Genomic DNA, 57,671 nt, shown 5'->3' with positions numbered 1-57,671 from the left:
TTGAAGTTATCAATAATTATAAAGATGAAGTAGTAGCTTCTATCCAAAGTATAGCTGCTGTTGCTGAACAATCCGCTGCAGCTAGTGAAGAAGTAAGTGCTTCATCAGAAGAGCAAGTCCGCGCACTAGCAACCGTGTCACAGTCGGCAGAAGAATTAAATGATGCTTCCACAGCATTAACAGAAATGATCAAGCATTTTAAAATTTAGTTTAGAGCTATAAGAGGAATCTAGCAATTTTTGATGGTCTTGAAAGTGGTTGATTTCTGTTACAGGTTGCTCGCTTTCCGTGGGGCGGGCGGTGAGCCTCCTTTACCCTTTGGGTAATTAGGAGTCTCACCTGTACCACTTCATAGAAGTATCCTTGCTCCTGCGTCTACAAGTAATTACTAACGATGTAAGCTTCCTCGTCGCATGCCTAGCGAGAAGCTTCTCATGTGGTAGGCACGCACCTTTCACTCCAATCAACTTGTCAGTGAAGAGTCTTCAAACCACCTTTTAGAAAAATACTAAATAAAAAGGAAACGGAGCTATAATCCCGTTTCCTTTTTTCATCTATTAATAGATATCCCGTTTTGAAAACGTAACAAAAGCAATTATGAAACCGGCGAGCCCCCAGACAGCAAGGACAGCCATTGAGAATCCTAGTGACATGCCTTCTATCGGAGTAGCCATTCCGCTTACATAGTTTGTGAGATTCAGGTTCACCATGAAAAAGTACTTAGCACTTTCCCACGATGAAACCATATTGACTAATATAGCTCCTGCAATGAGGGAAGCTAGCATGATGCCCATTACCGCTGCGGTGCTTCGCAGTAGTACCGAAAGCATGAAAGTTAATGTACCTACTATGACGCATACATACCAGACTAGGCCAAACTCCATCAGTATATATTGCCACTGAGGTACAATGTGTACATTGTCTGTCAGCAATTCATCACCTGAAACCGCAAACCCTGTTAAGAGCGGCATATTCCAGCCTCCGTATCCGAACACCAATCCTGATATCCCATATGATAGCACTGCAACTGACAATACGATAAAAGATACCGAGAGCAACATGGCTAAGTATTTACTGAGAAGAATCCGCCATCGTTTTACAGGTCTTGTTAATAGCAGCTTAATGGTGCCTCCGCTGGCCTCTGAGGAAACGAGATCAGCAACGATGACCATGACTAGAAGCGGCAGCAGCAGATCGATCGAGTTCTCTACGAAAATGCGCATAAAAGTTGGTGCACCTGGTGCACGCGGATCGATATCATTCTCGAGATAATATTGCTGCTGAGACAATCTAATTTTTAAATATTTCCGCCATTCATCTTGAATACGGCTAGAGCTGAGTCTGTTTTGTGTATCTGTAATCTCCTGCTGAAGCACTGTGCGCCAGTCCTGGGTTCCCATCTTTTCACGTTGGTCCTGAATCTCCTTGAACTGTGCATATGTAAATAGCGGTACAAGAAAAGCAATAATGAGGGCGATGACATACAGCCTTTTTTTGCGCAAAAGCTTTAGCATTTCATTGCGTACAAGATTAATCAATACTTTCGCCCCCTGTCACTTCTAAGAACAGATCTTCAAGAGAAGGAAGCTGTGTCCTCATTTCTTTTACTTTCACACCAGCCTGTACAAGTTTTTCATTCCATTCTGGCAGAAGAGGTTCGTCATAAAGTGTGATCAGCGTACCGTCCAAACCTTCCTGTACCTCTGTTTCTCTTTCTAAAATCTCTTTTGCAAGAGAAAGAGGCTCTGCTTTCCAGATGACTCTTTCTTGTTCAGCTAAGAGGTTTTGCACAGAGTCCGTCCGAATAACGGCACCTTTTGAAATGATTGCGACTCGGTCACACATGAGCTGAATTTCGCTCAGCAAGTGGGAAGAGACTAGCACACTTAAGTTTTCTTCCCTCGCAAGCGTTCGGATGAACTCACGCATTTCACGTATTCCAGCCGGATCAAGCCCATTCGTAGGCTCGTCCAATATGAGCACTTTCGGTTTTCCTAAAAGAGCCTGTGCTATTCCTAAACGCTGCCTCATTCCAAGTGAATACGTGCTGACGCGATCATGAATCCGGTTTGATAAACCAACTAATGCAACAACTTCCTGAAGTCTGCTTTTTGGAATGGAAGAATCCATATTTGCAAAATGCTCTAAGTTTTCCCATCCTGTTAAATATGGATAGAGTTCTGGATTTTCAACAATACAGCCAAGATGGCGCATCGCTTCTGTAAACTCAGTACGGACATTTTTGCCGCCAATTTTTATCGTGCCTGAAGTAGGAGAAATCAATCCGACGATCATACGAATCGTAGTCGTTTTGCCGGCGCCGTTCGGTCCTAGGAAGCCGAACACTTCACCAGGATAAAGGGTAAAAGAGACACCTTTTATGATTAGCTTCCGCTTGATTTTTTTCGTCAGGTTTTCAACTTCTAAAGCGGGAATATTACTCATGATTCATCTCCTTTTTGTTCAAAGGTGATTAGTGAAGCTACACGTTCTGCGATTAACTTATAACCTTCTTTATTGGGGTGGAACTGATCGGAGTATAAATAGTTTTCAACTTGCAGCTGAAAAAGATCAAACGTTGGTACATAAACAATATTCTCGTACTCAGCAGCTGTTTCAGCGGTTTCGAAATTCCAGTCTCTCACAACAGAAGATGTTGTTTTGGCATCTGGAAGATTGCTAAAAGGGTTATAAAGTCCAACATGATAGATGACAGCATCCCCATTTAATTCTCTAAGCTGTTTATAAATGTTATTTACATTTCTTAAGTAAATTTGCTTCTTGCCGTTGATGGCGTTCATATCCAAGGATTCAAGTACAGCGCCTTGCTGAAACAAGTCGTTCCCGCCGATCGTCATCACGACTACATCAGCTTGCTTCGCTTGTCTTTGAATCTCGCCTTGCTGAATCTGGTTTAGAAGACCACGAGATGTCTCTCCTTTTATGGCCGTATTAAAGAGATTAATATCTTGTTCTGATTTTTCCTTTAATAGATCAGATAAATATCCTGTGTAACCCTTGCCATCAGCGTCTCCTGTTCCGCGTGTCAATGAATCCCCGAGCGCGAAAATGGTAAGCTTGCCATCTTCTTTCTTTGAAGTGGCAGACTCTGTTTTTTCTTTAGGCTGTTCGAATTTTTCGTTGGCTGTAAATTGATCTTGCAGTGTCCAGCCAAGACCAAACAGCCACAAAAGACTTGCCGCAATGGAAACTGCTGAAACAATCGTTAAGGTGTATTTTTTCAAAACAGGTTTCATCCTTCCCAATTCTCATAATCTGTTCTTTCTAGAATAGCAAAAATTACTTCGTATTCTAACTTTTTTGCCTATTTGAGGTAAAATAAACCAAAGGGAGTGGAATCATGAAAATTTTTATTGAGATGATTGAATCATGAAGTGGTCGCCAGTTGGAGAATCACAAAGAATTGAATCGCTGGATATCTTGAGGGGAATTGCAATTTTCGGTATTCTGCTCGTCAATATGAAGTCATTTTCAGGGCCGGACTCACCAATTCGAGCATTGAGTTATGAATACTTTAATCAGTCTTATAACATTTGGACAAACGTGCTGCTAGAATTCTTTGTTCAAGGAAATTTTATTACAATGTTTTCGTTTTTGTTTGGTTTTGGGATGATCCTGATGTCAGAAAGAGCAAAAGAAAATAACCGGAGTTTTTTGCCTGTCTTTTTAAGAAGACAGTTCGTACTGCTATTGTTCGGTGCAGTTCATGTTCTGTTTTTTTGGTACGGTGATATTCTTGTTACGTATGCCGTAGTTGGAGTGATCATGCTTATATTCTATAGGTTGCCAAGAAAAGCATTGTTGGTCACGGGATTGGTTATGATTACCGCGTACAGTTTGTTCATGTCGGTTTTAACGTATGATTACTGGACGAGCGGGGCGGCTTTAAGTTATCAGGAATCATTAAACGCCCAGCATGAAAATGAGATTCAGAAATCCATTCAGATCTATAGCGAGGGAACCTATTCAGAAATTATGCTAGAGAGAATTCGCGAATGGACAGAACTTAATCAATATTTCCTGTTCTTTTTATTCGGTATTTTGCCTATGTTTTTGTTTGGTGCTTATGCCGCCAAGAAGAGGCGTTTTGAAAATAATGCGTTATGGAAGCTATGGGGACTGACTCTCGTTTTGGGTCCTGGGAGTAAAATATTCGCCGTTCTTTTCTTTCCTTATAAAGGAGAAGACTGGCGTTATGATACAGCTATGTCCTGGGGCTATGAATTTGGCGGAGCAATGATGAGCATTTTTTATGTATGTTCGATTGTGCTGCTTTATAGAAGCGGCAAGTTTAAACGATTGTTTAACATGTTTCAGTTTACTGGAAGGATGGCTTTCACCAATTACCTTACTCAATCGGTCATCTCTACCTTTATTTTTTACAGTTATGGACTCGGTCTTTATGGAGAATACGGTCCGTTAACTGGTGTAATAATTGCGGTTATCATCTTCGGTTTACAGGTTCTATTTTCAACATGGTGGTTAAGAAACTATAAAATGGGACCTCTAGAGTGGATTTGGCGCACGTTAACCTATGGTAAGAGGCAAAAATTAAAAAGAACAGATGGGCTGTCCCAAAAGTAAGGTAAACTTACTTTTGGCAGCCCAATTTTTTATTTTTACAAAAAATAAAAAATAAATAATTCTTGAAGAAACCTCTTATAGAGTTGATTGGAGCGCAAATCAATTACTTCCAGTAGCAACTAAGAATGTAGACAACAGCTTTTTAATATATTTTGCATGTTTAATTATAGTACGGTACACTATTGGTAACATATATGAGCATATATTCATATACTGAAAAGATCAATATCTGGGGGTGCCTGTTCATGAAAGAAGACAACGAAAAATATGAACAACTAGATGAGGAAACACTATTTATTGTATCGCAAACCTTTAAAGCACTCTCAGATCCGACCAGGATTCGGATTCTTCACTTATTAGGAGAAAAGGAATGTAATGTCTCAGAAATAGCAGACGAACTGTCACTCATGCAGTCAACAGTATCGCATCAGCTGCGCTTTTTAAAAAACTTAAGACTTGTAAAATTTAGACGTGCAGGAACAACCCTGTATTATTCAATAGATGATGAGCATGTGATGACTCTCTTGAATCAATCGATTCATCACGCAAGACATGACTAGAGAGAGGAGGAACAGCGATGAAGGAACATAAGATTACCGGATTATCCTGCGGCCACTGTGCATTGAAACTGCAGGAGCAAATTCAACAGCTTCCAGGCGGAGAAGAGACTCAAGTCCAATTCAATTCAAGTAAAATTATTTTAGACGAAGAAGTCGATATGGATGCTGTCCGTTCGATACTTTCATCAGAAAAAGTTCGATTTGAAGCAGATGGGAATCCAAAAGGTCCGAACTGGCTTATGATTTTTCTGTATGTTTCAGCTGCAGCATTTATAGCTGCATTAACGGCTGAATGGTATACGGAACAACCGGCTTTGCCAATAGTCTTTTACGGAATTGCGACGATTCTGTCTGGGTATCCAACGTTCATGAAAGGTCTGCGCAACTTAGCAAAATTAAAATTCGATATTAATACTTTGATGACGGTCGCGTTAATAGGGGCTGTCTCTATTGGAGAGTGGAGAGAAGCTGCTCTTGTAGCGATTCTGTTTGGTATCAATGAACTGCTTGAATCGTATGGTATGGAGAAAGCTCGCAAGTCTATGGAAACTCTTCTGAAAGTCGCTCCTAAGGAAGCTGTCTTATTAAAAGATGGAAAGACTGAAATCATTTCAATAGAAGAATTGAACGTGGACGACATTGTCCTTGTAAAAACAGGTCAAAAGATTCCTTCCGATGGACTCGTTGTTCATGGTAAAAGCTCTGTAAACGAAGCAGCGATTACTGGAGAATCTCTGCCTGTTGAAAAAGAAAACGGAGAACCAGTTTTTGGCGGAAGCATTAATAATGAAGGAGTTCTTCATGTTAAGATAACGAAAACCTATAAGCAATCTGCTCTTTCTAAAATTCTTGCTCTAGTCCAAGAAGCACAAGAATCCAAAACACCTACTGAGTTGTTTATTAACCGGTTTGCGAATTACTATACACCTGCAATCATGATTATTTCGGCACTTGTGATGCTTGTTCCGCCTCTTTTATTTAATGGTGCATGGGGTGAATGGTTTTATCAAGGATTAGCTGTATTGATCGTCGGATGTCCATGTGCTCTGATTTTGTCATCGCCTATCGCTATCCTATCAGGGATTACAGTAAATGCCCGAAACGGTATTCTGATCAAAGGCGGGGCATATTTAGAGCAGCTTTCCAAGATTGAAGTCATCGCTTTTGATAAGACGGGGACGTTAACGTTAGGTGAGCCGCATGTTGTGGCAGACGCATTATTTCATCCTGACTTCTATAAAGTCGCATATGCCATTGAAAAGTCTTCGTCTCATCCTTTAGCAAAAGCAGTTATTAAGCGCTGTGAAGAAATTGGTACAGAAGAAGTCGAGGTTGATGAGATCAAAACGGTTTCAGGACAAGGGATTTCTGCAATCATTGAGGGTACTACTTACCGATTAGGCAATGAAAAGATAATTGGTGAAACGGATGCAGATGAAGAAGCTGCAAAAGTGATTGAACAATATAAACAAGAGGGCAATACCATAGTGCTTGTTGCCAAAGATAGAGAGATATTAGGCATATTCGCAATCGCTGATGAAATCCGTAAAGAAAGTGCAAATATCATTCGTGACCTTCATAATAACGGTATAAAAGAAACAGTTATGTTAACAGGAGATCATCCTTTAGTTGCAGAAAAAGTGGCAAAGAAGACAGGGGTATCTGCTTTCTATGGCGGACTTCTGCCAGAAGAAAAGGTTAGAAAGGTTAGAGAATTAAAAGAAAATTATAAAGTAGCCATGATCGGAGATGGAATCAATGATGCGCCGGCACTTGCCACAGCGGATCTTGGAATCGCTATGGGTAAAGGAACGGACAGCGCTATTGAAACAGCTGATATCGTGCTCATGCAGGATCACTTAGGCAAACTGCCTGATGCGGTAGAGGTATCTCGCAAAGTGAACACGGTCATTAAGTGGAACATTGGCCTCTCACTCGGATTGAAATTGTTTGCTCTGCTGCTGACAATCCCAGGCTGGCTGACGCTATGGATCGCTATCCTTTCCGATATGGGAGCAACCATCCTTGTTACACTGATCAGCTTAACGGTATTGCTTCACAACAGAAAATAATAAAGGCTGTTTTTGTACAATGATGCTTATGAAAGTAGTTGATTTCCGTTTCAGGTGCTCCCTTTCCGCTGGGTGTGCGGTGAGCCTCCTTGGCGCTATGCACCATTAGGAGTCTCACCTGTCCCACTGATCCCGCAGGAGTCTCGCACCTTACACTCCAATCAACTTAGCAATGAAGAAAGGTAACAAAGCAACAACCTTTTAGAGTAAATCCTTTTGTAAGCATTACTGCATTCGGACAGTGGTAGAGTTTGATCCTATTATTCATCAATGAAGATTCTGAAGAACATGCTTTTCTATAGATAATTAAGCCATGCATTTGCGTGGCTTTTTTAGTACGCTTAATGTGTATAAGGGAGAGTTTATTAGGAGGACTTCATAAATGTCTGAAACGCTATTAACGTTTTTTAAAGAATATAGAGAATGGGCAATACCCGCTTCTATTTTATTAAATGTGATTATCGCAATATTAGGGATTGTTCCATCTGTCTTTTTAACTGCTGCTAATATTCTTTTCTTTGGCTTCTGGAACGGTACCCTCATATCGTTTATTGGAGAAGCAGCGGGTGCAGCAATTTCATTTTTGTTATATAGGAAAGGATTTAAAAAAGTATCAAGGCAGAAGCTAGAGGGGTACCCCCGGGTGGTTAGGCTTTTAGAAGCAAAAGGAAAAGAAGCTTTCATCCTGATCTTTTCGTTGCGTCTGCTTCCGTTTGTTCCTTCTGGTCTTGTGACATTTGCTGGAGCGATCGGAGCAGTATCAGCATTAGTATTCGTTGCTGCCAGTTCCATCGGGAAAGTACCTGCGTTGCTGTTAGAAGCTTATTCTGTGTATAACGTTACAGAATGGAATACGGAAGGGAAGATTATTTTAGGCATTATAGCAGCCGCAGGTATATATGTAATTGTAAAAAAAACAAGATCATAAACAAATTATTTGCATACTATAGGGGGGTATAGTATATTCTAATTAAGAAAGCATCCCTGCAGGGAAGGATGATGAAAATGGATAAATTAACACATCGATGTGAAAGTGACAAACAAGACTTAAACAATCGTTTAAAAAAGATCGAAGGCCAGGTCCGCGGACTGCAAAAGATGATTGAGGAAGACCGTTATTGTATAGATGTTCTTGTTCAAATCTCTGCGGTTACAGCAGGATTAAAAAGGGTAGGCTTTCAACTGATGGAGAACCATACCCACCATTGTGTAGCTGATGCGGTTAAGTCAGGTGACGGCGAAGCATCAATCGATGAACTGATGAAAGTGATTAAACAATTTTCCAAATCATAAAAAGGCTGGTGAATACCATGAGCCAAAAGGAAACGAATTTAGATATAACTGGAATGACATGTTCAGCATGTGCAGTACGAATTGAAAAAGTTTTAAACAAAATGGATGGTGTTGACGCAAACGTTAACTTAGCCATGGAAAAAGCCTCAGTAAAATATGATCCAGATGTAACAACACTCACAGATATAGAACAAAAAATTGAAAAGCTGGGGTATGGAGTGACGAAGGAGAAGGTGGAACTTGATATCTCAGGTATGACATGTGCAGCTTGTTCAACTCGTATTGAAAAAAGTCTCAACCGGATGGAAGGTATCTCTATAGCCTCTGTTAACCTGACAGGTGAAACTGGTACGGTAGAGTATAACCCTGCTGTTGTATCAATAGAAGATATGTTATCAAAAATTGAGAAGCTGGGTTACAAAGGTTCGATTAAGCAAGACAGGGAAACAAAAAAGTCAAAGAAAGAAGAAGAAATCACTTCTAAGAAAAGAAAACTGATTCTTTCTATTGTTTTATCCCTCCCGCTTCTCTATACGATGCTGGCTCACATGCCTTGGGATACAGGACTCCCGATGCCCCATCTTTTAATGAATCCTTGGTTTCAGTTAGTGCTGGCATCTATTGTTCAGTTTTATATAGGCGGTCAATTCTACGTTGGGGCATATCGTGCGCTTCGTAATAAGAGTGCCAATATGGATGTACTCGTTGCATTGGGTACATCAGCAGCATTCTTTTATAGTGTTGCTGAAGCATTTAAGACAATCGGCAGCCCTGATTATATGCCGCAGCTATATTTTGAAACGAGTGCTGTGCTCATCACATTGATTCTTGTGGGTAAATATTTTGAGACACTTGCTAAAGGGCGGACGACAGAAGCCATTTCAAAACTATTGAATCTCCAGGCAAAGGAAGCAACTATTATCCGGGATGGCCAAGAAGTTAAGATTCCTTTAGATCAAGTTGCTGCTGGTGATATATTAATTGTAAAACCAGGCGAAAAGATTCCCGTAGACGGCAAGGTTATTTCAGGTAACTCATCTGTAGATGAAAGTATGATTACCGGAGAATCCATCCCTGTTGAAAAAACAGAAGGTGACCCGGTTATCGGCTCAACTATCAACAAAAATGGGACACTTCGGATGGAAGCACAAAAAGTAGGAAAAGAAACGGCACTTGCCGGCATTATTAAAATCGTAGAAGAAGCCCAAGGATCTAAGGCACCGATTCAAAGAATGGCTGACTATATCTCCGGGATTTTTGTACCGATTGTCGTCGGTATTTCGATCATTGCATTCCTTGTGTGGTATTTCTTTGTTTCGCCTGGAGACCTGCCACAAGCTCTTGAAGTTGCTATTGCTATCTTAGTAATCGCATGTCCTTGTGCACTTGGGCTCGCAACGCCTACTTCCATCATGGTTGGAACAGGTAAAGGTGCTGAACAGGGAATCCTTTTTAAAGGCGGAGAGTACCTGGAAGGGGCACACAAAATCAATGCTGTTCTTCTAGATAAAACGGGTACGGTTACAAAAGGAAAGCCCGAAGTAACAGACGTCATTGAATTAAAAGAAGGATTTTTAGCGGAAGTGATTTCAGCTGAGAAAAATTCGGAACATCCATTGGCAGAAGCTATTGTTGAATATGGAAAGAATAATGAGATTGAATCGTTGGATGCAGAATCCTTTTCAGCTATTCCAGGACACGGAATTGAAGCTGTTGTGAATGGGAAAAACATTCTTGTCGGGACACGAAAGCTGATGAAAGAAAAAGCTGTTTCTTTTGATCAGCATGAAGAAACCATGAGTAACCTTGAATCTGAAGGGAAAACAGCTATGCTTGCTGCAGCAGATGGTGAGCTGGTAAGCATCATTGCAGTAGCAGACACGGTGAAGGATTCATCTAAAGAAGCGATTAAACGTTTGTTTAATATGGGTATTGATGTATATATGATCACTGGTGACAATGAAAGAACAGCCCAAGCAATAGCAAAACAAGTAGGTATCCAAGGTGTTTTTGCAGAAGTACTTCCAGAAGAAAAAGCGAACAAAGTCAAAGAGCTTCAGAAACAAGGAAAAAAAGTTGCCATGGTTGGTGACGGCATCAATGATGCGCCAGCCCTTGCTACCGCGGATATTGGGATGGCAATCGGAACAGGCACTGATGTAGCGATTGAAGCCGCAGATGTTACCCTTGTCGGCGGGGATTTGAATCATATTCCAAAGGCGATCGAATTAAGCCGAAAAACGATGAGAAACATCAGACAGAACTTATTCTGGGCATTGTTTTATAATACTGCCGGTATTCCAATTGCTGCCTTCGGATTGCTGGAGCCTTGGGTAGCAGGAGCCGCAATGGCGTTCAGCTCAGTATCCGTAGTTTCAAATGCATTACGATTAAAAAGAATAAAACTTAACTAAAGGCACTTTTCTAAAAAAATGTTGCTACTGAGAGACTTTCAAAAGTTCATCATTGAATAGTTAATTGGAGCGGAAGGGCGAGACTCCTGCAGGACGAGCGGGGCAGGTGAGACCACTCAATGTACGCAGTACAGAGGGGGCTCACCGCACGCCCTGCGGAAAGCGAGCACTGCAGCGGAAATTAACTACTTTAAAGACAACATGATTTGCGAAAACAGCCAAACTAAAAAACAGGAGGAATAAATGATGGAAAAGAAAACATTAAAAGTAGAAGGTATGACTTGTGGACATTGCAAAAGTGCGGTAACAAACGCATTAACAGAACTTGACGGGGTAAAGAATGTTACTGTACACCTTGAAACAGGAACGGTAGATGTAGAAGTCGATGAATCAAAAGTGTCTGATTCACAGATGCGTGAAGCGATTGAAGAACAAGGATATGACGTAAAAGCATAAATATGAAAAGCCTCCCAACGTTCCGGGAGGCTTTTTTTATGAAGTGATAGGTTGTCCAAATTTAAATATTTCCCTTTAATGCTTTGGCTACTTTCGCTACACGAGCTCCTAAACGAGAAGCCATTTTTTTCTCTGCATCAACAGGCTGTTTACTTCCGTCAGCTCCTGCAACGGTTGAAGCCGCATACGGTGAACCGCCGATGCCATCTGCTGTCATCTGCTCAGGATTCTCACCATAAGGCAGGCCAACATAAATCATTCCAAAGTGCATAAGGGGAACGAAAGAAGTAATGGCCGTAGATTCCTGTCCTCCATGTATCGTGTTTGAGCTTGTAATAACAGCGGTTGCTTTGCCTTCAAGATCACCATTAGCCCAAAGACCACCGGCAGAATCTAATAGCTGTTTGATTTGTGCTGGCATCATGCCGTATCGAGTCGGGATGCCCCAAACAATTCCATCAGCCCATTTCAAATCATCCAAAGTTACTTCAGGAATATCAGACTGTGCTTCTTGCGCTTTTACATAAGCGTCCTGCTGAGACATATATTGTTTTGTCACTTCAAACTCAGGAACTTTTACGACTTTCACTTCAGTTCCATCTACTTGCTTAACTCCTTCAGAAGCCGCGAGGGCCATCTCATAAATATGTCCATATGAACTGTAATATACAACCAAAATATTAGCCAAAATGTTTCCTCCTTTAAAGTTATGACTTTAATACTCTTCCCGATTTTTCGTTTTGGAAATCATAAAAATCCGCCTGAGTGTTCAGGCGGTCATTTTTTAATAATAGGGATAGGGATATGGATATGGGTAATAAGGATACGGATAGGGCGGGTATGGATAAGGTGGATAATAAGGATAAAGAGACAAAGCTGCAAGTGTTGCCAGCGGAAAGATCTGACGGTAGAATCTCCTGTAGCGCGGTCTTCCATACCATTGACGCTGATTTTGCTGCTGAGTACCTTGCTGCTGCATAGTCTGCTGCGGTCCAGCAGCTTGCTGGCTTGTTCCTTGTCCCTGAGCTATTTGTGGACTTTCTTGTTCATCTGCTGGCATCATGTCCTGTGGGACAAGCATATACACATTTTTCTTGTCTAGATCGGTTATGATTCCTTCAGTTTGCTGACCATCGTTTGTTTTAACAATCACATGGTAATACATATGATGCCGACATGTTTGGTGCATGTTTTGAGCGCGTACTTGTTCTTCAAATTCATTTTGATTATTGCTCATTGGCTATCACTCCTTCCCACTTTATTTCTATTTTTTATTTTTACTTGTTATGCATAACTAAATAAAATCCGTATTTTTACGCAAAAAAAAAGAACCGCAAACGAGCTGCAGTTCTTTTTTCTGAATTAACTTTTTTCCGAGCTTTGAAGTTTGGTTTTAAACATGCGTTTAAAAAAGCTAAACACTGTTTCAGCTTCCAGGTAATAAAACAGCTTAAATAACAAGCTTCCTAATAACACACCAGCAACTACATCCAATACAACGTGTTGTTTAACAAAAAGGGTCGATAAGATAATACTGTATGCGATGGTTGAAACGATCATATCTTTTTTTATGGTCCAAAGTTTGCTATGGCGTATGCCCAAAATCATTAAATAACTGCTTAATACATGAATACTCGGGAAGCAGTTGAAAGGCTGATCCGCTCCATATACGTATTTGACCATACTCGTTAATATCCCATTTCCCATCAGCTCTGGACGGGGAACTGTTGTTTGGAAAAAGAAATAAATAACATAGCAAACCAGCATACCTACACAAAAACTCAATAATGTCCGGTAATAAATAGCTCTGTCATATATACAGAAATAAACCAACATTAAAAAGATAAACGCATACCATAAGAGATAGGGTACTACAAAAATTTCTACAAATGGTATTTGATGATCTACTGCGGTAATGAGTTGTCTCGCTCCACGTTCCCCATCATTTAATACCTGATAGATGATATTCAGCAAAGGGATAGAGAGGAGAAGACATAATGCTAAAATATTTTCTTTTACGATGCGCAATACGAACTACTCCTTTGTCTATATCATCAGCTTTTAATTCTATACCCGTTTAACAATGTTTTACACGTTTTTAATATACCTTTTAGACATTACCATAATATGGTTGTTTTGTCATAGGAATTGAGGCGTATTTTCATAAAAATTTTTCAGCTTTTTTGACTCTATTTGTAGTGTTCCCAGTAAGGCTCTAAAAAGGGTTTCCACTATTTGCGACAAGTAGTAATTCTATCCGTTTAAAGTACAAAAAATAATTTTGACTTTTCTGACAAAAGTCTTATAATGAAGGTACAACCGTGTAGACCTAATGCATAATTAACCTCTTTGAAAGGGAGTGTTATGGATGTATGTAGGCAATACCATTAAGGTTAACCGCTATAATGGCGAGTTCTTTGAGATTAGCCAGAAGTGGCTCATGGAAGTGGTATGGAACAAGTATAATATGCCTTTGCATGAGTTTTTGCTGTCATATGATAAGTTTGACAGCGATTATATTTATTCGCTTGCTGTTCGTAACGCTGTAGAATTTAAACTGGAATTTGACGAGGACTACCTGTATATCGGGTAGTTTTTTTATTTTGCTAATGTCAAAAGCCCACCTTCCTACATACAATGGTTTAGGATTCAGGGGGAGGGCTCAAATATGGCGAAAAAAAGTGCAAAAAAGAAAGTTAATAAATATGATAGTGCAATAAACAAATATCAGCACACGCTGAAGATGGTCACAAGTGAAACGTGCATTGCCTGCAAAACGCAATGTGCAAGAGGACTCGATTATATAGAACGAATGTCAAAACCAGGTGCAATGGGAAAAGGCGTAGCGTGCCATCTTACAAAAGGAAAAGGGCATAAATAAACGGAATTTAGAGCTGACTCATGAGGATATGAGTCAGTTTTTGCTTGTCCAGCAAGATTTATACTTGCTGGACGAGCGGTTATTGAGATTTACGAGCGGTTATTGAGATTTACGAGCGGTTATTGAGATTTACGAGCGGTTATTGAGATTTACGAGCGGTTAGGGAGATTTATGCGCGTTCAGGAGGATTTATGCGCGCTCAGGAAGATTTATGCGCGCTCGGGAAGATATATGCGCGCTCGGGGAGATTTATGCGCGTTCAGGGAGATATATGCGCGCTCGGGAGGATTTAGGCTCGATCGGCAAGATCATTCCTCTTCAGAAAATGACCACCAAAGAATCCGAGCACAAAAAAAGCGGTCCCTCATTTTCGTATGCTATCATTAAATATAGTTATTACCATAATAAGGATGGTGCCCGTCATTGATTAAAGCAAAACGTTCATTTCATTTTTTATGGAGCGGTCAAGCATTAGGGAATTTAGGGGATATTCTTTATATCATATGTTTGATTACTCTTGTCTATAAAGAAACGGGATCTATCCTCCATATGGCAATGATTCCTTTTGCGAAAACGATGTCCTTATTGGTTTCTGGGTTTATTGCTCCGCTATTCATCGAAAAGTACAGAAGATCTACCTTGCTGACAGCAACTTTGGCCGCTAAGACTCTCCTTTTGTTATTCCTTTGTTTGCTGGCCAACTATGGAATTGATACTCCATTGACTTATATCCTTTTATACATATTAATAATCATTATTTCGATGCTTGAAGGAATCGGAAGTCCAGCACGCCGTTCTATGATTCCGGATTTAGTTAAAGAAGAAGAGCTTGTAAAAGCAAACGGCTTTATTAGTATTACAAATCAAACATCGATGCTGCTTTCTTGGCCATTAGGAAGTATCCTTTTAGTGGTATGGGGAGAACAGAATATGCTGTGGCTTACGTTTGGTCTAGTTTTCATCTCTTCTATTTTAACTGCGAAGATTCAAATTAAAGAAGAAGACAACAAGGAACAAAAAAGTGATTCAAAATGGAACACCATTCGTGAAGGCTGGCATCTTATTTTTCAATCAAGAAAGCTGACAACACTTACTCTGATGGATGTCTTAGAAAATTTCGGTCATGGGGTATGGATCGCAGCCATTTTGTATGTGTATGTAGATACTGCTATTGGTAAAGGCGAAGAGTGGTGGGGATATATTAATGCTGCGTTTTTTGCAGGTATGATGGTTGCGGGTATTGTCGTTTACAGATTCTCGAAAAAAATGGAGCCGCATTTAGGATCCATTATTATGACTTCCACCTTATGTTTGCTTGGATTGAATGTATGGTTTGGACTTACTTCGTCTGCATGGGCGGCATTATTGGTATCGTTTATTTTCGGATTTCCTCAAATGGCAAGAGATGTTTCACAAAATACACTGATTCAGCAAACCTGTAGAGATAAACAGCTTGCTAAGGTATTTGCGTCACATGGCACACTCGTATATGGTACATTTGGTATTGCTACTTTAGTGCTTGGCTGGTTTGCTGAAGAATACGGAATTCGAGCAACCTACATGCTGGTAAGCGCTATGTTTTTCTTCTCATTTATTATTGCGGTTACTAACCGAAAAGTATTACGTACAGACAGACATTCAGATGCTTTTCAACAAGCAAATTGATGGTTTTCGGAGACTTCATACCATCATAAGTTGGGAAAACTGCTTGTTTTATACTAAAAAGAAAGCACATGTTCTCCTTCAATTTTCCCAATACAAAGCTAGCCGACTCCCTGTTAAAATAAGATTATACCCACTTTCAAACGAAAGACGGGGAAAATGGTAACAGGAACGGGTGAATGATGTGAAAAAGAAAGTACTTGTCTATTTATATCCACAATTTAGAGAAGTGGAGATCATGACAACTTTATCTATTATAGGTAAGAAATATGAAGTGCTCCCTTTTTCGCTTTTACCGGGAACAGTTACTAGTGAATGCGGTTTAATGATGCAGCCAACGATCAAAATGAAAAATATAAGCCCTATGGATTATGAAATGCTTATTATCCCAGGTGGGAAACAAGCTTTTACTCAAGGTAATCCGAGGCTTTTGCATCTTCTTCAAGTATTTGATCGTGAGGGAATTAAGATTGCTACGATCGGTAACGGAGCTGCCATTTTAGGAAGAGCTGGCATCCTTAACGGAAGATCGTATACTGTTTCCTTGCGTGAAGAGGAATTTGCAAAGACAGCAAACTGGCTGAATGGCACTTATGTGTCTAAACAGATCGTGGAAGACAAAAACTTATTAACTGCCAAAAGTCATGCTTATATTGACTTTGGGTTAACGATAGGGGACCGTTTGCAATGCTTTGACGGCCTCGAGGAATATAACTTTTTTAAAGGAACAAGTTCTTTTTAACTGCGCTCCCCTTTTCGCTCTCTGGTTTAAAACTGGAGAGCGTTTTTTATTGGGAATTATTACTAACTAAGATTTTGATAATAAATAAAAGTTCATCACTTGACAAAAGTAAGTTAAGCTTTTAAGATATAAAAAGAATTAACTTACTAAAGAGAAGTTGATTTATAAAATTACTTAAAAATACAAATAAACAATACCTCAAAGGAGAGAACTACTCATGAAAGTACTTTACATCAACTCAAATCCAAAGCCTTTAGATCAATCATTCGGACTTCGTTTAGGACGCCATTTCTTGAACGAACTTTCAAATCAAAGTGAAAACATTGAGGTTGAAACCGTTAATCTTTATGAAGAAAATATTCCGTTAATCGATGCAGATGTTTTAGACGCTTGGGGAAAATTAGCTGCTGGTCTTGAACTATCTCCATCACAGGTAGAGAAAACAACTCGTATGGGTGAAATTTTAGAGCAATTCCTTTCAGCTGATATGTATGTTTTCAACACACCTATGTGGAACTTGAGCTATCCTCCAATGCTTAAAGCTTATATCGATAATGTTGTAATGGCCGGAAAGACTTTTAAATACACAGAAAACGGACCACAAGGACTTCTTGGAGAAAAAACAGCTGTACACATTCAATCACGAGGCGGAGTATACTCTGAAGGACCTGCGCAAAGCTTCGAATTTACAAATGGCTACCTTCAAGGGGTAATGGCATTTATCGGCATTACAGATTACCATCATGTATATACAGAAGGAATGGCAGCAGCACCAGATCGTGCTGAAGATATCCTTGATGCAGCAAGAGAAACTGCATCAGAACTAGCAAAAGAATTAGTATCTGCTAAAAGAAACGCATAAATTTAACACTTATAACGAACCGTTTTAAGAGGAAATATAAAAAAGGTGTCTGAAATTTAGACACCTTTTACTGTTTTAAGGAGTGGAGAAAGAATGAACGAAACTTTTAAAGTAATGGAAGAAAGAGCATCTGTAAGACTGTATCAAAAGGATAAAGAGATTCCTAACGAGACTCTTCATAAAATTTTGGAGATGGCAGGAAAGGCTCCATCTGCATGGAATCTTCAACACTGGCGGTTTATTGTGGTTACTTCACAAGAACAAAAAGAGAAATTGTTTCCGATTGCCTACAATCAAAAACATGTTCTTGATGCATCTGCAGTTGTGATCGTCCTAGGTGACACTGAAGCGGATAAAGTGGCTGCAGAAGTATTTGAAAAAGCACCTGAAGAAGCGCGAAATATACTGCTTAAGAACATTAAAAGCGCATATTCTCAAGGCCGTCCATTAGGGGAGAGAGAAGCCCTTAAGAACGCTTCACTTGGTGCAATGCAGCTTATGCTCGCTGCAAAAGCGCTAGGTATTGATTCATGTCCGATGACAGGCTTTGATCACGAAGCTATTTTGCCTGCATTAGGTATTCCTGAGCGATTCATTCCTGTAATGATGATTACTTTAGGTTACGCAGACGGCCCAGCAAAGCCTACAGAACGATTTGATGTTAACCGTTTAATCATGCATGAAAAATACGAAGAAAAACTTTAAAACGTACAAGCAGTCTATAGTCATATCCATGGCTTAGGCTGCTTTTTTGTTTGCAGAATATGCTATTATACAAGTATTAAGTCAATTTTTTGCAAAAGGAGCACTTATGAGTAAATTAACGATTTCAATACTCATCTCACTTGTGATTATTGTGTTTGTAATCATAATTTTTGCAGCTGCGATAACAAAGGGATATTCATACAAACATACGATAGACAAACTTGAAGACAACCCATACTTAAAAAATAGTAATGAAAAAACGAATACGGATCAAAGAGAACCAGAAGAGACCAACAAATAGCCTAGAAAGTCTTAGAGGAGATGGAGCGAAGTATGAATTTTACGATTTCACCTAAGCCGCCATTTGATTTTCAAAAAATGATGAAGCGTTTAACAGTCACCGGAAAGACACATGTGTTAAAACTCTCTGAGGATTTTACACAGTATGAAAAAATTGTACATATTGAAAACGTATCTTGCTATTTAAAAATCAACTCAGAAGGTTCTGTTGAAAAACCGCTTCTTTCATGTCAGGTTATTCCGATAGACGGAAAAGTTTCAGAATCAAAAGCAAAGATAAAGATTCAACAGCTCTTTTCTACAGAACTGGATCTGTCACCGCTCTATGACCATTTTTCAAATCATAAAGAATTAGATTCGGTGCTTAACCGTTTTAAAGGTTTGAAGCTGTTAACCGAAACTGATCTATTTGAAGCAATTATTAAAATTATAATCGGCCAGCAGGTAAACTTAACGTTTGCAGGTACATTAACAGACCGGCTGATTAAACTTGCAGGAAAAGAAATAGAGGTAGAAGGGAATGTCTTTCAAATCTTTCCTTCGCCTGAAAGTACTGCAAAATTATTTTATGACGATTTGCGCGAACTTCAGTTCAGTCAGCGGAAAGCCGAATATATTATAGACCTTGCACGAATGATAACAGATGCCAAACTGGACTTAGAAGCTTTATGGGATAAATCGGATGAGGAGATTATTCAGATTCTACTACCAATCAGAGGAATAGGGAAATGGACGATTGAATGTCTGTTGATCTTTGGGATGGGGAGACCAGACATTCTTCCTGCTGCAGACATCGGTTTAAGGAATGCTGTTCGTAATGTCTGGAACCTTGAAAATCAGCCTACTGAAGATGAAGTGAGGCTTTTAGCTGAAGATTGGAAACCGTGGAGAACTTACATAACCTATTATTTATGGGAAAGCTTGAATCAAACACCAGAGGTTGTTGATCATACTTAACGGGGCTAATCCAAAAGTAAGTTAAACTTACTTTTGGCAGCCCCAATTTTTTATTTTTACAAATAAAAAATATTTAAAGTTCTAATACGATAGCGAGCATTTGGAGCAATATCAACCGCATCAATTGTTCAATTCTTTCCCTAAAAACTCTGCGATGGCTTTCATGCCGAATATGCCGGCTTTCTCTTCTGCTTCACGGTTGTAATTCGTGTTCGTATTTACATCATACGCATATACGTTTCCGGATTTATCGGTAATGATTTCAATCCCGGCGAATGTGATTCCGTTGGCTTTTAAGAATGACTCAAAGTTTGATTTGTAAGGAAGGTTAAAGTCTTCTAGAATCTTAAACTTTGGTTCTGGTTCTTGGGGCTGATCGGTAATAGGACAAAATTGATCCCCAATCTGGCAGGCGTCAGCTGGACAAAGTTCAAACCCTTCAGAAGTATCCACTTTTACCGCATATAGAAATTTCCCGCCTATAAATTCGCAGCGTACGATAAAAGGTTCAGGTGCTTCGATATAATCCTGAAGCAGCGTAATACCATCTATGGACTCATCAAAAGTGTCCCCGTTCACGTAATTCCCGAGAGCCGCTTTTGTTTGAAACAATTGCACCCCAAGCCCTTTGCCAGCTCTGTTATGCTTTGTAATAAATGGACCATCAAAGTGGGCTGCGGCCTTTAAAAGTTCTTCTTTTCCATAAGCCGCAATCGTACGAGGTACAGGAATATCAAAAGCTTTCAAAGCACTGTATTGATTTACTTTGCTGATCTCAAGCTGAAGTGCCCGGCTGTTATTGAACACTTTTCTGCCGTAGCTTTCAAGCCATGCTAATACAGAAGCTGTATATTCAGGGGCATAACGATGGCCACGTGTATGAGAAGAAGCACTCATACGATTATAAAAAACGCCTTCGGGAGGAGCTTGTGTTAAATCAATATAACCTTTTGACATGTGCCAGTCTTCATATGGTAGACCTAATTCTTCAAAGCGCTGAAATAAAGGTGCAGTCCATTCACTATTTTCGTGGATAACATATATTTTTGGAATCATTGTAATCCTCCTTAACACTTAAATCCGAGTGTCTCTATATACCTAGTCTAATATAGGAGGTTTAGAATGAAAAGAAATACAGATGGTTTTTGTACAGTCGCTTCTTAGCTAGTTGTTTGGAGTGCAAATCAACCACTTCCAAAAGCAACAGAGTTAACGAAAACAGTTTCTATAAAGAAAACAAGCCTTATTTAGACTTCTTTTTCTGAAGGTGCTCTGATTTTTCGAAGCTCTTAATTGCTTTTGCGTAATGGCTGAATTCATCATTTGTTATTTCTTCCTCGCCATAACGCACTTTTTCATAAGCTTGTAATACGGATTCGGCATCATCACCAGAAAGCTTTAGGCGTTCAAACCATAAAGGAGCTGACTCTCCAGGCATACGCCCATACCCTCGTTTATCCATCGTTTTTTCAAAGTGCAAAAACTTTTTTCTCGTTCTTTCTTTTGGCTGAAGCCATCTTCTCTTTCCAAAAGCAGATCCGTTGAAGTCTGAGCTGGTTAATGCTGACACATTACCCGTTAAAGCTGCGTCTGCTCTTAGATTAAACAATAATTTTTTTCTCCAAATATATATGACTATTATTAGCACAAGTAAGGCAGCAGCAGTCCACCAAAGAAGTGAGTAATCATTTACGAATTCTTGCGGCTTTTGTTCGAGAATCTCTTCGGCTATCCCCACTTCTGAATTACCATCTTCATCATCTTTTTTAAAGAGTTTCATTAAATAAGCAATTGGTATAGCCAGCAAACTAAATAATTTCCATAAAGGGACTGCCACAATGTAATACATCAAGAAAAGAACACCATCTAAAACCCAGTAGATCATTTGTTTAAGAGGTCCTAACAAGGCAAAAACGACACCGCTCAATGCAACGAGGAAAAGTGGAACAGAAAAGTCTCTCCATACTTTCTCCCCATCTGCATTCTTAAAATAATGTACAGTCATTTTTATGGCAAGCATGAGCATGAATTGAAGCCAGACTGCTCCATACATGACTGTGAATCCATCCTTGAAAAAGAAAGAAAGTAAAAGTGCAAAAACCGCACTAACCGATAAGATGATTTCTAAGTCAGTTTTAAACGGATCCTGCCAATTTTCTGAACTTCTCCAAGCAATGATTACAGCAAGGATTGAAGAAAAAAGGATAGAGGATGTTAAAAACCAAAATGACAAGGTGGCAATAAGAACTGTAAATACCAATGTAAGTTTAAATAGGCTGGTTTTGTAAATATATAAAGCTCCACTTACAGCAATAATAGGCAGCAATGCTGCTGCGTATAAGGCTAGATCCAGCCAGGAGCGTCCTTGTTGAAGAAGAACATAAAATAAAAAGAGAAGCATGGCATCAAATAGCAAGTTCATTCCATATAAAATCAATTTCTGGTTTAACATGGAACGACCTCCTTAGAAGTGAAAGGCATCAAGTATGCATCCGTTCCGGTTTGATTTACTATAAAGATCTTACCGCCGGACTTAATCCATTTATTCGTAAGAAATTGAGTGTTCGATTCATGTGGTATAGCCCCAAGAAGAATTATAAAAGGAGCAGTCGCAGAAAAGTTACGATTCATTTTTGTCCACATAATGGTCGGTTTTACAGTAACATTTGAGCGGTCAATTCGGGCGAGTCCTTCTAATACTTTACTTAAGTGCTGCGGGCCGCTTCCCGTTGTTACATGATACATTCCTAATGGACCCGGTACTTTAAAATTGATATAGACTTCAAACGGAATGTTCTTCTCGACTGCGAATTGGCACATATAAGCAAGGTAACTTATTTCATTTTCCATCTGCTCAGAAGATTTCATATCTTTATGATCAGGCAAAATGGTATAAACGAATGTCCAATGATAGACTACCGTTTTTTCAAAAACTTTTGTTTGAAGAGTTCCTGTTCTAGCCGTCGCTTTCCAGTGCAGTTTATGAAAAGAATCGCCATACGCATAATCCCGGTTTCCGGCAGGCAGCGAGACATTCTCAAACAATGCAAAGGGACGTGCTGCTTCACCACTTCCTTGATGGAAAAGGTGTTCAATCTTGTGAACAGGAAGAGGTTTAGGATAAACAATAATCTCAGCTGGAAACAGTTCTTGAAATGCTAGAGCCTGACCACTAGTTTGAAGCGGATCTTGGATTTGCAGAGTAAGGTTTGCAATTCTAGTAGTTCCTCTTTTTTTAGCTGTAAAGGGAATCGTTTGAGTAAATGCTGTTTTTCTATAAATTGCAAAAGGTCTTTTAAGCTCAATTCTTCCTTTTGAACTCACCACGTCATCTTTGTTCGTTTCGTTAATAACATCTCGATGAGATAAAAATAGCTCACCTCTAAATGATGGCCATCTTCCCGTATGAAGCAGTTTTATATAAAATTCATCTGAATCTCCAGGAAACAGACGGTAAATCTGCTTGTTTGAATCCAGTTTTAAATCTTGAGCTGCTGATTTAAATTGTAATAACGTTGCACCATACAAAAATATAATGACCAGACCTAAAACAAAAAGAAAGGATATATTTCGGTAAAATCCAATTACGAGAATTAACGGACTGAATAAAACAAGCGCTTTAAAGATCGGCTTGATCCAGATCTGATTACTCCACTGCATGATTATCTTCCTGCCTCAGATTCCACAGGAACATCAATGGATTCAAGGATATCATTTAGTACCTGTTCTTTTGTTTTTCTCATTGTTCCTTCCATTGATAAGACTAAACGATGAGATAGAACATGAGGAGCGACAAGCTGAACGTCATCCGGTGTAACGAAAGTTCTTCCATTTACATAAGCGGCACCTTGAGCAGCTTTCATGAAAGCGAGTGTTCCACGCGGAGAAACACCGTTTTCGATAAACTCGTGCAGGCGTGTAGCATGAACAATCGATAACAAGTAATTCTCAATTTCATCACTGACAAAGATCTGCTGTACTTCTTCTTGCATTTTTATTATGTCTTCTAAAGTAAAGACAGGCTCGAGCAGCTCTTGCGGATTTTGTGCACGATACATATGAAGCATATCTTTTTCTTGATCAAAGTTCGGATAACCTGATGGCAGTTTCATAAAGAAGCGGTCAAGCTGTGCTTCAGGCAGTGGGAACGTACCATGTGACTCAATTGGATTTTGTGTTGCAATTACAAGGAAAGGTGCAGGGAGCTTTAGCGTTTCTCCGTCTATGGTTACTTGGCGTTCCTCCATCACTTCTAACAAACTTGATTGTGCACGGGGAGTTGCCCGGTTAATCTCATCAGCCAATAAGATGTTCGTCATGACAGGACCAGGACGCATTTCAAATTCTTGATGTTTTGGATGAAAGAATTGAATCCCAGTAATATCTGCAGGGAGGATGTCTGGGGTGAATTGTATACGTTTAAACTCTCCATCAATTAAACGTGCAAGACTTTTAGCAAGTACAGTTTTTCCTGTACCGGGTACATCCTCTAATAAAAGGTGTCCCTTATTAACTAAAGCGATCATTGTTAGTTCAACTAGGTCATCTTTCCCTGTTAATACTCCAGCAATAGCGTTTTTAACGAGGTTTACTTGATTTACGATATTCATCATGATCTTCCTCTCAATGGTTGGATAATTTAACCATACCATTATTACAATAGTTAGAAAATGACAATTGTAATATTTTTGAAATTATTGTAATGAGAAGTAATGTCTACCTTCACAATTATTACTCAAGTAGAAGTTGTTGATTTCCGCTCCAGGTACTCGCTTTCTATGGGGCGTCCGGTGAGCCTCCTGCCGCTTTGCGCCATTAGGAGTCCCCAACTGACCGCTTCATGGAAGTATCCTTGCTCCTGCGTCTACAAGCAAACGTTACCGATGTTAGCTTCCTCGTCGCATGCTTAGCGAGAAGCTTCTCATGTGGTAGGCACGCACCTTGCACTCCAATCAACTTGCGAATGATGAAAAAAGAAAAAGTCAAATGCGACAATCTTTTAGAAAAGAGCATTTAGAAAAGAGCCAAAATAAAAAGCTTACCGCACAAAGAAAGCGGTAAGCTTAGCATTTTAAAGATAGAAGAAAACAGCCAATATTGCAGCTACAATAAATCGATAATAAGCAAAAGGAGTTAATTTCACTTTTGCGATGAGTTTTACAAAGAAAAGAATAGCTACGGCTGCTACTAAAAATGCTGTAACAAAACCAGTTAAAAAGAATGGGAGATCAGCTGCACTTAAAATGTCTCGGCTTTTATAAAGATCGAGACCGGAAGCTGCGATCATAATCGGAACTGCTTGGATAAAAGAGAAATCTGCAGCTGTACGGTGATTGAGTCCTGAGATCAATCCGCCGGAAATGGTTGCTCCAGAACGTGAAAAGCCTGGCCATAAAGACAAGCATTGGAACAAACCGATTTTTAGAGCTTGTTTATAAGTCATGTCATCAAGATCTGATGCATTAACACCTTTTTTATTCTGTACCTTTTCAGCAAACAGCATTAAAAATCCGCCGATAACAAGCCCGACAATGACTGTTTTAGGAGAGAACAAATGCGCCTTAATAAAATCATGAACAAGAAGTCCAATAATTACAGCTGGCATAATGGCAATAAAAATATGTCCGAGGTTTAAGCTGTTTTCCTTTTTAGACATTTTGCCGACACCCAATAAACTCCATAAGCGATTCCAGTAAAGTACAACTACAGCTAGAATGGAACCAAGCTGAATAACAATTTCAAATGTCTTCGCTTTGTCTCCAGTAAAATCTAGCATATGTCCAGCAACAATTAAGTGGCCAGTCGACGAAACCGGAAGAAATTCGGTAATACCTTCTATAATACCCATTACGATTGCAACCCAAAGAAACATACATTCACCTTCGCTTATTTTAAATTCATGAAATCTATTATAGTTTAGAAGAAGAGCATTGTCATATTCTTTTTCTAGTTAATTTTGCAAAATTTTGTTCAAATGAAAAAAGATGGGGAAGAAAACCCCATCTTCATTAGTTAATGATTGTGATATTTACGTTTTTTCTGCCCCAGTTAATAGCGTCTGAGTAGTTCTGCATATATACATCAATTTCGTTTCCGTTGATGCCTCCGCCTGTATCAGCTGCTACAGCATAACCATAACCAGGTACATATACAACTGAACCCATTGGTATTACATCTGGATCAACTGCGATTACCTTAGCATAAGGAATCTCTTTAAGGTTTGTCCCGCTTGAAGTAGTTCCGCTGCAGCCATCGCAATTTGCTGTGTAAGCTGTCGCAGATACGGTCATACCTTTTCTTTGGATATTGTTTTGAATGCTGTTAAATGTTTGTTGTCCTGCAATACCATCTACTAATAATCCTTTAGCTTTTTGATATTTAATAACTGCATCTTTAGTGACTGGACCATAATACCCTGTCGTTACAGCAAAATCAAAATATCCCATAGCCTTTAATTTACCTTGAAGTTCATATACATCATTATCCCATGTGCCAGGTCGAAGAGTGTGATCACCCATTGCTGCGAATCCGCTAACGGGAGCAGAAACGAGCAATCCAAATGCCATGGCCCCTGTAATTACCCATTTTTTTATCATAATAACTCCTCCTTATATGTATAATTGGTTAAATACGCCTCGGTTGCCAATTATACTAATCGAATATGACAGGACCATTAGGAGAAGGTAACAAAGAGATTACAATATTATATTCATATAATAATAGGTAAATAAGTAAGTATATGGATAAGAGATGGAATGAACTAAAAATTGAAAGAGGATTCTGTGGTTCTCGACAAATTTCCCAGGAAATAGACAAAGATTTTCAATTGTCATCCCTTTCTTCATTCCATTCATCAAGACGGTTTAATAGCTGATCAAGTTCTTGACTGCATATAACTGTTTCCTTCGCTGTAAGCCCATACGTTTTCCCGAGACAGAGCAAGACTTCGCGTTTTTCTTCAATTAATTGTAGCAGCATGTATTATTCACAACTTTCATGAAAGATTTTATCTCAATAAATATGCAATATTTTTACGGAAAGAAAAAGAGTTTCGTGGAAAGAAGTGATAATGTTACAAGATTCAACAATACTTTATTAGATCTTGTCGATTTATGTGACTTATTCTGCTGACTAAGTTTGGAAGGTGGAGGGAATTATATAGCTAGAGACATAGCTTGAGAGGAGAATATTATGCATCACTCATTAAATATTGCTTTTATTTTATTGGCTGTAGCGGTTGGGGTAACAGCCTTGGCGAAGAAAATAAAAAAACCTTATCCGATTGCGCTTGTGGTAGTAGGAGCCATTATCGGACTTGTACCTCTCCCGGCGTTGGAACCTTTAAAAGGATTTGTTGAAGAGGGCTATACATTTCAATTTATAATCATTTCGCTTTTGTTGCCGACTTTACTTGGAGAGGCAAGTTTGAAACTTCCTTACAGCCATTTGAGGGAAAATGCAAGGGCGATAAGTGCATTAGCAGTTGGAGGAACCTATCTTACCTTTCTGATTATCGGTGCCGGATCTTATTACATATTAGATTTAAGTCTTCAAACAGCTTTTGTATTCGCTGCTTTGATGAGTGCGACAGACCCTGTATCCGTATTAAGCATTTTTAAAACTCTTGGAGTGAACCGAAAGCTTTCAACTGTAATTGAAGGAGAGAGTTTATTTAATGATGGATTAGCAGTTGTGCTTTTTATGATTGCTTCAATCTATCTGCCTTCTTATATTGAGATGGGTGGAGGGGGACTGCTAGCTGCTGTTCTAATGCTATTTAAAGTGGCAATAGGCGGAGCTTTAGTAGGGGGAGGATTAGGATATATTTTTTCAAAGTTTACGAGCTGGTATGATGATTACCCGCTGGAGATTCTGTTTTCTATATTATTATTCTATGGAAGCTTTCAAATCGCAGAGTCTATCCACGTATCGGGAGTAATTGCAGTTGTAGTTGCGGGCCTCGTATTTGGTAATTATGGTGCTAAGATCGGAATGAGTCCAACGACCAAAATAAACATACATTCTTTTTGGGATGTGTTAGCACTGTTTGCGAATTCACTTGTTTTCCTTCTTGTAGGACTCGAAATCGCCTATATCGATATCAATGACAAATGGGGATTGATAATAGCAAGCATTCTTATAGTACTCGCTGCAAGGACGATTGCAGTATACAGCTCTATGTTTGCTTTAAAAGGTATACCTGCAAAATGGAAGCATGTGCTTAATTGGGGCGGTCTGAAAGGATCTTTGTCTATCGCACTTGCGCTAAGTTTACCAGGAGATTTTCCTGGCAGGGAGAATATTATTATTTTAGCATTCTCTGTTGTATTCTTTTCTTTGCTGGTTCAAGGAATGACAATCTCTTCCCTCATAAATAAATTAAACATCAAAGGTCCTAATAAAGAAAGAACAGAATACGAGGAGGCGATGAGCGCTGTTCATAGATATGAACATGCGATCGGAAGACTCCATCAGTTAAGAAAAGAGGCAGTTATTTCTACAATTGTTTTTGAAAGAATGAAATCATTGTATGATCACAAGCAGGAGGAGGCGAAAAAAACACTGGATGTCATGTATGAGGAACATCCTGAGTGGAGGAAAACACAGGAACATATTGCTTCAATTGAAGCTTTGTATGCTGAGCACGAGGCAATCGAACGATTGTTAAGAAAAGATATGATATCAAGCCAGCTCGCACATGAAGAAGTTGAGCGAATCATTGACCTTATTGAACAGAAAAAGCATAAATATCATGATGATGAAAATTAAAAAATGGCCCAAAGCTGGCCATTTTTTATATGTTTTCTTGTCTTGAAAGAGTGAATTGATTGAGAAGCTGATCGAGCTGTTGACTGACCTTTACTAATTTTGGGTGAGCCAATTCATGGTTCAGCTGAAGTGATGTACGATACAGCTCCTCTCTTAAGAGGCTAATTCGGTCTTGAATTGTATTCTCCTTCATATGTTTATCTCCCTTGTAATTATTACCGACGAAGGAGTTCATTCGGCAACTGGCTGGAATATCTTTTATAAGACTTAGCCCCTGTAGCTTTGCGTCCTTCCCTTTCGAAAAGTTTGCCCTTTCGTCGAGTGATTTCATAAGTATAGCAGAATAACTTAAAATTTTTACAAATAATTACAAAATAATACAACAGCAGAGTTTTTGATAAGTGAAAAACATTCCTGTTAGTAATAATATCGGACAAGAAATTAATAAGTTTAAGAGCAACAAAGTTGTTTTTTTGGTCAACTTAAGTAATTTCCTTTAAAATAGAAATGATATGCAATGAATGAGCAAACGTCTAATTTGCTATAATTGGTAATAAAACTTGAAGGAGGGGAGACGGAATGAAGCAACCAGAGGAACACGATGAAAAAAGTCGTACACAATATAATTCCCCTGAGCAGAAAGTTCAAAATACACATTCGGTTCAGTTGTGGCGTGAGTATTTTTCAGAACGATTCGAGACATTCGAAAAACGGAAAATGCAAACCGTCTCCTTTCGGGATCTTGCTGACGGAAAAGATACGAGCTATACATTTGTACATATCTATCGCGATTATTATCCTGCACTTTTAAATGCTGGGCAATTTTTTGATGAAGATATCGCATTGTTATATAGATATCATGTTCAAATTGAAACGCTCATCCGCTTATTTTCATTTGAAGCACAATATGGGATAGCTTCTTATATGCAGGCGAACTTTGATGCTACCGTTGAAAAATTATCTGATCAGATTTATGTGGCATTAAAAGAGATGAATAGCGAAAAGCTTCTAAATGAAAATAAAAAACTCGTCGAAGAGAGTCTCCGAAACTTTCAAAGTCTATATGAGATCCCTCCGAAGTGGGGTTATTTATTATTTTATCTTTTTCAGATCAGCTGGTCTCTTCTTTATTCTGAGAAAACATGGATTGAAAAATATGAAAAACAATTGCTGGAGGAAAAAGAAGCGGGCAAAGCATCTCAAATGCTTGAGCTTGCTTTAGTGCATTTTGCTTTTGCACGACAACAGGATGATCTTGCTTTTGAACGTTTGGGGCAGAGCGATAAGAAAGTAGAAATGGTGCATTTCCTTGTGTGGATGAAACTTTTGGTTGATAAGCAGGAATGGGAACGTCTTTTGGCTTGGCTTCTTTATCTAAAGCCAAATTTCCTTGAGGGTGTCAGCTCTTATTATTATCATTCAAATGCCCGTGAATTTTTCCACGAATACCTCAATTATTTCTGGAAATACGCACAGCATACGGGTGATGAAGATCAGTATGAAGAAATGCTCATTGAGTTTCTGCCAATCACTTTTTATGAGTACGGTGAATATTTAATGGTCATTGGTGAGCATGAGAGATGGGTGGAGCTTCAAGTGATCATGGGCTACTCACCAGAGCTCATTCAGCGAAAGGATTTAAAAGAAGTCCTTTCATTTGAAAAGGAAACGGTTCTGCCGATCTACCATCAAACGATTGACAGGCTGATTAATGAACGGACGAGAAAATCATATCAATCAGCCATAAAGCATTTAAAAACGCTTCGGACCCTTTACTTTGATATTGGTGAGGAAGAGCGATTTTCTCAGTATATTCAACAAATCGCAACGATTTATGGTCGGTTAAGAGCGTTTCAGGAAGAGTTAAGGAAAGGAAAGTTTATTTCATGATCGATACAAGCAATCTTTTACTTCACGCAAAATGGCTTCATGGAAATATGGTTTTATGGGCCACTAAACATAAGAAAAGAGTGCATGTGAACGATTGGAAACCTCTTTTATTTACGTGGCATCCGCCATCTTTTTATGGAACGCTGCTCGATATGGATGACGATCAAAATATATATTTGAATGCAGGAGAAGCTTTTGTTCTGTTCAATCGCTATCCTGATTTTTTCCTTTCCGAAAACACATGGGAAAAAGATGCTTGGCGATTGGTGAAAGAAGCAAATCATTTTGATAAATTAATGAAATCGGATCTCGTGTCTCCTGACTTTGAAGCATGGAAAGCAGGTGATTGGTCATGGAAAGCTGAAGGGAAACGAATCGAGTCTCCATGGATCAATGAGGCTCTGTCAACTCTCCCGGACGCAGGCTATTCAGCAATGCCATCATCTTTTAATAAAGAGCTGGTCAGAGGGAATTCAAGACAGATCATCTCTGCATTAGGGCACTTGGATGAAGAAGAATGGCTGATCAAAATTGGCTGGAGGGAAGATCCTAAACCTTTCAAAATAATTTTTGAGTTATCCGAGCCTTCTGAAGAGGAAGATAGGGATATATGGAATCTGAATGTCTTTCTTCAGGAAAAAGAGGAAGGTATTCGTGTTCCTTACAAAGGAAAAAGCACTCTCTTGCCTGATGAATGGAAACCCTATCAAGCAATGCTGGAAAGTGATATAGAGCTTGTATCTAAGCTTATTTCCTGGCTTAAGGTTGGCATCCGTAAAGAAATTCGGGAAGAGATTACGGAAAAAGAAGCATGGGATTTCCTGACTTTAAAAAGCGAACTTCTTAGCCAGATCGGAATATCAAGCATTCTGCCGGAATGGTGGCAGACGGTTCAGGAACTTCAGCCGAAAGTTAAAGCAAAGATCAAGACTAAACCGCAAACTGGCGGCGGTGCGCCATCCTTTTTAGGGTTAAATGCTATTATGCAGTTTGACTGGAGACTTTCAACTGGAGATGAAGAGCTCTCAGAGGAGGAATTCCGGAAGCTGGTGGATGGCAGCAGAAGACTTGTCCGCAGAAACGGTCAGTGGTACAGAGTTGATCCTGAATGGATGAAACAAGTCCGGCACCTCATCAAAAACGTTGACCGAACGGGCATTCAGTTAAAAGATGTTTTAGAACAACACCTTTTAAATATGGAAACAAATCCTGCAGATGAAGAACTTGATGGTATAGAGTTTGAAGGTCCAATGCTTGATATGGAATGGGATGAGCCTCTCAATCTATGGATGGATCAGCTTTCCGAAATCAAAACGATCCCCGTTGAGCCAAAAGCTGAAAATCTGCAGGGAACTCTTAGAGATTATCAAAAGACAGGAAGCTCCTGGATGTATTTTCTTCGAAAGTTTGGGCTTGGCGGTTGCCTTGCAGATGATATGGGCCTTGGTAAAACTGTCCAGACGATCGATTACTTTTTAAAAGTAAAAGAAAAAGGGGAGCAGGAAGGCACCTTTCTATTGGTGTGTCCTACATCTGTTATTGGGAACTGGCAAAAGGAACTTGAGCATTTTTCTCCATCTTTAACAGTTGGTTTGCACTACGGCTCTAACCGGAAAAAGGGAGAAGATTTTGAGAGATGGTATAAGAATTACGACGTTGTCATTACTTCATATACAACGTGTCAGCTAGATTTTATCGAAATGGGTGGAACGTTTTGGGAGGCAATCGTCCTTGATGAAGCACAAAATATCAAGAACAGCTATACAAAACAGTCTAGAAGTATCCGCAAGCTGAACGGCCGTCATAAGATTGCGTTAACGGGAACACCTGTCGAGAACCGTCTGCTTGAACTTTGGGCGATATTCGATTTTCTTAATCCTGGCTACTTAGGAAGTGAGCCTTCTTTTCAGAAGAAGTTTGTCCTGCCGGTCGAAAAAGAAAATGATAATGTTAGGCTGCAGCAATTAAAGAGACTTGTTCAGCCTTTCTTGCTCAGGCGTACGAAGATGGATCCTGCTGTTCAGCTGAATTTGCCTGAGAAACAAGAAATCAAAGAATACTGTCCTCTATCAAAAGAGCAGGCTTCTTTATATGAAAGACTTGTTCAGGATACATTTGAACAGCTTGAAAAAGTAACGGGCATGCAGCGCCGCGGTCTGCTGCTGGCTATGCTGGGTAAACTGAAACAGATCTGTGATCATCCTGCACTTTATACGAAGAATGACAAATTAACGAAGCTAGAAGATCAATCTGTTAAATTTTCGAAGACGATTGAACTCCTTGAAGCGATAACAGAAAAAGAGGAAAAATGCTTAATCTTTACCCAGTTTATCTTTATGGGAGAGCTGATCAAGAAGTACGCAGAGAAGAAGTTTGGTAAACCTGTTCTGTTCTTGCATGGTAGCTTATCCAAGCAAAAGCGTGATGAGATGATAGACAGTTTCCAAAATGGGGATAACGCTATATTCATCTTATCTTTAAAAGCAGGGGGAACAGGTTTGAACTTGACAGAAGCAAATCATGTTATCCACTATGACAGGTGGTGGAATCCTGCAGTTGAAAACCAGGCGACCGACCGTGCTCACCGAATCGGACAAAAAAAGTTTGTTACGGTGCATAAGATGATCACGCTTGGCACTCTCGAAGAAAAGATCGATATGATGCTCGAAAGTAAGAAGGAGCTGTCAGAGAAAGTAATCCAGAGCGAAAACTGGATCACAGAATTATCAACGGATGAACTAAAAGACTTATTTACTCTGCGCAAAGAGTGGGTAGAGACTTGATAGAAAGATGAAGACATGCTGATTTGCGGCATGTCTTTTTTTTGGTGTGGCTAGCTGGCGCAGGTATGTCAAATTATCATTCAACTTCTTCAAATTATTAATTAACTTCTTCAAATTATTAACCATAAGTTTCAAATTATGAGCCAACTTCGTCAAATTATGTTCACTTCAGGTGAAATTAATTGTCTAGGTTCTATGAGTGCACACGAATTCGTTGGGATTCTAACCTCTTCCAGACAAATAAAAAGTTTTTGATCTTTATTTTTGATAAACTATCAACAAATATACAAAAATAGCGGATTATTATTAAAGTAGAACTCTCAAATGAGCAGGAGGCAGCAAATATGTACTTACCGTCATTCTCGTTAAAAGGAAAAACAGCGCTCGTAACAGGTGCGGGCAGAGGAATCGGACGAGCGATCGCAATCGGCTATGCAGAAGTAGGGGCAGACGTAGTTATCGTATCGAGAACGCAATCAGATCTAGAAGAAACCGCTGAACATATCCAGCAAGCGGGCAGAAAAGCATATACATTTGAAGCGGATGTGACAAACAAAAGCGATATTGAAACGATCTTCGAGAAGCTGGATGCCGACAAAGTAAGAATCGACATCCTCGTCAACAATGCTGGGATGAATATTCGATCAAAGGCATTTGAGGTTTCAGATGACGAATGGAATACAATAATGAATACAAATCTTCGTTCCGCATTTTGGTTTTCGCAAAAAGCCGGGGAAAGAATGAAGGAAAACGGTGGAGGGAAGATCATTACGATCTCTTCTGTGGCAGGCCATGTGGCGCTGCGAACAGGTGTAGTCTATGCATCTACGAAAGCGGCTATTATTCAGATGACGAAAAACCTTGCGCTTGAGTGGGGTGAGTACGGCATTAATGTAAACAGCATAGGTCCGTGGTACTTCAAAACACCTCTAACAGAAAAGCTGCTTGCAGACGAAGATTACTTGAATGATATTTTAGCTGTAACACCGCAAAAAAGGGTAGGAGAACTGCCTGATCTTGTAGGGCCAGCTGTGTTCTTGGCAAGTGATGCAGCGAGCTATGTGAATGGACAGACGCTATTTGTTGATGGCGGGATGACAATTCAGGGTTTTTAGATCAAGAATTACTAAACTATATAAATATTTTTCGGAATTTTGTATCTTCCTGTATGAAAACTTCATTATCCGTTAATAATGGAGCTACACAAGCAATAATTCTTAATGTTTGAAGGGAGATATCTATAATGAAAAAAATGGATTTAGTAGATGCAGTACGCAATGCAACAAGTATGAACAAAAAGGAGTCAGCACTGGCTGTTGACGCAGTATTAGACGCAATTACAGATGCTTTGAAAAACGGTGAGAGCGTTCAGCTGATCGGTTTCGGAACATTTGAAACACGAAACCGAAATGCGAGAAAAGGACGCAATCCGCTGACTGGTGAAGAAATCATGATCCAGGCAAGTAATGTTCCTGCATTCAAGCCAGGAAAATCGCTAAAAGAAGCTGTAAAAGCAGTTTAATCGTAAGTAAATACAAAGGACGCTTTCAATTTTGAAAGCGTCTTTTTTGTATCAAAAATTTTCGACATTAAGCAGAACATCGATGTAATAAGTTGAAGAATACCGTACAAGTTCAGCAAATAATTTAAATAAAATCTTGTCGCTGTTAAGGCTACTTTGTCATATTTAGGCGAAAAAAAGAATAATTTGACGTGCGAATTATCAAAAAATTTAAAGGAAACGAGCCCCTTTTATTTAATAATAAACAGTACGAAGTTTTAGTAAAAGGGTGGATAAAAATGAATATAACAAGCCAGGACGACCTTCTTGAAGTTGCTACTTTTAAAGAAATGATTGATGTCCTGCCTGAATTTGTATGTATTAAATATCCTGATGGAACTTGGGCAGAAGCAAACCGGTTCGCGTTAAATATTTATGGAATATACGATGACGACTACAAAGGAAAGAGTCTGGAGGAAATGGATAACAGACTCTCGAGTGAAGTTGTTGAAAGGTGCAATCTATCAGATCAGAAAGCTTGGGAAACAAAGAAACCTACTAAAATAGCTGAAAAGATAAAAATGAAGAACGGCCGCGTGGTAATGCTCGAACTGATTAAACAGCCGACTTTTACAAAAGACGGCAAACCGCAAATGCTGGTCGTTACTGGAAGGGATATCACTCCGCATAAACAGAAGGAAGAAGAATTAAGTGTTGCTTTAGACCTTTTGGAATCAGTTCTTAAAGGTACTACAGATGCGATACTTATATTAAATACAAGACAGGAAGTAATAAAAGTAAATGATGCGTTTGAACAAATGTTTGGCTGGGAAGAAGAGGACTTTTCTGAAGAAAATGTTACCATTCCCGTCATCACACCAGCTCATTTGCAAGATGAATCCATAGAAATTATCAACCTTTTAAAGCAGGGTCAGTCTGTTCCTCTACATGAAACGCAGCGAATTCATAAAGACGGAACAGTATTTGACGTGTCCGCTTCCTTCTCTAACATTTGTGATATGGAAGGAAAAATAATGGGGTTTGTTATCGTTTACCGTGATATTACTTCACAGAAAAAAGTAGAGCGGGCTCTACGTGAAAGTGAGGCGAAATATCGTTTGATCGCAGAACATTCGACGGATTTAATCACTGTTATTGACCCTTCAGGACAGATTCATTATGTATCTCCTTCACACTTTATGGTTTTAGGCTATGAGGAGGGAGAAATTAAGGGGGCAATTTTGGATCTCGTTCATCCTGATGATATGGAAGGGCTGTCTGACCAGTTTATGATGGCGCTTGTTAAGAAGATTCCCTTTCAAACTGAATTCCGGCTGCGTCATAAAAACGGTGATTGGATTTTATTAGAAGCAAGAGGAGTTCCGGTCATGACGAAAGAAGGTCATGTGGAAAGTCTGGTTACATTCGCGAAAGATGTCACAAAAGCTAAGCAGACTGAAGAACTGATGCTTAAATCTGAAAAGCTATCAGTACTGGGCGAATTGGCTGCAGGAGTTGCACATGAGATTCGAAACCCGCTCACTTCATTAAAAGGGTTTACCAAGCTTTTATCAGATGCTGACGATGTAATCCGCTTGGAGTATTTACGTATTATGGAATCTGAACTTAACCGAATTAATGATATTGTCGGAGAATTGATGCTCGTTGCTAAACCACAGGCGGTGAGTTTCGAACATACAAACATAAGAGATCTGATCTTTAGTGTTGTAAGGCTGTTAGAAACACAAGCAATCATGAGGAACATTCAAATCTGGGTTAATATCGCTGATGATATTCCTCCCGTTTATGGAGTCGAAAACCAGTTGAAGCAGCTGTTCATTAATTTGTTGAAGAATGCCATTGAAAGTATGGATTCGGATGGGGAGATTCATATAAAAATTGGCACTAAAGACGAGAGAGTCACTATTGAACTGAATGACCAAGGCTGCGGTATTCCTGCAGACAGACTAAAGACATTAGGAGAACCTTTTTATACAACAAAAGAAAAGGGGACTGGATTAGGCTTAATGGTGTGTTTTAAAATCATTGATGAACACGGCGGTGCTATTCATTTTTCTTCTGTTGAAGGTCAGGGAACTCGTGTTGAAATCGAATTGCCTACAGCTCCGGTTCACATAAATTAGAGGTTTATTCCTTAGAAAACCCGACCACACTGTTATTAGAGGAGTGTGAAGGTTGTGGGAAAATACCGTATCTTTTTTGTATACCGGATTAAAGATCTAAATTACGTTCATGTTCATGGGATGAACATGGAGAACAAAAAATTGTTTACTGTTCTCGTTTCATCGCCAGACGACCGCATCGAATTGGGTAATCACCATGAACAGCTGCCAGAAGAACTTCTTGCCGTCCTCAAGAATGAGAGCGGCCGCATTAATGCCGGGATGTACGATCTAGCCCATTGGGAACCGTACACGTATAGTTAGACTCCTTTCCGATTTTGTTGAAAGGAGTTTTTTTGTGTAAAATGTTCCTAAAAGAATAAAAGGAGAACTTCAGATGACACAGGATGAAATTGTCGACCTGTTAACAGGCAAGATTAAACTTGTTCGGACTGAACTCGGATACACGCAAGATAAAATGGCGGACATACTAGGGATTTCAAAGAAAACATTGGTTCAAATTGAAAAAGAAAGAATTAAAGCTAGCTGGACAGTCATTGTAGCTTTATGTGCTCTTTTTCGAAACTCTGAAATTCTGTATAACTCGCTTGGCGGCGATCCTCTTGATGTATTGGAAGTGGTTGTCCATGAATATGTGGCACCGCCAAAAGAAAAGACTTGGGGCGGTCATGTATGGTGGAAGGAAGTGCATTCAAAAAACGGCTGCAGATTGCAGCAAAATGTCATCAGTCAGCATTACCGAATTCTCGATCATAACAACCATAGAATTTACAGTTCTTTTGATGAAAAGGAAGCTCGGGAGCGTTGGAAAGAGATATAAATTAATATTTCGTTAATAAAACGTTTAAAAGGTTGTCACATTATATTTACTTTGAGCTGTTACTTTTAATATGAAAGTTGTTTCATATATTGAAAGGAGTGCAGCACATGGGATGGAAAACAAAGCTAACCGCTTTCGCTATAGCATCTGCGTTATCAATTCCTGCAGGACATGCCGACGCATTAACAAGTGTTGATAAAAAAGACGGCGGAATAGGGAATACAACGAACTATTTAGATGAGATACCAAATATTTCACTTGATCCAAAAGTTGAAAACATTATTTACCCTCTTATGGCTACACCTGCTATTAAGAAAAACGGATCAGAACTTACCGTAAAAGTGGATTCTAAAGGTAAAGAGCCCGCAGGCTGGGACATTTCTCTTAACCCTACCGAAGCTGCACAGGTGGAAGGAAAATATAACCTTCCTGTTAAGAGTGTTCAAAAAGGATCTTCCCATTGGAAAGACAGCTCTTCTATTTATGAAGTCACCGTAACGATTCCAGAAGATGTACCTGAGGAACTTTTTGACCTGGAAGTTTCTTATACAGGTGATGGTACACGAATTACAGATGACGAACCGAATTCAGTAAAAGTTGTTAAAGAGTATAAAAAAGATTTTAAATTCATGCATTTAACTGATATCCATGTTGGATCTCCAAGAAATATTGCAGACCCTGCTAATGCAACAGAAGCAGGAATGTGGAATCCAGATAAATCAAAAAGATGGCTTTATCTTCAAAAAACAATTAAGCAAGTAAACCTGTTAAAACCTGATTTTGTAGTAATGACGGGCGATTTAATGTACGGTCAAATGAATCCTCAAGAATATATTTATGAATATGAAGAGACGTACCGTATGCTGAAACAATTTAATGTCCCAGTGTACATCGTGCCAGGAAACCATGATTATTATGCGCAAGATGCAACATTAGCAGATGGTGCGAAATATTGGGAACAATACTTTGGACCACAGTATTTCTCATTTGATTACGGTCCATATGCACATATGATCGGATATAATTCATATGATTGGCATAAGTTTGACCGTCAAGGGCATGGAACCGTTTCAGTGCCAACATGGGGCGGCCAAATCCGGAATCAGCAGATGGAATGGATTAAAAAGGACTTAGCTGAGAACAAGGCAACTGCTCAAGAAGGTCAGACTTCAGGATTATTTTCCCATCATAATCCAATCTGGCGTGACAGGGACATCTGGCCATCATCTGACCCAAATGTCGAGGAATACTGGAAAGAGTATGATGCTAAACATGACCCGCAAGATTTAAGCACCCTTTTAAAAGGTGAAAAGCTTGGAATAGAATATGACCAACAATGGCATGGGGAAGGGTCGCACGAATTGATCGATGTGATGAAACAGAATGATGTTGATATTTCACTTCATGGACATACACATATCGATAACATTACAGAGCAAGATGGAATCTTATATTCAACAACTGCATCGATCGAATTATCCGCAAAGCCATGGGTAGGTTATCGCTTGTTTGAAAAGGATGCAGCAGCAGATAAGTTCAATTCTTACGTGTTTGAAGGTCCCGATAAATCAATGCCTGTTTATCAAGATGGAAACACATCAGCGGGAATAGTTTCTTTTGAGAATGCCTTTAAGCTGCCGAATGATGGATCGCAAGTTACACAAACAGCGACTTTAACTAATCGCTTAAATAAACCTGTAACAGTAAATATTCCATTTTATATGAAGCAGGGGATTTATACCCCATCAGCAGGTGAAATCATTGAGACTCAAGTTTACGGTACAAAGCAGTTTGTAGAAGTACAAATCACGGTTCCTGCGAACAGCATAGAAAATATTGAATTAACTCGATAAAAATGAAACTATAAACCGTCTAGGCTAATGCCTGGGCGGTTTTTTCGTTTTCTTTTTAAAAACTAAAATAAAATCAATCTTTAACCGATAAGAAGTATGGGACTTGAGACTGTTCATTAAGCCGAAATACCTAGAAAAGGAGCAAGTGAGATGTCACTTAGCACTCAAACTTTGAAAATCGTTATTGTTTCAAACGGAGATGAAGAATTTGGTCTGCCAATTCAGTACGTTGCATCCATAGAACGTGTTACAGAGATTACACCAATGCCTGAGATGCCTCAAGAAGTTACAGGGGTTATTCATTTAAGAGGCAATGTCATTCCGATTATTGATTTTGGACAGCTGATCGGAAACCAAAAGTCATTAAGGACGGATTCTGCGAGAATTGTTGTTCTGCAAAAGGATGAGACTTTTTTAGGCCTTCTGACGGAAGCAGCAACAGATGTTATTGATATTGGCACAGCGTCGATTCAAACTCCAGGGAGCTTTGCACAAAAAGAAGATTCGCTCATACAAGGTGTTGCTAAACATAACGATCGTCTGATTGTCATTTTAAACTGTCCGGTAATATTTAGTAGTAGAAATTTCTAAGATGAGGTGACACATGAAACTGACGTTAAGAAAAAAATTAATTGGTTCATTTTTAATCGTTGCCATGTTGTTCGCAGCAACATGCGGTATTTTCTTTTATTTCTTAAAAGACATGCAGAATACATATAGCGAGCTTTTAGACAGAAGAGCAGTCATTCATCAAAATGCGAAAGAGATTGAGCTGAATGCTACAATCCAAAACAACAGTGTTCGTGAGTATCTACTTGAGCAGTCATCAGACAGTAAAGCAAAGCTGCTGGAATCTACCGATCGAATAGATGCGCTAGTTAATGCAACTATGAAGTTGGTTAAGGTTGATGCGGATAAGGATAGACTTGAAAAAATCTATTACCTAAACAACGATTATCGTACAGAATCTGAAAGAGTACTGCAGAATTCCATGAGCAATATGGAAGCAGCCAATGAATATGCAAAGAGTTCACTCTTTCCTATCGGAAGAGAAATGCGTGATGTTACTGCAGAAATGGCTCAAAGACAGGCTAACCTTATGGATGAAGGTGAGATCACCGTTAAATCTGCAGAAAAATTTGTCGTAACTTTAGTCACTATATTAGGTATTGTTATTGTTATCGCGGCACTATTAATCGGCTATTTCATTTCAAGAAATATTTCAAGGCCAGTTATAAAAATGGCAGATATGCTTAATGAAATAGCAGACGGAGACCTTACAATGGATCCGATTAAAGTTAAAAATAAAGACGAGATCGGAATGCTAGCAGACGGAATTAACCATATGGGAATGAACCTTGCTAGTCTGATCAGACAAGTAAGAGTGACATCTGAACAAGTGGCTGCGTCTTCAGAAGAATTAACAGCAAGCGCCGTGCAGACGAGTCTTGCTACTGAGCAAATAGCAGGTACAATCCAGCAAGTTGCAGGCGGATCACAGGAACAAGTAAGAACTGTTGAAGATATCGTTGAAGCCATGAATCAGTTATCTGCTGGTATTCAGCAAATAGCAGTGAGCATGCAGAACATGTCAGAGTCATCTTCAAGATCCCTTTCAGTTGCGGAAGGCGGCAACGAAACAATTAAGGAAACGATTGGGCAGATGGATGCCATTCATGCCTCAATCACTAATACATCTCAAGTAGTAAAAGATTTAGGGGAACAATCGCAGGAAATCACAAAAATCGTAGATGTTATCACAGACATTTCAGGCCAGACGAATTTACTTGCATTAAATGCAGCGATCGAAGCTGCACGAGCTGGAGAACAAGGCAGAGGATTTGCAGTAGTTGCCGATGAGGTAAGAAAGCTTGCAGAACAATCTTCTGCATCAGCTCAGCAAATCGGCCAGCTTATCACTGCGATTCAAGAACTTACGGATAAAGCTGTAGAAGCAATGGAAAGCGGAACAGAGGAAGTAACAGGCGGACGAGAGCTCGTTTACCGGTCTGGTGAAGCATTCAAGAGTTTGTATGACAGTGTAGCTGAAGTATCGAATCAAGTTGGAGAAGTATCTGCAGCCACTCAGCAAATGTCTGCTAGTACAGAGCATGTTGCAGGAGCGATCGATGTAATTTCATCAATGGCTGAAACAGCAGCGTCTTCTACACAAGAAGTTTCAGCATCTGCAGAAGAACAGCTTGCAAGCATGGAAGAAATCTCATCATCTTCAAATGCACTTTCACAGCTGGCAGAAGAAATGAACGAAACGATTAATAAGTTTAGAGTCTAATTTGAAGAAAACCGCCTGAATTGGCGGCTTTCTATTTATCATAAAATAGAGTGGCGAGCATAAATCTCGGATGGCGAGCATAAACCTCGGATGGCGCTCATAGATCCTTCTAGATCGATCATAAAACCTAACATCACACAACCCAAACAATAAAAAATGCTGGCTCAGTAAGGCAATTCATCTTACAGCCAGCATTTTTCAAGTTATTCTTCTTTATAAAACCTATCCCCAGTATCCGGGTTATAATAGACCCGTTCTTTTTTGCCGGTTGATGGATCAATTGATATTTCTTCAGTCCAAATATAGCCTGAAGGAACTTTGGTCTCGCTTTTTTTATAGCGTTTATCGTAATAAAGCCAAGATAAAATCGCAAGAACGATTAATATGAGAATGGAGAACACTTGCCATCCGATTAAAATACTTATCCAGTTCATTGTTTTTCAGCAATTACGGCAGTTCCATAAGCGACGATCTCACTCATGTTGTTGCCCATTTCACCAGAGTCAAAGCGCATCATAACGATTGCGTTTGCACCCATTTCAGATGCGTTTTTCACCATGCGGTCAACCGCTTGCTTACGAGCATCTTCTAGCATGCTTGTATATTCTTTGATTTCCCCGCCCATAATGCCTCGAAGTCCAGCCATGATATCCCCGCCAATTCCACGGGCACGAACAACTATACCGTATACAGATCCTTTAACTTCTTTAATTTCATACCCTTTAATGCTTTCTGTCGTGACAACGATCAAAATGATGACCCCCTAAGATTAATACTTACTTATACGAAAAATACAAGCCTATAGTTTCATTATCTATACTATGATTTTACCTGGATTCAAAATGTCATTAGGATCCAATTGTTTTTTAATCCCTGACATTATAGGCAAAGTATCAGCGTGTTCTTTTGCTAAATACTTTGCTTTACCGATCCCGATACCGTGTTCACCGGTGCAGGTGCCGCCTTTGTTTAGTGCATACTCCACTATACTCGAATTAACCATGTCGGCCTTTTCACGTTCTTCTGATAGTGAAGGATCGTACATAAGGATGGCATGGAAATTCCCATCACCCACATGACCAAGAACTGCACCCGGTACTCCTATTTCATCCATCGTTTCTCTCGCGTGTACAATTGCTCCTGACAATTCAGACAAAGGAAGGCATACATCCGTGAACATCATGGATTTGCCTGGATAGCCGTGTTTGAACGCATAAGCTAAATGATGACGCGCTTCCCAAAGTTTTGCACGTGCTTTGGAATCTCGTTCCTCTACCCATTCTACACCACCGAAGCTCTCGAGGAGCTCTTTTGTAAGAGAAGCTTCATATGTAACGCTTGCAGGATTACCGTGAAATTCTAAAAAGAGAGTAGGCGCTTCGGTATAAGAAGTATCACTGTTGTTATTTACCTGAACAATAGAACGTTCATCAACTAGCTCGATTCGCGCAATTCCTGTTCCTGATCCAAGAACACCTGATGCGGCTTCAACAGCAGATTGGACAGAAGGGAACGTACATCGTGCTGCCAAGAGAGCTTCAGGTATTCCGTACACTTTTAAGGTTAATTCGGTAAAAACCCCGAGTGTTCCTTCTGAACCTACAAACATGCCCGTCAGGTGATAACCCGCTGATGACTTTGCCGCGAGCCCTCCAGTTTGAATAACTTGTCCATTAGCTAATACGACTTGAAGGTTTCGGACTTGATCACGCATGATACCATATTTGACGCTTGTTGTTCCGCTTGCATTCGTTGCTGCCATACCGCCAATGGTCGCATCAGCACCTGGGTCGACAGGGAAGAACAAGCCATACTTTTTTAGAGCAAGGTTCAGCTGAGTACGTGTTACGCCAGGCTGCACTTTTACTAAAAAGTCATCAGGTCGAATTTCAAGGATTTGATTCATCTCCTGAAAATTAAGCGAGATGCCTCCTTTGACCGGAATACAGTGCCCCTCCAAGCTGGAGCCTGCGCCAAAAGGCACGACAGGAATTTTGTTTTCATTTGCGAATGACATAATAGAAGAAATTTCTTCTGCAGAAGAAGGGTATACTACTACATCAGGAAGAACTGGGCTGTGGTAGGATTCGTCACTGCTATGCTGCCTAAGGATGGTTTCATTTTGTGTGGCACGTTTTTCAGATGTGCGTTTTTTCATTTCGAGCAAAAGATCCGCTTGTGCAATATTCAAGAAAAACACGCTCCTTTTGTTGTTATAGTTCTATTTTACATAAACATACTCAAAAATCCTTTTTAAACATGAAAATCAGAATATATGCCCAAACTAACGGATGAGGTGATCATCGTGCCAAAACGCACAAATGTGTTGAGTGTTATACTTTTAATAATATGTATTTCAATAGCCGTAACGGGCTGCGGAAAGACTGACAGCCCGAATCAATCTGAGGGGAGAGAAGAGCCGGTGATGGGTGATGGGAAACAAAATCAAAAAAAAGACCGTCCTGAAGATGGACAGAGCGGGATCGTTGCAGGAAGCATTGAGTCTTCTATTCAAGTGTTGGAGCAGCAGAATGAAAAAGGAATATTATTTCGTTATGAATTAAAAAATCAAACAGAGAAAGAAAAAGTATTTCAATTTCCTACAAGCCAGAAATTTGATTATGTGATCAAGGACAAGAACGGCAAAATCGTCTATCAGTATTCGAAAAATCATATGTTCATGCAGGTATTATCTTCTTTGAAATTAAAGCAGGCGGATACATTTAAACAGGACATATTAGTCAAAGATTTAGAAGCAGGAACTTACGAATTAGAGGTTTGGCTGACTCCAAAAGGCGAAACAGAAGATTATCGTCAAAAAATTACTTTTAATTGGAACTGAATTGGGGAAGAGATGAGTTAAGAGCTCATCTCTTTTTTTATTTTTACTTTCCTTTCAAAAGATTTTGTGAATACCCTTCCTTGGCAAGTTGATTGTAGCGCAAGGTGCGTGCCTACCAAATGAGACGCTCCTCGCTAGGCATGAGGAAGCTTAAATCGGTAGCATTTACTTGTAGACGCAGGAGCAAGGATACTTCCTTGAAGTGGGACAGGTGAGACTCCTTAGGGCGCAAAGCGTCAGGAGGCTCACCGCCCGCCCCGCGGAAAGCGAGCACCTGGAGTGGAAATCAACTTCTTCATTTCAATGAAGAAACAAAATACTTGAAAGGCAAAAAAGGTCAAAGTATAATATGATTAAAGGTGAAAGGTCAAAGAAAGTCAAAGTCAAACTTTCATCAAAAAATACAATCTGCTAAGCGTTTAACGCATGCTAAATAAAATAATTTGAGGGGGTTACAAATATGCGTTGTGAACAATGTGAAGTTAATCCTGCTACAATCCAAATGAGTATTTCCATGAATAAAGAGAAAAAGCAATTTGTACTTTGCTCTGATTGTTACCATATAGTAAAACAAGAGATGAATACTGGGGGAGGAATGAACATGAACTTCTCTTCTTTCGATGATATATTTCAGCAAATGATGAGTGGTCAGGCATTTACTGATCAAAACAATCATCAGCAACAACAAACTCAAAAAGGAAAACGCGGAGGAGGCTTTTTAGATAAATTCGGGCGTAACTTAACGGATGCTGCAAAGGCGGGAATTATTGATCCTGTAATCGGGCGTGAAAAAGAAGTGCGCCGTGTGATTGAGATACTAAATAGACGTACAAAAAACAATCCGGTACTAATTGGTGAGCCTGGTGTCGGTAAGACCGCAATCGCAGAAGGCCTTGCTTCTAAGATTGTAGAAGGAGATGTTCCAGGTAAACTGTTAAATAAAGAAGTCTACCTGCTAGATGTTGCTTCATTAGTAGCAGACACTGGGGTGAGAGGCCAGTTTGAAGAGCGTATGAAGCAACTGATCGCTGAACTGCAAAAGCGAAAAAATGTTATTTTATTTGTAGACGAAGTCCATCAGATTGTTGGAGCAGGTTCTGCGGAAGGATCTATGGATGCTGGAAACATTTTAAAACCAGCACTAGCCCGTGGTGAGCTTCAAATGGTTGGTGCAACTACTCTTAAAGAGTATCGCCAGATCGAGAAAGATGCTGCACTTGAGCGCCGATTCCAGCCGATCATCGTCAATGAGCCTACAGTAGATGAGGCGATCGAAATCTTAAAAGGTCTTGCACCTCGTTACGAAGACTATCACCAAGTTAAGTTCACTGAAGATGCACTAAGAGCGTGTGTGCAGCTGTCACACCGTTATATCCAGGACCGATTTTTACCTGATAAAGCCATTGACTTGATGGATGAAGCAGGCTCAAAAAGCAATCTTCAGCACATCACGATCGAAAAGTCTTCAATTGATGATCGTTTAGAAGAGCTTGTAAAAGAGAAAGAAAAAGCAGCTGCTGATGAGAATTATGAATTAGCTGCAAAACTGCGTCAGGAAGAACTAATGCTCGAAGAAAAACTGAAAACGCAGGAAGAAGATAAAAATGCAGCAATCGTTCAAGTTGAAGATATTCAAAATATTGTAGAATATAAAACTGGTATTCCAGTTCGCAAGCTTCAAAATGATGAACAATCTAAAATGAAAGAGCTGGCATCCAAACTATCTTCACAAGTAATCGGACAAGACGAGGCGGTAGAAAAAGTCGCTAAAGCGATTCGCAGAAGCCGTGCAGGTCTGAAAGCAAAAAAACGTCCAATCGGCTCGTTCTTGTTTGTAGGACCGACTGGTGTTGGTAAAACGGAACTTACAAAGACATTGGCGAAAGAACTCTTTGGAGATGAAGAAAGCATGATTCGCCTTGACATGAGTGAGTACATGGAGAAACATGCTGTGTCCAAATTAATTGGTTCACCTCCAGGGTATGTAGGTCATGAAGAGGCTGGTCAATTAACAGAGCAGGTGCGCCGCAAACCATACAGCATTCTATTATTGGATGAGATCGAGAAAGCGCATCCTGATGTACAGCACATGTTCCTTCAAATCATGGAAGATGGAAGATTAACAGACAGCCAAGGGCGTACAGTAAGCTTTAAAGACACAGTAATCATTATGACAAGCAATGCAGGAGCAGCTGTTAAACAAACAAAGAAACTTGGATTTAATGCAGATCAAGTGGAAAAGGAAACACACATCCTTGATTCATTAGGCGGATATTTCAAGCCTGAGTTCCTTAACCGCTTTGACAGCATCGTTCAGTTCCAATCTTTAAAAGAAGAACATCTTGTAAAAATTGTTGATCTGATGCTTAAAGAGTTGTCCAAACAGCTTTCAGAGCAGAACATTGAATTAACAGTAACAACTGCTGCCAAACACAAACTGGCGAAGTTAGGGTATCACCCGTCATTTGGTGCAAGACCGCTCCGCCGCATCATCCAAGAACACATCGAAGATAAGATTGCTGACGTACTACTGGATGAAGAAAATGTAGATAAACTGGCAGTAAATGTAGTTGATGGACAGATTATCGTAAAAAAAGCGTAAAACAGAAAAACCTTGCTAGAGTATATCTCCAGCAAGGTTTTTGTTTTACAATTAAAATAGAAGGTAATTCTATTACATAGATGGTATATCCCGAAAAAATAAGCCATGCGCCTGCATGGCATAATTGAAACAATAAAACTTCTCTCTATTCTTAGGAGTTGTCTTTGGAGCGGATAATGGTAAGAACAAGCATTGAAAAACCAATCATCAGCGACATTGCTTCAAATACCGTCATCCCAATCCCTCCTTTTTATAATAGGCAAGACTCGTACAAGAATTAGAGAAGGAAAAGTATTGTATGTTTTCCATTTTATCCCGATTGCACTATTCGTACAAGAATCGGAATAACTATTTCTAATAATTAGAATTAGGTCAATAGGTTTATTTTCCTAATATTATCCAGCGGAATTTCTGATCATGTTTTTTCTATCCATATCAAATAGGTCTAAATAACTATAAATAATACAATTCTGTTTTATATAACAGGAGCAGCCATAAACAGAGTCAAAAGGAAAATGAACACACCGAGTAAGACAACTAAACATTTTCTAGTCATATTATTCAATCCCCCTTGTGTATTTCAATGTATAAAAAAAACGGGGACTTCATGACAGTTATTCAAGGAAAATTTCGAGGAGGAAAAAGGTTGGATACATCTTATGTATGGTATGTAAGTTATGGATCAAATCTGATGGAGCATCGCTTTTTATGCTACATTCTTGGCGATCAGCCTGAAGGTTCTTCACAAAAAGAAAGAGGCTGCAGAAATCCAGCGATGCCTTTGAAAAATCGTAAAGCTGTTCTGCCATTCCCACTCTATTTTGCAAGAGAACGAACCAAGTGGGGAGAGGGTGGAGTAGCCTTTATCGGTCACGAAAAAAATGATAAATACAAAACATATGGAAGAAAATATTTGGTTACAGTTGAACAATTTCTGGATGTGACAGCACAAGAAAACAGCTGTGATGAAATAGAAGCTGATCTGGAAGAAGTAATCGAGAAAGGATACATCCATTTTGGATCAGGATGGTACAGCAGGATGGTCTACTTAGGTGAGGAAGAAGGATATCCGATGGTTACGTTCACATGTAATTTGGATCTGCATGAGCAGAATTTAAATCCGCCGCCAGCAACTTATTTAACAACAATCGCGAAGGGACTCAGTCAGATTGGTTTGACCTGTGATGAGGCTGTGAAATATTTCGCTGAAACTCCGGGCATTTCAGGGAGAATGAAGGAAGATGAGATTGAAAGTATTATTTGCTCCCATTTTTAACATGCCAAAAGTTTTATAGCTTGGCCTTAATTTTTAAAAATTTCCGATAAAAGGGATGGAAGTAGGTCGAGCGTTATATGACTTATGGAACTTTTTTTAGCTGTGTATAGGTGAGATAATAAAGTCCCCTATACATAGAGAGGTGCTTTTAATTAAGCACCTCTTTTTTTATTTAATAAGCTCAGAATCTCTTCTTCTAAGTGTTCATTTTTATTTCTTTGATAGAAATGGTACCGGCAGAACAATTGAATTGTTCTGCAATCAGTTTTCTTACTTGATCATGGAGATTTGATTTTCCAGGGTTAATATTCACAATCACAATGTTGCCTTGAGTGACTTTCTCCTGGCCATGGCTGAGTTCAAAATCTACAAGAAGTTTAGCCATTATAAATCTCTCCTTTTTTTCCTATATTTTGTGGCTGTTGGAAGTAGTTGATTTCCGTTCCAGGCTGCTCGCTTTCCACGGGGCAGGCGGTGAGCCACATTCGGACGTTTCACTTTTAAGTGTCTCACCTGCCCGCCTGTCCCGTAGGAGTCTCGCACCTTCCACTCCAATCAACTGTCAAAGTAGACACGGATTTAAAAGAAACAATCTTTTAGAAAAGAGCCTTGATAATATACTGCTTGTTGATATATTCGACATATTTCTGAAAATTCTGTCTGTTTCAAGAAAAATCAGGCGAAAAGTATTGCAGATCCTCTAAGTATTGTACTTTTCTTACTTTTTTCACAGGTAATTCCATCCCTTCAGAGAATTTAAATAGGTAGATTGTCAGATAAAGGGGGATCTTTGTGGACGGTGCACTTGAGAGAAAAAGCATTCGTAAAAGGTTATCTTGGAAAAAGAGTTTAATCATTATTGGAGCGGCACTTATTGTTATTTTAGGAGCGGCAGCCGGTACAGCATATTTTTTATTGCAAAAAAGTGAGCCTCAAATAAATGGAACACTTGTCTTAAATGGATTAACTTCAAAAGTTGATGTGTACAGAGACAATCACGGTGTGCCACATATTAAAGCAGACTCTATGAAAGATTTGTTTATGGCTCAGGGATATATAACCGCGCAGGACAGGATGTTTCAAATGGATCTTAGCCGAAGACAAGCCTCTGGAATGCTAAGTGAAGTCATTGGTGAAAAGACACTATCAAGGGACCAATTTTTCCGGACCCTTGGATTGAGAAGAGCGGCTGAAGCTTCCTATAGCGAATATTCATCTGAAACCAAACAATATCTTCAATGGTATGCAGATGGAGTAAACGCTTATATGGAACAGGCAAAAGAGGAGAGCACGTTGCCGATCGAATTCTTGCTGGTTGGCTACAAACCTGAAAAATGGACACCTATCGATTCACTGGTAATCGGAAAATATATGGCGTTTGACCTCGGAGGACATTGGGAGGGCCAAGCTTTTCGCTACTATTTGATGGAGAAATTCCCAAAAGAAAAAGCATTAGATCTCTTTCCAGGTTATCCGGCAGATGCTCCATCTATATTAGAAGATCTAGAAAAAAGCGGTCTTGACTTCGATAAAAGTTTCGCAGATGCAGTGATTCCTAACTTTCACAACGGAAGCAACAACTGGGTCGTTTCGGGGAGTAAAACTGAATCAGGTAAACCCTTTCTGGCAAATGACCCGCATCTTCAGCTAGGAACGCCATCAATCTGGTACCAGACTCATTTAAATGCGCCGGATTATGAAGTTAGCGGAGTAATTTTTGCAGGCATTCCAGGAATAATTGTCGGTCATAACAAACAAATCGCATGGGGTGTCACAAATGTTGGTCCGGATGTTCAGGAATTGTATGTGGAAAAAAGGAATCCTGATAATCCTTATGAATTTCAGTATATGGCCAATTGGGAAAAAGCCGATGTGATAAAGGAAGTAATTAAAATAAAGGATAAACCCGATGTCGAGCATGAAGTTGTGATTACAAGACATGGTCCGGTGATCTCAGAATTTGCTCATCAAGATAAGCCGGGTACAGCTTTAGCTTTAAAATGGACAGCTCTTCAGCCATCGAAGGAATTAGAAGCTGTTATTCAAATGAATCGCTCAAAAAATTGGAAGCAGTTTGAAAAGGCATTAGAATCTTTTCATACTCCTGCTCAAAACTTTGTTTTTGCGAGCACGGATGGCACAATTGCCTATAAGGCTAATGGTCTTATTCCAATCAGGAAGCAAGACTATACATCTCTTCCTGTACCAGGCTGGACGGACAAATATGAATGGAAAGGCTTTATTCCGTGGAGCGAGCTCCCGACAACTGTAAATCCCGAAAAAGGGTTTATTGCTACTGCTAACAACAAGGTAGCATCAGATTCGTATCCTTATCACATATCAGATACTTTCGCACAGCCCTATAGACAGAAAAGGATTGTTGAAGTGTTAGGGACAAATCAAAAACTGACAATAGATGATATGAAAGCTCTTCAATTCGATCAAGCGAATAAACAGGCTGAGGAAATGCTTCCGATTCTTTTAGAGCTAGTAATGAATGAACCATTGTCAAAAAAGGAAGAAGAAGTTGTTGCCGTCCTGAAAAAATGGAATAAAAATGACAGTAAAGACAGCGCAGCTCCTCTTATTTTTCATATTTGGATAGAATCCCTCAGTAATGAACTATTTAAAGATGAAATTAGTGAGGAAATGATGAAGATGTTTGACGGACGGGAACAAGTAGTGGATGAACTTATCCGAAAAGCATATGCAGGGAATCCTGGACCTTGGATCAAACAGAACGGCGGACTTGAAAACGTAGCTCAAAATTCTTTTTCAAGTATGATCACGAAGCTATCCGATAAATATGGCCAAGATATTTCCGGCTGGAGATGGGGCAAATTTCATTCTCTGACTTTTGAGCATCCATTAGCTGCTATTAAACCATTGAATCTTTTGTTTAACCCGGGTTCAGAAGAGATGGGAGGCAGCCGTGTTACAGTCGGAGTAGCGGGCTGGAATCGTGAAACAGGAAACATTACTCACGGCGGCGCATGGAGAATGATCATCGATATGGCTGACACATCAAAGGCCTATCATGTAGTAGGACCGGGTCAATCAGGACATGTCCTAAGCCCATGGTACAGCGATCAAGTAAAAGATTGGGCAACCGGCAAGTACCACATTACAGAATTAAAAATGAAAAACAAGGATGAAAGCAGACATCTCGTTTTGCAGTCATCTAAAGAAAATTAACAGGTGCAGGACACTTGTCTCTGTCAAAATACAGGGTTGGACATATGGTGTAGAGAAAGGCAAAACAAGCTGGGAGGTTTACCCTTTGTCATACCAAACGTACCACCTTTGCCGCCGTTATATTGGCAGATCCGTCTATATCGACTGCCATTGCGGAACAAGGTATCACGGTGTCCTAAAGCATGTAGATCAGGAGAAGGCATACATTCTGCCATATAGTTCAAACCCGCAGGATGAGAGCGGTGACCGTTTCTTTGCACCTGCTCTGATCGGTCTAACACTTGGAACGATCGCTGGATTAGCATTGGCACCGCGCCCATATCCAATCTATCCTGTTTATCCGCCATATCCGCCGTACCCATATTATTAAATAGTGAAGAGGGGCTGTCCCAAAATTAAGTAAAACTTACTTTTGGCAGCCCCGATTTTTTATTTTTACAAAAGGCGGTTTTCTAATAGATTGTTGCTTTCGACTTATTTCTCCTTTGACATGTTGATAGGAGTGCAAGGTGCGTGCCTACCACATGAGAACCTTCTTGCTAGGCATGCTACGAGGAAGCTCACCGCACGCCCCCCGGAAAGCGAGCATCCTGGAAGGAGGTCAACTCCTTTCAAAAACAACAATGAAAATTACTTTCTTGTTTTTTATCATTTTTTAATTGTAGGATGCAGGAAAATAAACAGCATAGATGGAAAGTTACGTATACACAAATCAGATGCGAATACAATTTAAGACATAATACAGAATTTTTTACGAGGGGGGTTTGGGAATGAAGCTTGCATTTTTGTTTCACCCGGTAAAAGATTTACAAGAATCACAACGATATTATGAGGAGCTCGGTATGACTGAAGCGTGGCGTGAAGGCAATCAAGTGATGGGATTAGCTATGCCTGATAGTGAAGTTCAGTTAATGATTGAAGAAGATGAACTGGAGCTTGGACCAGGCGGGGTATTTGTTGTTGACAGTGTCGATCAATTCTATGATGATAACGAAACCAGACTTCATTTTGTTAAAACACCATGCAGCATTCCACCTGGCAGGTATGCGATCTATAAAGATGGGGCAGGCAACCCAATTCGGATCATAGATTTTACGAATAAAGATTAATATGAAAAACACGCCAGGATGAGGACTCCCCGGCGTGTTTATTGTGTTTTTACGGTACGTGTTCTTATATTTATTACACGTTTCTCAGACTCATTAAGATTTCGCTCAAAAAAGTCGAGTTACGCTCAAGATAATCTCGCTGCGCTCAAACTACCTTTCGTTTCGCTCAAAATCTTCCCTTCTCGCTCAAAGACCAGAGTTTTTACTTAAAACAGGTTTAAATCGGGGCCGTCATTTAAGGCGGGATCATGCAGATCACCAATATAATTCACTAAACTTTCTCCTTCGTAATAATAGGGTTCGGTATCTTCGAGCCAGCTTTGATACTCTTGAAAATCATGATCGAAATTACCCGAGTAGAAGCGGTGGGCTACTTCGTTCGTTAAAGTATCTATGATAACGATCCCCCTGTACGTCTGACGGTCAGGTTCATCATAATCACATGCAATATAATATGCCATTGAAAAAACTCCTTAGATGATCGTTCTACACATAATGTTGCAAATTAGTGCTTTTTTCATACCATTATTTTTTAGTTCTCTCATAAAGATAAAACGATAAGCCACAAAAATCTTACACAGTGTTTAAACGGTGTTTACATTTTATCTGTACGATTAATATGAGGCAGATTGAAAAGAGGGAATTTAAAATGAAGACGTACTTTATGATTCAGGAAAAAATCAAACCTGCTTGGATTCAGGAAATGGTCATTAAGGCGAATGAGTTTGAAAAATGCCAGATTTATTTAGAATGCAACGCACTAAGGATCAATGCAAAAAGTCAGCTGAGTATGAGTTTATTAAATGGGATGCAAGGAGTTTGCTGTGTTTCAGCACAAGGTGAAAATAGCAGGATAGCTGTTGATGCGCTGCGCAGTTTAGGAACCAAAGTTTTAAATTAGTTTGTGTGAAAACAAAAAGTTAAAGGCTGGCTCTTATTGGAAGCGTCCTTCCGAGCCAGCCTTCTTTATTTTTTATCTTTGCCGCTTCTGCTTGTTTGGACAAGTTTCTGCAAAAGGACTTCTTGTACAGCTGACCGTGCCAGGTCTGCTTCCTTATGTTCTTCTCTTGCTTTTTGTTCAATAGCCTTAATATCACTGGAATTGTGCTGACTCAAAATATTGTCCACCTTTCTGCTGTTTCCAAAGTATGTTGTTACCGCAAAAGAGATGAACAGGGCCCTATTCCTCTAAAAAGGAGAAATTATAATAAACCTATGCTCATTCATTTCGAAATATGATTGATTACATTTAAAAATCAAAGTTGAAAGAAAGTTTGCTATACCCACTTGCAATCTGATGAGAAGAGTCTAAAATAGATAGTTGAAACGACGCTTTAGAAAAAGAAGGGATAAAGTTTGCATAAAGTAATATGGTTTACAACCGGGGCTTTTTTACAAGGACTTGCGATGGCTGTATTTTTATTTCCACACGCTGTTCCATCGGGCGGAGTGGCAGGCTTAGCCATTTTAAACGATTATTTCTTTCAGGTGCCTCTTGGCCTGACATTATGGATTATAAATTTCGGTTTACTGCTCCTTGCAGTAAAAAAACTTGGAAAACAAACGGCATTATGGACGATATATTGTGTAGCTGTAACTTCAGTAACGGTTGATTGGCTGTCTTCTTTGATACAAAATCCTGTGAATAATATACTTTTTGATGTAATTTATGGGGCTTTAATTTTTGGGATAGGAGTAGGAATTCTGTTCCGTTATGGAGCTTCATCTGGAGGGATGGATATTCTTGCTTTAATAATCGCGAAGTGGACAGGAAAGAAACCAGGCATCATTCTATTTTGGATCAACAGCATCGTGCTGCTTTTCACTTCGCTAACTGTTGGAGCCCCGATTATTTTGTTTGCTGTCATTTGTCAGTGGATCAGTACAAAGATCATTGACTACGTTAGAACTGCACAATTTCAGAAAAAAGCAAAGCAATATATGTAAAAAAGGGTACGGTTATAAAACCGCACCCTTTTTTTTGCGGCGTACAAATTAGCAATCTTTGCCTATGTGCGCCCACGTAGTACCAACGATAATGAGAAGGATGAATAGAACTACTATGATCGCAAAACTCTTGCCATAACCTCCGCCACCACAATAACCATATCCGCCACCATACATTGGTGCGTTCGCTAGTGAAGCATTTACCGGTGAATTTGCATACATTCTAAAACTCCTCCTTACGATTTGTACTTTCGACTTCGATACAGTATATGTGATAGGTATTAAGCGTGTATGGACACAAGCTTAGTTTTTTTGGAATTAGGCGTTATGTAATATTTTTGCAAAGAAAATCATGTTACGTTTTGAGTGGATTGGGGTAACTTAAAGCAAAGGAGGCGTTATATATGCAAACTGCAACCCAAACTCAAATGAAAACCACAAGCAGGTTATTAAAAACTCAATCATGGGCTTTGATCGGCCTTGGTACAGGTGCATTGGTCTGGCTCTCTTTTAAACCAAATCGTATAAAAACTAAAATGAAGATTAAAGACTTTAAACGCAGGGTGCGTCCGGATCATATCGAACGAACTCAGCTGCCAATTAATAAAGCAGGTCATCCAGATCCGATGGATGTAGATGATAATAAGATGGTAGAAGAGGGAGCAATGTACTCTGTAAACTACTATAACAATCGGAAACAATAAAAGGATGGGGTAACCCATCCTTTTATTGTTCTCTGAGGATCTGTGAGAAGAATGCGGCTGAATAATGGATTAATCTGTAGGAAATCTTAGGTCTTTATGACGATTCAACATGTAAAAAAATGTCTGGATTTGTAACATTACTTCTTCTTTTGTGGAAAGTATTTTCAAGTCGGCAAAAAGCCGTCATAATAATCGAGAAGTACTAAAATGACAAAAGAGGAGCCGATTTTCGTGGAGAAAAAAGAATGGAATAACTCTCTTCTATTGGAATGCATAAAAGAAAAAAAAGAAAAGCTGGTAGAAGTTGCAGATCGTAAAGGATTAACCAGCAAGGAGACTGTAAAATGCAGTCAGGAATTAGATGTATTATTAAATGTCATTCAAAGACAAGCAAGTTTTTAATCAGCGCTTGTTGAAGATGAGTTCATCTGTTAGTTGATCAATGCGAAGTAAAATGGCCTTTTTTGTTACTAAAGGATAATTACAGTGAAATTCCGATAACAGTTCTCTAATTTCCTGAATCAGGGTAATTTCTTGTTCAGGAATATTCTTTAATGATTCGGTTTTTGATTTAAAATGAATCAAGTTGTCCTTCACGATAACACCCCACTTTAAATATTGTGTTGGATACTACTTCCATAGAAGGATTAAAATACCTTCTAAAAGTCGAAATGTTTCCTTTCTACAGCAGAATGTGACAATATCTTCTTATAAGTAAAAAAGAGATGTAGAAATGGAGGCTATTAAACAGATGACAGCCATTAAAACGTTGCAGGATACTACCGTTTTGCATAACGGAGTAAAGATGCCTTGGTTTGGCCTTGGGGTTTTTAAAGTAGAAGAAGGACAAGAAGTTATTGATTCTGTTAAGTGGGCAATTGAAGCTGGATACAAGAGTATTGATACAGCTGCGATCTACAAAAACGAAGAAGGCGTTGGACAAGCTATCAAAGAAGCTGGCGTTCCGCGTGAAGAATTATTTATTACAACTAAAGTTTGGAATAAAGATCAAGGATATGAGAGTACACTTGCTGCTTTTGAAACAAGCATGGAAAAGCTAGGGCTTGAATATTTAGATCTTTATTTGGTTCATTGGCCAGTTAAAGGAAAGTACAAAGAGACATGGCGTGCATTAGAAAAGTTATATAAAGACGGTAAAGTAAAAGCGATTGGAGTATCTAACTTCAAGGTGCATCACTTAGAAGACATTCTAGCTGATTGTGAGATCAAGCCGATGGTGAACCAGGTAGAATACCATCCGCGTCTTGCACAAAAAGAACTGCTTCTATTCTGTAAAGACAATGATATCCAGATGGAAGCATGGAGCCCGCTTATGCAGGGTGAATTACTAGATGAGCCTTCACTTGTTGAACTTGCGGCGAAATACGGAAAATCTGTAGCACAGATCATCCTTCGCTGGGATCTGCAAAATGGAGTTGTAACAATTCCAAAATCCATTAAACAGCACCGCATCGTTGAGAATGCAGATATCTTTGACTTTGAGCTGTCTCTAGAGGATATGGCAAAAATCGATGCTCTTAATGAAGACCGCCGCATCGGTCCAGACCCAGATAACTTCGACTTCTAAAAGGGGTCTGACCCCATACAATTACAAAAACTCAATTTTTGTCCATGTGGAAAATACATTCCATGTGGACTTTTTGGTTGATGTTAATCTGTCTGTTTCTGCATCCTCAATAAGGGTAAAGCTAAATATAAGGTTTTTCGTACATAAATTAAGAAACAGGAGATCTTTTACCTAACACTTCTACAAACAAATATAGTTACTTGACAAAAGTAAGTTAGCTTTTATATACTTAACTTACAAAAAATAAGTTAGTTTATTGAAGGGATGTTAAACGTTATGACGATGCATACAGGTGGAATTCATCATATAACAGCGATTGTAGGTAATCCTCAAGAAAATGTAGACTTTTATGCTGGAATCCTTGGTCTTAGGTTGGTTAAGAAAACAGTAAACTTTGATGATCCTGGAACGTATCACCTTTATTTCGGTGATGAAGGAGGAAAGCCCGGAACGATTATGACTTTCTTTCCTTGGCCAGATGCTTATCGCGGCAGAGTCGGCAGCGGACAGGTTGGCACAACATCATTTGTTGTCCCTGAAGGAGCCCTTCCATTTTGGGAAGAAAGACTGCTTCAATTTCATGTTGAATATAAGAAATCGGTTCGTTTTCATGAAGAATACCTTGAATTCATTGATCCGCATGGATTGCAGCTAGAGATTGTTGCAAGAAGTGAAGGTGAGAACAGTACGTGGTCGTTTGGTAAAATAACCCAACAGTATGCTATAAAAGGTTTTGGCGGTGCTGTTTTATTTTCTGCAGCTCCCCATAAGACTGAGAAGGTATTAACAGAAGTGATGGGACTTGAAAAAATCGGTCAAGATGGAGATTACCTTCGTTTTAAAGCA

General features: G+C 39.4%; 61 protein-coding genes and 1 riboswitch (2 of these 62 running past the window's edge). Of the genes, 39 read left to right on the top strand and 22 right to left on the bottom strand.

The window, feature by feature from the left end; translation table 11 throughout:
* Positions 1-209: the 3' end of a methyl-accepting chemotaxis protein gene (locus UN64_RS12790; protein ID WP_171978896.1), read on the top strand. It extends 1,798 nt beyond the left edge of the window; the window shows 209 of its 2,007 coding nt (coding positions 1,799-2,007); its start codon lies beyond the left edge, outside the window; its stop codon occupies positions 207-209.
* A 348-nt stretch (positions 210-557) separates the two neighbouring features.
* Here UN64_RS12790 and UN64_RS12785 read toward each other — a convergent pair whose 3' ends face one another.
* From UN64_RS12785 to UN64_RS12775, 3 genes are read right to left on the bottom strand one after another with little or no spacing between them, the layout of a single operon-like run.
* Positions 558-1,538, bottom strand: a complete 981-nt coding sequence (locus UN64_RS12785) for an ABC transporter permease (RefSeq protein ID WP_077363252.1) — start codon at positions 1,536-1,538, stop codon at positions 558-560.
* Positions 1,531-2,445, bottom strand: a complete 915-nt coding sequence (locus UN64_RS12780) for an ABC transporter ATP-binding protein (protein ID WP_077363250.1) — start codon at positions 2,443-2,445, stop codon at positions 1,531-1,533. Before UN64_RS12780 ends, UN64_RS12785 begins: the two co-directional genes overlap by 8 nt.
* The gene (locus UN64_RS12775; protein WP_077363789.1) at positions 2,442-3,245 is read right to left on the bottom strand and encodes a GDSL-type esterase/lipase family protein; all 804 of its coding nucleotides are present in this window, start codon (positions 3,243-3,245) and stop codon (positions 2,442-2,444) included. Before UN64_RS12775 ends, UN64_RS12780 begins: the two co-directional genes overlap by 4 nt.
* Positions 3,246-3,390: 145 nt before the next feature.
* Between UN64_RS12775 and UN64_RS12770 the strand changes: the two genes are divergently transcribed.
* The 7 genes from UN64_RS12770 to copZ all read left to right on the top strand — a co-directional run bounded on the left by UN64_RS12770 (position 3,391) and on the right by copZ (position 11,400).
* Positions 3,391-4,605, top strand: coding sequence for a DUF418 domain-containing protein (locus UN64_RS12770; RefSeq protein ID WP_077363248.1), 1,215 nt, complete (start codon positions 3,391-3,393; stop codon positions 4,603-4,605).
* Positions 4,606-4,850: 245 nt separating this feature from the next.
* Positions 4,851-5,165, top strand: a complete 315-nt coding sequence (locus UN64_RS12765) for an ArsR/SmtB family transcription factor (protein ID WP_077363246.1) — start codon at positions 4,851-4,853, stop codon at positions 5,163-5,165.
* Between the two features lie 17 nt (positions 5,166-5,182).
* On the top strand, positions 5,183-7,237 hold the full coding sequence (locus UN64_RS12760; protein WP_077363244.1) for a heavy metal translocating P-type ATPase: 2,055 nt from the start codon (positions 5,183-5,185) through the stop codon (positions 7,235-7,237).
* A 382-nt stretch (positions 7,238-7,619) separates the two neighbouring features.
* Complete coding sequence (locus UN64_RS12755) at positions 7,620-8,165, top strand: TVP38/TMEM64 family protein (protein WP_077363242.1); 546 nt, start codon at positions 7,620-7,622, stop codon at positions 8,163-8,165.
* A 77-nt stretch (positions 8,166-8,242) separates the two neighbouring features.
* Positions 8,243-8,530, top strand: a complete 288-nt coding sequence (locus tag UN64_RS12750; RefSeq protein ID WP_077363240.1) for a metal-sensing transcriptional repressor — start codon at positions 8,243-8,245, stop codon at positions 8,528-8,530.
* Positions 8,531-8,547: 17 nt separating this feature from the next.
* On the top strand, positions 8,548-10,944 hold the full coding sequence (locus UN64_RS12745; RefSeq protein ID WP_077363238.1) for a heavy metal translocating P-type ATPase: 2,397 nt from the start codon (positions 8,548-8,550) through the stop codon (positions 10,942-10,944).
* Between the two features lie 246 nt (positions 10,945-11,190).
* Positions 11,191-11,400, top strand: a complete 210-nt coding sequence (gene copZ, locus UN64_RS12740) for a copper chaperone CopZ (protein ID WP_077363236.1) — start codon at positions 11,191-11,193, stop codon at positions 11,398-11,400.
* A 61-nt stretch (positions 11,401-11,461) separates the two neighbouring features.
* Here copZ and wrbA read toward each other — a convergent pair whose 3' ends face one another.
* The 3 genes from wrbA to UN64_RS12725 all read right to left on the bottom strand — a co-directional run bounded on the left by wrbA (position 11,462) and on the right by UN64_RS12725 (position 13,428).
* Complete coding sequence (gene wrbA, locus UN64_RS12735; RefSeq protein ID WP_077363234.1) at positions 11,462-12,088, bottom strand: NAD(P)H:quinone oxidoreductase; 627 nt, start codon at positions 12,086-12,088, stop codon at positions 11,462-11,464.
* A 96-nt stretch (positions 12,089-12,184) separates the two neighbouring features.
* On the bottom strand, positions 12,185-12,637 hold the full coding sequence (locus UN64_RS12730) for a hypothetical protein (RefSeq protein WP_077363232.1): 453 nt from the start codon (positions 12,635-12,637) through the stop codon (positions 12,185-12,187).
* Positions 12,638-12,762: 125 nt separating this feature from the next.
* Positions 12,763-13,428: a phosphatase PAP2 family protein gene (locus UN64_RS12725; protein WP_077363230.1), complete on the bottom strand. Its 666-nt coding sequence runs from the start codon at positions 13,426-13,428 to the stop codon at positions 12,763-12,765.
* 340 nt (positions 13,429-13,768) lie between these two features.
* Here UN64_RS12725 and UN64_RS12720 point away from each other — a divergent pair, with 340 nt between their 5' ends.
* The 8 genes from UN64_RS12720 (at position 13,769) to UN64_RS12680 (ending at position 19,509) form a co-directional block, all read left to right on the top strand.
* Positions 13,769-13,993, top strand: a complete 225-nt coding sequence (locus UN64_RS12720; protein WP_077363228.1) for a hypothetical protein — start codon at positions 13,769-13,771, stop codon at positions 13,991-13,993.
* A 75-nt stretch (positions 13,994-14,068) separates the two neighbouring features.
* Positions 14,069-14,281, top strand: coding sequence for a hypothetical protein (locus UN64_RS12715; protein ID WP_077363226.1), 213 nt, complete (start codon positions 14,069-14,071; stop codon positions 14,279-14,281).
* 423 nt (positions 14,282-14,704) lie between these two features.
* Positions 14,705-15,946 (top strand): MFS transporter, encoded by a 1,242-nt coding sequence (locus UN64_RS12705; RefSeq protein ID WP_077363222.1) that lies wholly within the window; start codon positions 14,705-14,707, stop codon positions 15,944-15,946.
* Between the two features lie 181 nt (positions 15,947-16,127).
* Positions 16,128-16,685, top strand: a complete 558-nt coding sequence (locus UN64_RS12700) for a DJ-1/PfpI family protein (protein WP_171978895.1) — start codon at positions 16,128-16,130, stop codon at positions 16,683-16,685.
* 217 nt (positions 16,686-16,902) lie between these two features.
* A complete protein-coding gene (locus UN64_RS12695; protein ID WP_077363218.1) occupies positions 16,903-17,547 on the top strand; it encodes an FMN-dependent NADH-azoreductase in 645 nt (214 codons plus the stop codon).
* Between the two features lie 93 nt (positions 17,548-17,640).
* Positions 17,641-18,252: a nitroreductase family protein gene (locus UN64_RS12690; RefSeq protein ID WP_077363216.1), complete on the top strand. Its 612-nt coding sequence runs from the start codon at positions 17,641-17,643 to the stop codon at positions 18,250-18,252.
* A 106-nt stretch (positions 18,253-18,358) separates the two neighbouring features.
* Positions 18,359-18,553, top strand: coding sequence for a YtzI protein (ytzI, locus tag UN64_RS12685; RefSeq protein ID WP_139343096.1), 195 nt, complete (start codon positions 18,359-18,361; stop codon positions 18,551-18,553).
* Between the two features lie 32 nt (positions 18,554-18,585).
* Complete coding sequence (locus tag UN64_RS12680) at positions 18,586-19,509, top strand: DNA-3-methyladenine glycosylase family protein (RefSeq protein ID WP_171978894.1); 924 nt, start codon at positions 18,586-18,588, stop codon at positions 19,507-19,509.
* Between the two features lie 120 nt (positions 19,510-19,629).
* On the opposite strand, the gene UN64_RS12675 is transcribed toward UN64_RS12680, so the two are convergent.
* The 7 genes from UN64_RS12675 to UN64_RS12645 all read right to left on the bottom strand — a co-directional run bounded on the left by UN64_RS12675 (position 19,630) and on the right by UN64_RS12645 (position 26,487).
* Positions 19,630-20,562, bottom strand: a complete 933-nt coding sequence (locus tag UN64_RS12675) for an ATP-grasp domain-containing protein (RefSeq protein WP_077363787.1) — start codon at positions 20,560-20,562, stop codon at positions 19,630-19,632.
* A gap of 190 nt (positions 20,563-20,752) precedes the next feature.
* The gene (locus tag UN64_RS12670; RefSeq protein WP_077363210.1) at positions 20,753-21,961 is read right to left on the bottom strand and encodes a DUF4129 domain-containing protein; all 1,209 of its coding nucleotides are present in this window, start codon (positions 21,959-21,961) and stop codon (positions 20,753-20,755) included.
* Positions 21,955-23,169 (bottom strand): DUF58 domain-containing protein, encoded by a 1,215-nt coding sequence (locus tag UN64_RS12665; protein ID WP_077363208.1) that lies wholly within the window; start codon positions 23,167-23,169, stop codon positions 21,955-21,957. Before UN64_RS12665 ends, UN64_RS12670 begins: the two co-directional genes overlap by 7 nt.
* A gap of 2 nt (positions 23,170-23,171) precedes the next feature.
* Positions 23,172-24,161, bottom strand: coding sequence for an AAA family ATPase (locus UN64_RS12660; protein WP_281249428.1), 990 nt, complete (start codon positions 24,159-24,161; stop codon positions 23,172-23,174).
* Between the two features lie 419 nt (positions 24,162-24,580).
* Positions 24,581-25,381 carry an undecaprenyl-diphosphate phosphatase gene (bacA, locus tag UN64_RS12655; RefSeq protein WP_077363206.1) on the bottom strand — a complete coding sequence of 267 codons (801 nt, stop codon included), beginning with the start codon at positions 25,379-25,381 and terminating at the stop codon, positions 24,581-24,583.
* Between the two features lie 136 nt (positions 25,382-25,517).
* Positions 25,518-26,105 (bottom strand): 3D domain-containing protein, encoded by a 588-nt coding sequence (locus UN64_RS22000; RefSeq protein WP_077363204.1) that lies wholly within the window; start codon positions 26,103-26,105, stop codon positions 25,518-25,520.
* A 226-nt stretch (positions 26,106-26,331) separates the two neighbouring features.
* Positions 26,332-26,487, bottom strand: coding sequence for an aspartyl-phosphate phosphatase Spo0E family protein (locus tag UN64_RS12645; protein WP_077363202.1), 156 nt, complete (start codon positions 26,485-26,487; stop codon positions 26,332-26,334).
* A gap of 213 nt (positions 26,488-26,700) precedes the next feature.
* Here UN64_RS12645 and UN64_RS12640 point away from each other — a divergent pair, with 213 nt between their 5' ends.
* Positions 26,701-28,278, top strand: coding sequence for a cation:proton antiporter (locus tag UN64_RS12640; protein WP_077363200.1), 1,578 nt, complete (start codon positions 26,701-26,703; stop codon positions 28,276-28,278).
* A gap of 25 nt (positions 28,279-28,303) precedes the next feature.
* Here UN64_RS12640 and UN64_RS12635 read toward each other — a convergent pair whose 3' ends face one another.
* Positions 28,304-28,471, bottom strand: a complete 168-nt coding sequence (locus UN64_RS12635; RefSeq protein WP_171978893.1) for an aspartyl-phosphate phosphatase Spo0E family protein — start codon at positions 28,469-28,471, stop codon at positions 28,304-28,306.
* Between the two features lie 41 nt (positions 28,472-28,512).
* Positions 28,513-28,599, bottom strand: a riboswitch (cyclic di-GMP riboswitch).
* Between the two features lie 258 nt (positions 28,600-28,857).
* On the opposite strand from UN64_RS12635, the gene UN64_RS12630 reads away from it, so the two are divergent.
* The 10 genes from UN64_RS12630 to UN64_RS12585 all read left to right on the top strand — a co-directional run bounded on the left by UN64_RS12630 (position 28,858) and on the right by UN64_RS12585 (position 41,562).
* A complete protein-coding gene (locus UN64_RS12630; RefSeq protein ID WP_077363196.1) occupies positions 28,858-30,168 on the top strand; it encodes a hypothetical protein in 1,311 nt (436 codons plus the stop codon).
* On the top strand, positions 30,165-32,951 hold the full coding sequence (locus tag UN64_RS12625) for a DEAD/DEAH box helicase (protein WP_077363194.1): 2,787 nt from the start codon (positions 30,165-30,167) through the stop codon (positions 32,949-32,951). Before UN64_RS12630 ends, UN64_RS12625 begins: the two co-directional genes overlap by 4 nt.
* Before the next feature lie 344 nt (positions 32,952-33,295).
* On the top strand, positions 33,296-34,066 hold the full coding sequence (locus UN64_RS12620) for an SDR family NAD(P)-dependent oxidoreductase (protein ID WP_077363192.1): 771 nt from the start codon (positions 33,296-33,298) through the stop codon (positions 34,064-34,066).
* A 128-nt stretch (positions 34,067-34,194) separates the two neighbouring features.
* Positions 34,195-34,473 (top strand): HU family DNA-binding protein, encoded by a 279-nt coding sequence (locus tag UN64_RS12615; protein WP_066236049.1) that lies wholly within the window; start codon positions 34,195-34,197, stop codon positions 34,471-34,473.
* Between the two features lie 278 nt (positions 34,474-34,751).
* Positions 34,752-36,596, top strand: a complete 1,845-nt coding sequence (locus UN64_RS12610) for a PAS domain-containing sensor histidine kinase (protein WP_077363190.1) — start codon at positions 34,752-34,754, stop codon at positions 36,594-36,596.
* Between the two features lie 54 nt (positions 36,597-36,650).
* Positions 36,651-36,899 carry a hypothetical protein gene (locus tag UN64_RS12605; RefSeq protein WP_077363188.1) on the top strand — a complete coding sequence of 83 codons (249 nt, stop codon included), beginning with the start codon at positions 36,651-36,653 and terminating at the stop codon, positions 36,897-36,899.
* A gap of 73 nt (positions 36,900-36,972) precedes the next feature.
* Positions 36,973-37,416, top strand: a complete 444-nt coding sequence (locus UN64_RS12600; RefSeq protein ID WP_077363186.1) for a helix-turn-helix transcriptional regulator — start codon at positions 36,973-36,975, stop codon at positions 37,414-37,416.
* Positions 37,417-37,523: 107 nt separating this feature from the next.
* Positions 37,524-39,269, top strand: coding sequence for a metallophosphoesterase family protein (locus UN64_RS12595; protein WP_077363184.1), 1,746 nt, complete (start codon positions 37,524-37,526; stop codon positions 39,267-39,269).
* A gap of 150 nt (positions 39,270-39,419) precedes the next feature.
* Positions 39,420-39,860, top strand: coding sequence for a chemotaxis protein CheW (locus UN64_RS12590; protein WP_077363182.1), 441 nt, complete (start codon positions 39,420-39,422; stop codon positions 39,858-39,860).
* A 13-nt stretch (positions 39,861-39,873) separates the two neighbouring features.
* Positions 39,874-41,562: a methyl-accepting chemotaxis protein gene (locus UN64_RS12585; protein WP_077363180.1), complete on the top strand. Its 1,689-nt coding sequence runs from the start codon at positions 39,874-39,876 to the stop codon at positions 41,560-41,562.
* A gap of 203 nt (positions 41,563-41,765) precedes the next feature.
* Here the strand turns inward: UN64_RS12585 and UN64_RS12580 are convergent, their stop codons facing one another.
* The 3 genes from UN64_RS12580 to UN64_RS12570 all read right to left on the bottom strand — a co-directional run bounded on the left by UN64_RS12580 (position 41,766) and on the right by UN64_RS12570 (position 43,753).
* On the bottom strand, positions 41,766-41,996 hold the full coding sequence (locus UN64_RS12580; protein WP_171978892.1) for a hypothetical protein: 231 nt from the start codon (positions 41,994-41,996) through the stop codon (positions 41,766-41,768).
* Positions 41,993-42,313 carry a YbjQ family protein gene (locus UN64_RS12575; RefSeq protein ID WP_077363178.1) on the bottom strand — a complete coding sequence of 107 codons (321 nt, stop codon included), beginning with the start codon at positions 42,311-42,313 and terminating at the stop codon, positions 41,993-41,995. Before UN64_RS12575 ends, UN64_RS12580 begins: the two co-directional genes overlap by 4 nt.
* Before the next feature lie 63 nt (positions 42,314-42,376).
* Complete coding sequence (locus tag UN64_RS12570; protein WP_425590108.1) at positions 42,377-43,753, bottom strand: FAD-binding oxidoreductase; 1,377 nt, start codon at positions 43,751-43,753, stop codon at positions 42,377-42,379.
* 114 nt (positions 43,754-43,867) lie between these two features.
* Between UN64_RS12570 and UN64_RS12565 the strand changes: the two genes are divergently transcribed.
* Complete coding sequence (locus tag UN64_RS12565; RefSeq protein ID WP_171978891.1) at positions 43,868-44,404, top strand: BsuPI-related putative proteinase inhibitor; 537 nt, start codon at positions 43,868-43,870, stop codon at positions 44,402-44,404.
* Between the two features lie 460 nt (positions 44,405-44,864).
* Positions 44,865-47,006 (top strand): ATP-dependent Clp protease ATP-binding subunit, encoded by a 2,142-nt coding sequence (locus UN64_RS12560; RefSeq protein ID WP_077363174.1) that lies wholly within the window; start codon positions 44,865-44,867, stop codon positions 47,004-47,006.
* A 151-nt stretch (positions 47,007-47,157) separates the two neighbouring features.
* Here UN64_RS12560 and UN64_RS21505 read toward each other — a convergent pair whose 3' ends face one another.
* Positions 47,158-47,241, bottom strand: coding sequence for a putative holin-like toxin (locus UN64_RS21505; RefSeq protein ID WP_226536613.1), 84 nt, complete (start codon positions 47,239-47,241; stop codon positions 47,158-47,160).
* A 411-nt stretch (positions 47,242-47,652) separates the two neighbouring features.
* Here UN64_RS21505 and UN64_RS12555 point away from each other — a divergent pair, with 411 nt between their 5' ends.
* Positions 47,653-48,282, top strand: coding sequence for a hypothetical protein (locus tag UN64_RS12555; RefSeq protein WP_245802014.1), 630 nt, complete (start codon positions 47,653-47,655; stop codon positions 48,280-48,282).
* 196 nt (positions 48,283-48,478) lie between these two features.
* Here UN64_RS12555 and UN64_RS12550 read toward each other — a convergent pair whose 3' ends face one another.
* A complete protein-coding gene (locus tag UN64_RS12550; protein WP_077363170.1) occupies positions 48,479-48,667 on the bottom strand; it encodes a hypothetical protein in 189 nt (62 codons plus the stop codon).
* Positions 48,668-49,074: 407 nt separating this feature from the next.
* Between UN64_RS12550 and UN64_RS12545 the strand changes: the two genes are divergently transcribed.
* From UN64_RS12545 to UN64_RS12535, 3 genes are all read left to right on the top strand, one after another.
* Positions 49,075-51,477: a penicillin acylase family protein gene (locus tag UN64_RS12545; protein ID WP_139343094.1), complete on the top strand. Its 2,403-nt coding sequence runs from the start codon at positions 49,075-49,077 to the stop codon at positions 51,475-51,477.
* Positions 51,478-51,562: 85 nt separating this feature from the next.
* Positions 51,563-51,847, top strand: a complete 285-nt coding sequence (locus UN64_RS12540; protein WP_077363165.1) for a hypothetical protein — start codon at positions 51,563-51,565, stop codon at positions 51,845-51,847.
* 400 nt (positions 51,848-52,247) lie between these two features.
* Entirely contained in the window at positions 52,248-52,586 is a 339-nt protein-coding gene (locus UN64_RS12535; protein ID WP_077363163.1) for a VOC family protein, read from the top strand.
* A 206-nt stretch (positions 52,587-52,792) separates the two neighbouring features.
* Here the strand turns inward: UN64_RS12535 and UN64_RS12530 are convergent, their stop codons facing one another.
* A complete protein-coding gene (locus UN64_RS12530) occupies positions 52,793-53,047 on the bottom strand; it encodes a hypothetical protein (protein ID WP_077363161.1) in 255 nt (84 codons plus the stop codon).
* A gap of 188 nt (positions 53,048-53,235) precedes the next feature.
* Here UN64_RS12530 and UN64_RS12525 point away from each other — a divergent pair, with 188 nt between their 5' ends.
* Positions 53,236-53,487 carry an HPr family phosphocarrier protein gene (locus tag UN64_RS12525; protein ID WP_077363159.1) on the top strand — a complete coding sequence of 84 codons (252 nt, stop codon included), beginning with the start codon at positions 53,236-53,238 and terminating at the stop codon, positions 53,485-53,487.
* A 65-nt stretch (positions 53,488-53,552) separates the two neighbouring features.
* Here UN64_RS12525 and UN64_RS20940 read toward each other — a convergent pair whose 3' ends face one another.
* Positions 53,553-53,702, bottom strand: a complete 150-nt coding sequence (locus UN64_RS20940) for a hypothetical protein (protein WP_171978890.1) — start codon at positions 53,700-53,702, stop codon at positions 53,553-53,555.
* Positions 53,703-53,942: 240 nt separating this feature from the next.
* On the opposite strand from UN64_RS20940, the gene UN64_RS12520 reads away from it, so the two are divergent.
* Entirely contained in the window at positions 53,943-54,533 is a 591-nt protein-coding gene (locus UN64_RS12520) for a YitT family protein (RefSeq protein ID WP_245802013.1), read from the top strand.
* A 48-nt stretch (positions 54,534-54,581) separates the two neighbouring features.
* Here UN64_RS12520 and UN64_RS12515 read toward each other — a convergent pair whose 3' ends face one another.
* The gene (locus tag UN64_RS12515) at positions 54,582-54,755 is read right to left on the bottom strand and encodes a YjcZ family sporulation protein (RefSeq protein ID WP_077363157.1); all 174 of its coding nucleotides are present in this window, start codon (positions 54,753-54,755) and stop codon (positions 54,582-54,584) included.
* A 182-nt stretch (positions 54,756-54,937) separates the two neighbouring features.
* Here UN64_RS12515 and UN64_RS12510 point away from each other — a divergent pair, with 182 nt between their 5' ends.
* The 4 genes from UN64_RS12510 to UN64_RS12490 form a co-directional block, all read left to right on the top strand.
* Entirely contained in the window at positions 54,938-55,237 is a 300-nt protein-coding gene (locus UN64_RS12510) for a hypothetical protein (protein WP_077363155.1), read from the top strand.
* A gap of 231 nt (positions 55,238-55,468) precedes the next feature.
* Positions 55,469-55,639, top strand: coding sequence for an aspartyl-phosphate phosphatase Spo0E family protein (locus tag UN64_RS12505; protein WP_379832792.1), 171 nt, complete (start codon positions 55,469-55,471; stop codon positions 55,637-55,639).
* Between the two features lie 331 nt (positions 55,640-55,970).
* Complete coding sequence (locus UN64_RS12495; protein ID WP_281249427.1) at positions 55,971-56,825, top strand: aldo/keto reductase; 855 nt, start codon at positions 55,971-55,973, stop codon at positions 56,823-56,825.
* A 276-nt stretch (positions 56,826-57,101) separates the two neighbouring features.
* Positions 57,102-57,671 carry the 5' portion of a ring-cleaving dioxygenase gene (locus UN64_RS12490; protein ID WP_077363149.1) on the top strand. Its footprint extends 378 nt past the window's final position, so only the first 570 of its 948 coding nucleotides appear in the window; the start codon lies at positions 57,102-57,104; the stop codon falls past the right edge of the window.

It is taken from the genome of Fictibacillus arsenicus, from assembly GCF_001999465.1.
Classification (GTDB): domain Bacteria; phylum Bacillota; class Bacilli; order Bacillales; family Fictibacillaceae; genus Fictibacillus; species Fictibacillus arsenicus.
This window is presented reverse-complemented; position numbering and strand designations above follow the sequence as displayed.

What these genes read in the sequence shown, in the direction of transcription:
- UN64_RS12780 (WP_077363250.1), bottom strand. Translation starts at nt 2,445, where the DNA reads ATGAGTAATATTCCCGCTTTAGAAGTTGAAAACCTGACGAAAAAAATC.
- UN64_RS12770 (WP_077363248.1), top strand. Translation starts at nt 3,391, where the DNA reads ATGAAGTGGTCGCCAGTTGGAGAATCACAAAGAATTGAATCGCTGGAT.
- UN64_RS12765 (WP_077363246.1), top strand. Translation starts at nt 4,851, where the DNA reads ATGAAAGAAGACAACGAAAAATATGAACAACTAGATGAGGAAACACTA.
- UN64_RS12760 (WP_077363244.1), top strand. Translation starts at nt 5,183, where the DNA reads ATGAAGGAACATAAGATTACCGGATTATCCTGCGGCCACTGTGCATTG.
- UN64_RS12755 (WP_077363242.1), top strand. Translation starts at nt 7,620, where the DNA reads ATGTCTGAAACGCTATTAACGTTTTTTAAAGAATATAGAGAATGGGCA.
- UN64_RS12750 (WP_077363240.1), top strand. Translation starts at nt 8,243, where the DNA reads ATGGATAAATTAACACATCGATGTGAAAGTGACAAACAAGACTTAAAC.
- UN64_RS12745 (WP_077363238.1), top strand. Translation starts at nt 8,548, where the DNA reads ATGAGCCAAAAGGAAACGAATTTAGATATAACTGGAATGACATGTTCA.
- copZ (WP_077363236.1), top strand. Translation starts at nt 11,191, where the DNA reads ATGGAAAAGAAAACATTAAAAGTAGAAGGTATGACTTGTGGACATTGC.
- UN64_RS12730 (WP_077363232.1), bottom strand. Translation starts at nt 12,637, where the DNA reads ATGAGCAATAATCAAAATGAATTTGAAGAACAAGTACGCGCTCAAAAC.
- UN64_RS12720 (WP_077363228.1), top strand. Translation starts at nt 13,769, where the DNA reads ATGTATGTAGGCAATACCATTAAGGTTAACCGCTATAATGGCGAGTTC.
- UN64_RS12715 (WP_077363226.1), top strand. Translation starts at nt 14,069, where the DNA reads ATGGCGAAAAAAAGTGCAAAAAAGAAAGTTAATAAATATGATAGTGCA.
- UN64_RS12695 (WP_077363218.1), top strand. Translation starts at nt 16,903, where the DNA reads ATGAAAGTACTTTACATCAACTCAAATCCAAAGCCTTTAGATCAATCA.
- UN64_RS12690 (WP_077363216.1), top strand. Translation starts at nt 17,641, where the DNA reads ATGAACGAAACTTTTAAAGTAATGGAAGAAAGAGCATCTGTAAGACTG.
- ytzI (WP_139343096.1), top strand. Translation starts at nt 18,359, where the DNA reads ATGAGTAAATTAACGATTTCAATACTCATCTCACTTGTGATTATTGTG.
- UN64_RS12680 (WP_171978894.1), top strand. Translation starts at nt 18,586, where the DNA reads ATGAATTTTACGATTTCACCTAAGCCGCCATTTGATTTTCAAAAAATG.
- UN64_RS12670 (WP_077363210.1), bottom strand. Translation starts at nt 21,961, where the DNA reads ATGTTAAACCAGAAATTGATTTTATATGGAATGAACTTGCTATTTGAT.
- UN64_RS12665 (WP_077363208.1), bottom strand. Translation starts at nt 23,169, where the DNA reads ATGCAGTGGAGTAATCAGATCTGGATCAAGCCGATCTTTAAAGCGCTT.
- UN64_RS12660 (WP_281249428.1), bottom strand. Translation starts at nt 24,161, where the DNA reads ATGGTATGGTTAAATTATCCAACCATTGAGAGGAAGATCATGATGAAT.
- bacA (WP_077363206.1), bottom strand. Translation starts at nt 25,381, where the DNA reads ATGTTTCTTTGGGTTGCAATCGTAATGGGTATTATAGAAGGTATTACC.
- UN64_RS22000 (WP_077363204.1), bottom strand. Translation starts at nt 26,105, where the DNA reads ATGATAAAAAAATGGGTAATTACAGGGGCCATGGCATTTGGATTGCTC.
- UN64_RS12645 (WP_077363202.1), bottom strand. Translation starts at nt 26,487, where the DNA reads ATGCTGCTACAATTAATTGAAGAAAAACGCGAAGTCTTGCTCTGTCTC.
- UN64_RS12640 (WP_077363200.1), top strand. Translation starts at nt 26,701, where the DNA reads ATGCATCACTCATTAAATATTGCTTTTATTTTATTGGCTGTAGCGGTT.
- UN64_RS12635 (WP_171978893.1), bottom strand. Translation starts at nt 28,471, where the DNA reads ATGAAGGAGAATACAATTCAAGACCGAATTAGCCTCTTAAGAGAGGAG.
- UN64_RS12630 (WP_077363196.1), top strand. Translation starts at nt 28,858, where the DNA reads ATGAAGCAACCAGAGGAACACGATGAAAAAAGTCGTACACAATATAAT.
- UN64_RS12625 (WP_077363194.1), top strand. Translation starts at nt 30,165, where the DNA reads ATGATCGATACAAGCAATCTTTTACTTCACGCAAAATGGCTTCATGGA.
- UN64_RS12620 (WP_077363192.1), top strand. Translation starts at nt 33,296, where the DNA reads ATGTACTTACCGTCATTCTCGTTAAAAGGAAAAACAGCGCTCGTAACA.
- UN64_RS12615 (WP_066236049.1), top strand. Translation starts at nt 34,195, where the DNA reads ATGAAAAAAATGGATTTAGTAGATGCAGTACGCAATGCAACAAGTATG.
- UN64_RS12610 (WP_077363190.1), top strand. Translation starts at nt 34,752, where the DNA reads ATGAATATAACAAGCCAGGACGACCTTCTTGAAGTTGCTACTTTTAAA.
- UN64_RS12600 (WP_077363186.1), top strand. Translation starts at nt 36,973, where the DNA reads ATGACACAGGATGAAATTGTCGACCTGTTAACAGGCAAGATTAAACTT.
- UN64_RS12595 (WP_077363184.1), top strand. Translation starts at nt 37,524, where the DNA reads ATGGGATGGAAAACAAAGCTAACCGCTTTCGCTATAGCATCTGCGTTA.
- UN64_RS12590 (WP_077363182.1), top strand. Translation starts at nt 39,420, where the DNA reads ATGTCACTTAGCACTCAAACTTTGAAAATCGTTATTGTTTCAAACGGA.
- UN64_RS12585 (WP_077363180.1), top strand. Translation starts at nt 39,874, where the DNA reads ATGAAACTGACGTTAAGAAAAAAATTAATTGGTTCATTTTTAATCGTT.
- UN64_RS12580 (WP_171978892.1), bottom strand. Translation starts at nt 41,996, where the DNA reads ATGAACTGGATAAGTATTTTAATCGGATGGCAAGTGTTCTCCATTCTC.
- UN64_RS12560 (WP_077363174.1), top strand. Translation starts at nt 44,865, where the DNA reads ATGCGTTGTGAACAATGTGAAGTTAATCCTGCTACAATCCAAATGAGT.
- UN64_RS21505 (WP_226536613.1), bottom strand. Translation starts at nt 47,241, where the DNA reads ATGACGGTATTTGAAGCAATGTCGCTGATGATTGGTTTTTCAATGCTT.
- UN64_RS12550 (WP_077363170.1), bottom strand. Translation starts at nt 48,667, where the DNA reads ATGGCTAAACTTCTTGTAGATTTTGAACTCAGCCATGGCCAGGAGAAA.
- UN64_RS12535 (WP_077363163.1), top strand. Translation starts at nt 52,248, where the DNA reads ATGAAGCTTGCATTTTTGTTTCACCCGGTAAAAGATTTACAAGAATCA.
- UN64_RS12530 (WP_077363161.1), bottom strand. Translation starts at nt 53,047, where the DNA reads ATGGCATATTATATTGCATGTGATTATGATGAACCTGACCGTCAGACG.
- UN64_RS12525 (WP_077363159.1), top strand. Translation starts at nt 53,236, where the DNA reads ATGAAGACGTACTTTATGATTCAGGAAAAAATCAAACCTGCTTGGATT.
- UN64_RS12515 (WP_077363157.1), bottom strand. Translation starts at nt 54,755, where the DNA reads ATGTATGCAAATTCACCGGTAAATGCTTCACTAGCGAACGCACCAATG.
- UN64_RS12510 (WP_077363155.1), top strand. Translation starts at nt 54,938, where the DNA reads ATGCAAACTGCAACCCAAACTCAAATGAAAACCACAAGCAGGTTATTA.
- UN64_RS12495 (WP_281249427.1), top strand. Translation starts at nt 55,971, where the DNA reads ATGGAGGCTATTAAACAGATGACAGCCATTAAAACGTTGCAGGATACT.